This is a genomic window from Tardiphaga sp. 42S5 (assembly GCF_034044155.1).
GTDB classification, from domain to species: Bacteria; Pseudomonadota; Alphaproteobacteria; order Rhizobiales; family Xanthobacteraceae; genus Tardiphaga; species Tardiphaga robiniae.
In genome coordinates this window covers 115,382-171,689 of sequence record NZ_CP139027.1, presented here as the reverse complement: position 1 = coordinate 171,689, position 56,308 = coordinate 115,382, and the positions used below count along the sequence as shown (strand labels likewise).

Here is a 56,308-nt window from a genome sequence, read left to right as displayed (position 1 = left end):
CGTAGTCGGCAATTAGTGCATCAGGACTTTCGGAGGCGCCGAGCGATTGCCCGGCGTTCCGCCTGCGGTGTTTTTTCGGTTGCTTGCGCGTTGCCATGGCGAACGATCCCATCACCAAAATTACAGTCCCAAGGCGAAGGGACAGGGTGCCTCAAGCGAGTAAGCCGGACGCGTTTTGATTTGGTCGTCCGTCACACTGTCCAGGGATCTTTCCATCCCAAGGTCGGCCGTCTCCATGCCAGTGGCAGTGCTGGCGCAGATCCGTCCTGCCCGAAGACAGACGTCACCCATGAACCGCGTGACGCCGCATCTCCGGCGTCCACCGCATCCCACCCCGCGAACGTGACGATCGCGATCGCCCCTCTCGGTGGGGCAGGACGAAGGGGAATATAAACCTGATGGGGATGTTGTCAACGGGAGATAGGAAAAAATGTTTTGCTCTTTTGCACTCGCCCCACACTGTCATTCCGGGGCGCGGCCGGCACTTGCCGGACGCGAACCCGGAATCTCGACATGGGAGTCTCCAATCGTGCCAAACACACCGGGATTCCGGGTTCGCCTTTCAGCGGCTTCGCCGCTTTCATGCGCCCCGGAATGACAGCGATGAGCAGTCGCCAGCCCGAAATGCCGAAGGGCACGCGCGGATGCGCATGCCCTTCGATCTATTCACGCTTAACGAAGCAAGACAGGCAGGCGCGTCTAACGCTCTGCCAATCCTGCTTAGCCTTTACTCTGGCTTGATGCCGGCGAACTGGGCGACCTTGCCCCACTTCTCGATTTCGGACAGCACATAGGCATCCATGTCGGCCGGCGAACCGCCGGTCGGATCGGCGCCGAGCTTGATCAGGCGCGCGGTGCCGTCGGCTGACTTGATGTATTTGTCGGTCGAGGCGTTGAGCTTGGCGATGATGTCCTTCGGCGTCTTGGCGGGTGCCGCGATGGTGAACCAGGAGGCGGCGTCGTAGCCGGGAACGCCGGCTTCGGCGATGGTCGGGATGTCCTTCATCGGCTCCCAGCGCTTGCTGGTGGAGACGGCGAGCGCGCGGATCTGGTTGCTCTCCGCGAAAGGCTGCGCCGCCGGCAGGTTGTCGATCATCACATGGACGCGGCCGCCGATCAGGTCGGTCAGTGCCGGGGCACTGCCCTTGTAGGGCACGTGGGTCAGCTTCACGCCGGTCATCGACTTGAACAGTTCGGTCGACAGATGCGCGGTCGAACCGAGGCCCGGCGTACCGTAGAAATATTCGTCCGGCTTGGCCTTGGCGAGTTCGATGAATTCCTTGACGCTCTTGGCCGGCAGCGAGTTGGTCACCGAGAACAGGTTCGGCACCTTGGCGATCACGATCACCGAGGCCAGATCCTTGACCGGATCATAGGTCATGTTCTTGAACACGAACTTGTTGATGGCGTGGGTGCCGGGCGTGCCGACCAGGAAGGTGTAGCCGTCACCTTCGGCCTTGGCGACGAAATCAGCGGCGATGTTGCCGCCGGCGCCGGCCTTGTTCTCGACGATGAACTGCTGGCCCATCTCTTCGGACATCTTCTGCGCGACGACGCGGGCCAGAATGTCGGTGGTGCCGCCTGCCGCGAACGGAACAATGAACTTCACCGGTTTGGTGGGCCACTCTGCGGCGCTGGCGCGGCGCGACAGGATCGGCAGGGTGCCGAGGGCAGCCGCGCCGCCGAGGATCACGGAGCGGCGGGACGGGAAGCGGGTCGATGATGACATCTCGAAGAGTCCTTTTGCATGTCGGACAGGCCGCGCGGCTGCGACGCGCGATCTGATTGAGGGTGTTTAAGACAATGACGGGAGGCCGGGATCAAGTGGGAACCGGCACGGCTGTGGTAGCGAACCCGAAGACGGTCCGCTCCTGCGACTCATCTGCGCAACCGGCAGGTCTTTCCAGCTTCTCCCGATCAGGCGTTTCCATGGACAACATGCATGGAAACGTACTGGGTGGATGGTACTATGCTGCACCGCAAGTTGCTACCGCAATGCAATACCATCCTTAAGCATTTGGTACTAACGCGTGATGACGTGCGTCGGAAGGTCGCGTTTCCGGCATGGTGAGGACGAACAGGATGAGGCCAATGCCCGCCGCCCAGCCCCGCGGCGCTGCAACGAGCGGCTCATTTGAAAAGCAGACCGGCGCGCCATGACGGCCGAAACCGCGGTGTTGCTTGAGAAGCGCCTGGGCATGCCCGGTGAGTTCTGGATGAACCTGCAATCGAGCTATGACCTCGCCGTGGCGCGGCAGAGGCCTTCCGAGGCAGCTTAGTGCACAGCGCGGACTAAACCTGTGACATCATAAAGAAGGCCGCGACACCGGGGTGCGCGGCCTTAAGTCTGATCTTGTGGTGGGCCGGTCTTACTTCCCGATGCCCTTTTCCTTGAAGTATTTCAGCGCGCCCGGATGGAACGGCACCGGTGAACGCTCCTGTATCTGGTTGTCGAGCGAGAAGCTCTCGGCTTCCTTGTGCACGGCGACGATGTCGGCCTTCTTCTCCACCAGCGTCTTGACGATGTTGTAGGCGTCGTCATCGCTCATCTTGTTGCCGGTGACGATGATGTTCCAGACTTCGGTATTGGCGTTGTCCTTGTCCATGCCGGGATAGATGCTCTTGGCTATGGTCGAGGGCGAATACAGCTTGCCGTATTTGGCGTTCATCTTGGCGGCGAGGTCGCTGTGGTCGATCAGCTTCATCTTCACGCCCGGCGTGGCGGCGAGATCGGTGACGGCTGCGGTCGGGACGCCACCGACCCACATGAAGGCGTCGATCTTGCGATCCTTGATGGCGTTGACGGACTCGGCGACGCCGAGGCGCTCGCGTTTCATGTCCTTGTCCTTGTCGAGGCCGGCGGCCTCGAGCACCCGGAACGCCATGACTTCGGTGGCGCTGCCCGGCGAGCCGGTGGAGACGCGCTTGCCCTTGAGGTCCGACATCTTCTCGATGCCGGTGCCCTCCACGGTCACGACATGCATGCGGTTCGGGTAGACCACCAGCAGCGTCTGCAACGGCACCTTGCCGCTCTTGAACTTGTCTTCGCCCTTGAAAGCATCGAGCGCGGCGTCGGCCATGGTGAAGCCCATCTCGCTCTGGCCCGAGGCGATCAGCTTGAGGTTATCGACCGAGCCGCCGGTGACTTCCGCGGTGGCCTGTGTGTTCGGGAGTGCCTTCGACAGCACATTGGCGATGGCGCCGCCGAGCGGATAATAGACGCCGCCGGTGCCGCCGGTGCCGATCGCCATGGTCTTCTGCTGCGCGATGGCCGCGCCCGCAAGGCCGGCCGTCGCGACCAGCGCCACGGCGATCGATGTCTTTCTGAAACGCTTGAACATGGTTCCTCTCCTCCAGTTTTCCTGTGATGTCGCGGTGACTATTTCACCGCGCCGACTTCCTTGAGATATTTCAGCGTGCCGGGGTGATAGGGCGCCGGCGATTGCGCAGGTGTTTGCGTGGCCAGATTGATGTTCTCGGCCTCCTTGTGGACCGCAACGAGATCGGCCTTGTTCTCGAAGATCGTCTTCGTGATCGCATAGGCCGTCTCATCCGACATCTTGTCGGTGGCCATGATCTGGTTCCAGGCGGCGAAGCCACGGCTGTCGGTGGTCTGGCCCGGATAGCTGCCGGCCTTGATCACGCTGGGCGCGAAGATCTGGCCGTATTTCTTCACGATCGGCTCGAGCAGATAGTCGATATCGATCAGCTTGATGGTGACGCCCGGCGTCGCCGCAAGATCCACCACCGCGGCAGTCGGCACGCCGCCGCCCCAGAAGAAGGCATCGATCTTGCGATCCTTGAGCGCGGCAGCGGATTCCGCGACCGACAACCGCTCGCGCTTGACGTCCTTGTCCTTGTCGAGGCCGGCGGCTTCGAGCAGGCGGAAGGTCTGCGCTTCCGAGGCCGAGCCCGGCGCGCCGCCGGAAATGCGTTTGCCTTTGAGATCGGCGAATTTCTCGATGCCGGTGCCGGCGATGGTCACCACATGCACCGGGCTGGAATAGACGGCGACGATGGTGCGCAGCGGCACGGGCTTCTTGAATTTGTTCTCGCCCTTTACGGCGTCGGATGCGACATCACCGGTCATGAAGCCGAGATCGGCCTGGCCGGTTTCCAGCAGCTTGATGTTGTCGACGCTGCCGCCGGTGACTTCGCCGGTGGCCTGGGTGTGCGGGAGCTTCTTCGACAGCAGGTTGGCGAGGCCGCCGCCGAGCGGATAGAAGATGCCGCCGGTCCCGCCGGTGGCAATGGCGATGGTCTTATCTTCCGCAGAAGCGCTGGTCACCGCGCAGGCGATGCCGAGCAGTGCAAGGCTGAACGCCCTGTGTCTGAAAGCTGTCCATCTCATCGCGTCACTCCCTGAAGTCGGCGGCGCCGCTTATCTGCGGCGTCCGCTGTCATGCGATGCTGTCATGCGATAACTTGACGTTATTCGTTTCTGTCGTTGGTCATGCCGGTATCGGCTGCGCCCTTGTCCTTGCCTGCCACACCAGCACGCCGAGACCGATGATGAGGCCGGGCACGAATGTGTAGCTGATGTCGCGACCGATGATCGATTCGATGATCGCCTCGATCAGGCTCGGGAACACCAGCAGTAATCCCGATAGCAGAAGCAGGCCGCGCTCCACTGGCGTATTTTGTCGCAGGCCCCAGTTCTGCGCGACGGCGGCGAGCGCGAGCAGGCCGCAGGTGGTCTTGAAGGTGATCTCCAGGATATCCACCCACGAACCGCCCTTCGGAATGTTCAGCAACAGGCCGACGCCTTGCGGGTCGCAGACGAAGACGAACGGCACCAGGAAGGCCGGCAGCGTGTATTTCCACGATTGCAGCGTGGTCTTGTAGGGATCGCCGCCGGTGATGGCAGCGGCCGCGAAGGGCGACAGTGCAGTCGGCGGCGAGACTTCCGAGAGCACCGCGTAATAGAAGATGAACATGTGTGCGGCGTAGTCGGGCACGCCGAGCTTGATCAGCGCGGGTGCTGCGATCACCGCGCAGATGATGTAGGACGCGGTCACGGGCACCGCGAGGCCGATGATCCAGACGATCAGTGCCGTGTAGATCGCCGTCAGCAACAGGCTGCCGCCCGCATAGGAAATCACGATCGACGAAAACTTGAGGCCGAGGCCGGTGAGCGTCACGACGCCGACCACGATGCCGGCGCAGGCGCAGGTCGTGGCGGCGTTGAGCGCGCCGATCGAGCCGTCGGCCAGTGCCTTCACCAGTTTCTTCGGCACCAGCGCAGTGTCCTTGCGCAGGAAACTGAGCACGAAGGTGACGCAGGTGGCGTAGAACACGGACAGCGATGGCGAGTAGCCGATGATCATGAAGACGACAACGGCGAGCAGGGAAATGAAGTGGAACCCGTAACGCTTCATCATCACGCCCAGGCTGAGCTCAGGCCTGACATTGACATTGTGGGCGCCGAACCGCTTGGCGTCGATCTCCACCATGATCAGCAGCGACAGGTAATAGAGACAGGTCGGGATGGTCGCCATCCAGATCACGTCGAGATAGCTGATCTTGAGGAATTCGGCGATCAGGAACGCGGCGGCGCCGAGCACCGGCGGCGACAGGATCGCGCCGAGACCACCCGCGGCCAGCAAGCCACCAGCAGCGTTCTTCTCGAAACCGGCCTTGGCCAGCATCGGGGCGGCGACGGTGCCGATCATCACCGTGGTGGCGACGCCGGAGCCGGAAGGACCGCCGAGCAGAAACGATGACAGCACCACGGTGCGGCCCGCGGCGTTCGACTTGTTTCCCATCAACGATAGCGAGAAATCGATGAAGAATTTGCCGGCGCCGGACATCGACAGGAAGGCGCCGTAGATCGTGAACAATATGATCAGCGTGGCCGACACGTCGACGGCGACGCCGAAGATGCCTTCCAGCGTGATGAACAGATGGCCGACGAGGCGCGGCAGATCATAACCGCGATGGGTCCACGGCGCCGGCAGATGCGGGCCGAGCATCGCATAGGCGATGAAGAACAGCGACACGACCGGCATGATCAGGCCGGTGGTGCGGCGCGTCGCTTCCAGCAGCAGCACGATGAAGACGATGCCGACGAGCACGTCCATATGGTCCGGCACGGTGGCGCGGTCGGTGAAGTCGTCGCCGCCCCACAGCGCATAGGCGATGGTGGCGATGGCGACGATGCCCGGCACGATGTCCCACCAGCGCACGCGGTTGCGGAAGCGGGCAGCCACGGGGAATAGCAGGAAGCTCAGAATCAGCGTGAAGGCGACGTGGACGTAACGCAGCTCCTGCGTCGGCACGATCGCGTAGGCGGCATAGAGATGAAACAGGCTCATCACCACGGCGATGCCGGTGGAGATCGTCCCGGCCCAGCCAAGCAGGCGATTGGTTGCGCCTTCATCGGCTTCGATGAACGCTTCAGCCTTTGCCAATGCCTCGTCGGAGACGGCAATGGTTTCATCGCTCGCTTTTGATTTCTGGTCAGCCATGTTTCTTCCCCCGGGATATTTCCCGCAGCCGGCTTTGCCGGCCTTATTCTTCTAAGTGCGGCGCATTCATGCCGTTTTACCCGGCTGGCGCAAGAGCTTACCGGTGAAACTTTCGTCGCGGCGACGGCGTTCGCTGTGGGGACGCCGTTGACCGCATGAGGGCTGCGGTTCACCTTCGCGGCCTGAATGACAGGAATAAAATGAGTATGAGGAAGCGTCTGATAGCCGCCATGACGGGTGTGGTCGTCATGTGCAGCGCAGCGGCACGCGCCGAGCCGTCGATCACGCTGCTGACCGGCAATACATCCGGGATCTATTTTCCGCTCGGCGTCTCGATCGCGATGATCTATGCGGATATTCCCGGCGCGAAAGTTCAAGTGCAGACAACCGATGGTTCGGTTGAGAACCTCTCGCGGCTGCAGCAAGGCACCGGGCAGGTCGCCTTTGCGCTTGGCGATGCGCTGAAGGACGCCTGGGCCGGCAACGCCACGGCGGGCTTCGACGGCAAGCAGGACCGATTGCGGGTGATCGGCGCGCTCTATCCAAATTACATCCAGATTGTTGCCACCAAAGAGAGCGGCATCAGGACGCTGAGCGATCTCAAGGGCCGAAGCCTCTCGGTTGGCGAGCGGAGATCGGGCACCGAACTGAATGCCCGCGCCATTCTGGGCGCGGCGGGGCTGCGCTACGAGAATCTCGGTGAGATCAGATACGTCTCCTTTGCCGAATCCACCACGATGATGATCGAGAAAAAGCTGGATGCCGCGCTGCAGTCTGCGGGTCTCGGCGTCACCTCGATCAAGGAACTCAGCGAGGCCGTCGATATCGTCATCGTGCCGGTGCCGCCCGCGATGGTCAGAAAGATCGGCGCGCCATACAAGGCGGACCGGATTCCAGCCCGAACCTATGTCAGTCAGGACAAATCCGTGCCGACGGCATCGGTGATGAACTATCTGGTGACGAGCAATGCCGTGCCGGATGAACTCGTCTATCAGATGACGAAGCGCCTGTTCGACGGCCTGGACGAGCTCGCCATCGCGCACCGCGCTGGCCACGAGGTCCGGCTGGCGAGCGCCGTGAGCAAAAGCCCGGTGCCGCTGCATCCCGGCGCGCTGCGCTACTATCGGGAGCGGGGCCTGATCAGGTAGAGTGGTCCGGCTGGCTTGCTGGGGCTTTCATGGGTCATCCGTTCCGGACATTGTTTCTGTGCGCCGCTCTTGCGGCGCCATCGCTGCCCCATGCGGCCGTCCGGGCGCAGGGGGCGGCTGAGGCCGCTGCCACCTGCACGGATGACGACACCTTGCCGCCCGAGCAGATGCTCGGCATCTGCGGCCTGGTGATCGGCTCGACGGCGGCATTGCCCGACCGCGTTCATGCCCTGATCGTGCGTACCGGGCTGCAACTCAGGCTGGAACAGGTCGACCTCGCCGTTGCGGATGGCGATCTGGCGGTTCAGCTCGATCCCCTCTCGGCTGTAGCGCTCGAAGCCCGCGGCAAGGCGCTTGCGGCCGGCAAGAAATTCGATCGTGCGCTTGATGACTTCGATCGCGCGATCAAGCTGCGGCCGAACGAGGCCCAATTATTTGCGAGCCGCGCCGCGACCTTCGCATCGATGCACGAAAATCGATTGGCCGTTCGCGATTACAATGAGGCGGTCCGGCTCGATCCGACGCGGGTGCAGGGTCTCATCGATCGCGCCGCCGCCTATGCCAAGGTCAAGCGCTTCGATCTGGTGATCGACGACCAGAGTGACATCATTCGCCTGGAGCCGACCGCGGAACATTACGATGCGCGCGGTCAGTCCTATGCGCGCAACAATGCCTATGGCCGCGCGATTGCGGATTTCGACGCGGCGATCAGGCTGGAGCCGAAGGCCAGCTATTTCGTGAATCGCGGAAATTCCTTCAGCCTCAGCGGCGCCTATGATCGCGCTATCACCGACTACACGACGGCGCTGCAGCTTCAGCCGGAGCTGGCGATGGCCTATAACAATCGCGGCGTCGCCTGGCGCGACAAGGGCGACCCTGCGCGCGCGCTGGCTGATTTCGACGCGGCCGTTCAGATCGATTCAACGCTGGATATCGCGTTGCGACATCGCAAGCAGCTTGAGAAATATCGGGTGGCGGCGCGCAGGCCGGCGATCGGATTGCATCCATCCGCCGATGCGAGCACGCGATAGACAATGACTTTTCGCAATTCATATGTTGGCAGCGTGCCGCGCGTCATCAGCGTCCTGCTCGTATTATGTTGCGTGGCTCCCGACAGGGCGTCGCCAGCGGTCAACGAGCCGGCAGCGACCGCGCCCGTCGATCCCGCGCTGTGCGTTGCGGCAGTCGCCTCAGGCGATGATGACAGGATTGTCGCGGTTTGCAGCACGCTGATCGACAACGAAAAGACCGAGCGGGCCGACCGGCTGAAAGCGTTGATTGCGCGCGCCCGCGTCTACACCCGCAAGGATGAGACCGATCGTGCCATCGCCGATTACGACGTGGCGCTGCGACTCGATCCGACGCAGGCTGTTCTGTTCAATGCGCGCGGCGAACTCTGGCGCAAGAAAGGTGATCGGCCGCGCGCAGTCCGCGATTTTGGCGCCGCGATCAAGCTCGATCCGCAACTCGACGTGGCGCGTGCCAGTTACAAGGCGCTGGCGCAGGAGATCGAGCGGATCGGCGTGGAGATGTCGGTCAAGCCACAACCAAAGGCACCCTTGAAATAGCCTGTCATCCCGTGACAATGACGCAATAATGAACCCCGGCGGTAAAGCCGGGGCGGGAGAGACGCCATGACGACCAACGCATCCAGCCGCTATCACGACGTCCACGCGCAGTCGCTGTCCGATCCGGAAGGTTTCTGGGGCGAAGCCGCGAAGGCGATCGACTGGATTGCGCCAGCGAAGAAGGTGTTCGATCCGTCCGTGGGTCTCTACGGCCGCTGGTTTGTCGGCGGCGTGCTCAACACCTGTTACAACGCGCTGGATCGCCATGTCGCCGGTGGCCGCGCCGATCAGGTCGCGCTGATCCACGACTCGCCACTGACGGGTGATGTCCGGAAATTCACCTATGCAGAGCTGCTCCATGAGGTGCAGGTGCTCGGCGCCATCCTGCAGGATCACGGCGTCGGCAAGGGCGATCGCGTCATCCTCTATATGCCGATGGTGCCTGAGGCTGTGGTCGCCATGCTCGCCTGTGCGCGCATCGGCGCGGTGCATTCGGTGGTGTTCGGTGGCTTCGCGGCGAAGGAGCTCGCGACACGCATCGACGATGCGCGGCCGAAGCTGATCCTGTCCGCGAGCTGTGGCATCGAGCCCGGCCGCATCGTGCAATACAAGCCGCTGCTGGATGAAGCGATCGCGCTCGCCAGCGCGAAGCCGGATGGCTGTATCATCCTGCAGCGCCCGCAACACGGTTGCGATCTGGTGGAGGGCCGCGATCACGATTGGGCCGAGTTACGCAGCAAGGCGATCGCGGCGAAGAAGTCCGCGGAGTGCGTGCCGGTGCTGGCGACCGATCCGCTCTATATCCTCTATACGTCCGGCACGACCGGCAAACCGAAGGGCGTGGTGCGCGACAACGGCGGCCATGCGGTCGCGCTCGCATGGTCGATGTGGAATCTCTACGGCGTGAAGCCGGGCGAAGTCTGGTGGTGCGGCTCCGATATCGGTTGGGTGGTCGGCCATAGCTATATCGTTTATGCGCCGCTGTTCCATGGTGCGACCTCGATCATGTATGAGGGCAAGCCGGTCGGCACGCCCGATGCCGGCGCGTTCTGGCGTGTCATCTCCGAACACAAGGCCGTTGCTTTCTTCACGGCGCCGACCGCCTTCCGCGCCATCCGCAAGGACGATCCGGACGGCAGTTTCATTCGCAAATATGATCTCTCGCATTTCCGCACGCTGTTCCTGGCCGGCGAGCGCGCCGATCCACCGACGGTGGACTGGGCCGAGAAGCAGCTGAAGGTGCCGGTGATCGATCACTGGTGGCAGACCGAGACCGGCTGGTGCATCGCCGGCAATCCGGTGGGCGTTGGCCAGCTCCCGGTGAAGCACGGCTCGCCGACGGTGCCGATGCCCGGCTACAAGATCGAGGTGGTCGACGAAGCCGCGAGGCCGCTGCCTGCGGGGACCATGGGCTCCATCGTGATCAAGCTGCCGATGCCGCCGGCCTGTCTGCCGACATTGTGGGAGCAGGACGCGCGTTGCAAGGAAGCTTATTTCAACGAATTTCCCGGCTACTACAAAACTTCCGATGCCGGTTATCTGGATGACGACGGCTATGTCTATGTGATGGGCCGCACCGACGACATCATCAATGTCGCCGGCCATCGCCTCTCCACCGGCGGCATGGAAGAGATTCTGGCCTCGCATCCCGACGTTGCCGAATGCGCCGTGCTGGGGATCAAGGATAGCATAAAGGGCGAGGTGCCCTGTGGCTTCCTGGTGCTGAAGGCCGGCGTTGAGCGGCCGGTTGCTGACATCGAGAAGGAAGTGGTCGCGCTGGTGCGCGACAAGCTCGGCCCCGTCGCGGCGTTCAAGCTCGCCATCGCTGTCGGCCGGCTGCCGAAGACGCGTTCGGGCAAAATCCTGCGCGGTACTATCAAGAAGATCGCGGACGGCGACACCTGGACCATGCCCGCGACCATCGAGGATCCGAAGTCGCTGGACGAAATCGGTGCGGCGCTGAAGGGCAGGGTCTAAGCAGACCTTACAAATCCCGCATTTGGCGTTAAACACGGCGTCACTCACGTGACAGGAACCATGCATGCGACTGACCTCGACCTCTCTCATCGCGCTGACGCTGACAGCAATGCTGCTCAGCGCCTGCGCGCGCCGCACCGACATTCCCATGTCGAGCCTTGGCGATGACGATGACGCGATCTGCCGCGCCAATGGGGTCGCTGTCGGCTCGCCGGAATATGCGGCCTGTCGCAAGGACCGCGACGTTCAGCGCAGCAATGCCATCAATCGTGCCGACCGCGCACAGCGCAATCTCGGCGAGTACATGCTGAACAATCCAAGCCGGCCGTAACATCCGCGGATTGATATTCCGCAAAACCGTGTCTCCCAAAGGCAACGACCGCGCGGCGTGACGCTGTGCGGTCGTTTGCTTTTGATTGAGATCAACGTGTGAGCGCCGCGGCGAGGGTCTTTCGGATTTGATCGGGTGAGATCGTTCACCCCGAACGAATCGAAAGACAGGGCGCTTCGCGATGAAGAGAATTCTGACGACCGTGTCGTTGCTGATGGCGGCAACGGCGATGACCAGGATGGGGACAACGGCAGGTGCTGCCGATCTTCCGGCCGCGGCGCCGTACACCAAGGCGCCGGTGGTCGAGGCGTGGAATCCCTGGATGATCCGTCTGCGCGTGCTCGGCGTCATTCCGGAGAATGGCGGTACGGTTCACCAGGTGCCGGGCTCCAGCCTGAAGACCTCCGATCAGGTCGTGCCTGAACTCGACATCTCGTATTTCTTCACGCCGAACCTCGCAGCCGAACTCATTCTCGGCGTGACCAAGCACCACGTCACCGGTGACGGCGCCATTGCCGGCCTCGATGTCGGCAAGGCCTGGCTGCTGCCGCCGACGCTGACCTTCCAGTATCACTTCACGCAGTTCGGCGCCTTCAAGCCCTATATCGGCGCTGGCGTGAACTACACCTGGTTCTTCAGCCAGAGTGCCAGCGGCGTGGGCGTGATCAACAGCCGTCTAAAAGACACCGCGGCGCCGGTGCTGCAGTTCGGCTTCGACTACATGATCGACAAGCATTGGGGCTGGAACGTCGACGTGAAGAAGATGTGGATGCGCCCGGATTGGGAAGGCACGCTGGCCAGCGGCGCGGCGATCACCGGTCAGGTCAAGCTCGATCCGTGGCTGGTCGGCACCGGCATCACCTACAAGTTCTGATCCTTTCGATCTCTCACTGTGTGACTGAAGGGCCGATGTCAGTCGGCCCTTCTTTTTTGCGATTTTGCCGTTCCACTGTTGCTTTCGGCGCTCCCATCCTGTTGGGTGCCCCGCTCCACACCACCGCACCATCAGGACAACATCATGGACATCAAGGTCAGGGATTCGAACGGCGCACTGCTCGCTGAAGGCGATACCGTCACGCTGATCAAGGACCTCAAGCTGAAAGGCTCGTCCACCGTGCTCAAGCGCGGCACCGTGATCAAGAACATCCATCTCACTGATAATGAAGACGAGATCGAAGGCCGCACCGACAAGGTGAAAGGCCTGGTGCTGCGCACGGAATTTCTGAAGAAGGCGTGACGGCTACGATATCACTCCCGCCCTTCCTCATGCTCTCGGAACGTCGATAGCCGTGACAGGAATGCCAGCATCAGTCCGATGCCGCAAATCGAGAACAGCATCGTGAAGATCTTGGCAATGGCCGTGGTCGGCGACAGCGTGGCGTCGCCAACGGTGGTGAGCGCCATCGCGCTGAAATAGGTGGCGTCGATCCACGGCCAGCCTTCCACGGCGTGAAAGAACACGGCGCCGCCGGTCATGGCGATGGCCAGCAGAAACAGGATCGCGCGAAATTCCGGATCGCGCAGGCCGCGGCGAAAGCCGGCCAGCAAGCGCACCAGACCAAGCCAGAGAGATGCCATCGTCGCCACTCCATGCGTTGCCGTCCATGCGCGATGTCGCAGGATTCGATGGCGTTTGGAAAGTGAAGATTATGCGTCGGGCGCGGCCATGAACCTTGCCTTACCTCTGCAGCACCAAGGAAGGCACCGCTCAGGCGGGATCCCTTACGCATAAGCGGAGTACATGATGGCGAACGAGTTCAGGTTCGAAGACTATCCCGATGCGATGACATTCAAGCCGGTGATGGACAAAGCCATAGCGGCTTTTGCCGCGGAGCAGGGCATCGAATTCTCGTCCGATTATACGGCGTTTCTGAAAGCGCATAACGGCTTCTATTTCGATCTCGACACAGCCAGCCCGCTGGCCGATGGCGTCGAGACATTCGATTCGGTGCGCTACCTGCGCGGTCTCGACACCGGCTTCGAATACAACGACCTGCGCGTGTTCCTCGCCGACGCCGATCTCTGGGACAAGGCCTTCCGTGCCTTCTGCTATCCGGTGGCGGAAAGTCACGGCGGCGATCCGATCGTCGAAATCTACAAGGGTAAGGCGAAGGGCAAGATCTACTTCGTCGATCACGAGGTCATCCCGGACATCAGCGAACTGGCTGATGCAGGCGTGAACCTGGAGAATGCCGACGACGTCCTCGCTTACATGATCGACAGACAGGGCTGCTTCATCGAAGTCGCCACGTCGTTCTCGAATTTCATCGGCAAGCTGGTGGCATATGACGATGACGGCAGCATCAATGTCAGCATCCGTCGCCCGCTGGCGTAAGCGGGCGGCGCATCACCTGAAACAAAAAAAACGCGGCGGGATGAACCGCCGCGTTTTCAATTCTGTTATTACCGCCGCGCATCTGTGCGCAGCGCAGCCGCTTATTCGTCGTCGTCCTGCTTCTTGCCGCCGCCGATGCCCTTCAGCTTGGCGAACACGGCATCGACATTGAGGTCGCCGCTGCCGCTCTCGGCGGTCTCGAGCTCGTCCTTGCGGGTGGTTTCCGACGCGGGCAGCAGGGTCGCGCCGCCGTAAGCCTGGTCGGTCGGCTTTTCCTTGGCCGCGCGCTGCACTTCGAAATCGAGTTCGATCTGCGAGCACAGGCCGAGGGTCACCGGATCCATCGGGGTCAGGGTCGAGGCATTCCAGTGGGTGCGGTCGCGGATCGAGGCGATGGTGGTCTTGGTGGTGCCGACCAGCCGCATGATCTGGCTGTCTTTCAGCTCGGCATGGTTACGCACCAGCCACAGGATCGCGCTCGGGCGCTCATGACGGCGCGACACCGGGGTGTAGCGCGGGCCCTTCTTCTTGGCGGCCGGCGGCAGGATCACCTTGCTCTCTTCGAGCTTGAGCCGATAATTCTTGTCCTTCTCGCCCTTTTCGATCTCATCGCGGGTCAGCTGCCCGTTGGAAATCGGGTCCATGCCCTTGATGCCCTGGGCGGCGTCGCCGTCGGCAATGGCGCGGATCTCGAGCGGGTGCATCTTGGTGAAATCGGCGACCTGATCGAAGGTCAGCGCCGTATTGTCGACCAGCCACACGGCCGTCGCCTTTGGCATCAGCGGGGCATTGCTCATGGCACATCTCCTTTGCGCTTCGCCCACCTCTTTGGGAGGCGAAGCCGTCTGGTCATCGGTGATGACGGGAATTAAGGCTCTATATAATCTGTCAGAGGGCAACCGCGCAATGCCCGGCAGTTCGGCCTTGACAGCGCCGCAAACCCGCCCCAAGTCCTTATTCAGACAAGCTCTTTGGCTGAATTTTGCCAATCTGACCCATCGCACCTGCCATTTTGGTGCCCAGGCCTCTGGATCGCCCCGATATGACGAGCAAACCGTCCCTGAAAATCGTTCTTTGTTCGCCGCGCGGCTTCTGTGCCGGCGTGGTCCGGGCGATCGATACGGTCGAACGCGCACTCGCGATCCATGGCGCGCCCGTCTATGTCCGGCACGAGATCGTCCATAACAAGTATGTGGTGGACAGCCTCAGGACCAAGGGCGCGATCTTCGTCGAGGAACTCGCCGAAATCCCGGACAATACCTCCGCGCCGGTAGTATTTTCCGCCCATGGCGTGCCGAAATCGGTTCCCGAGGATGCCCGTCAGCGCAATTTCTTCTCGCTGGACGCGACCTGCCCGCTGGTGACCAAGGTGCACCGCGAGGCCGCGATCCACTTCAAGCGCGGCCGTGAGATCCTGCTGATCGGGCATTCGCATCACCCGGAAGTGGTCGGCACCGTCGGCCAGCTGCCGCCTGGCGCTGTGCAGCTCATCGAGACCGCTGGAGACGCCCAGACCTTCCAGCCGAAGGATCCGAACAATCTCGCTTTCGTGACCCAGACGACGTTGTCGATCGACGACACCGCCGAGATCGTGGAAGTGCTGAAGAGCCGCTTCCCCACGATCAACGGGCCGCACAAGGAAGACATCTGCTATGCCACCACCAACCGCCAGCTTGCCGTGAAGAAGGTGGCGCCGGTGGTCGATGCGCTGATCGTTGTCGGTGCGCCGAACTCGTCGAACTCGCAGCGTCTGCGCGAAGTGGCCGAGCGCGAGGGATGTCGCGTCTCGGTGCTGGCGCAGCGCGCCAGTGATCTCGACTGGAGCATGTTCGAGGGCATCACCAGCCTCGGCATCACCGCGGGCGCCTCGGCGCCGGAAGTGATCGTCGAAGAGATCATGGATGCCTTCGCGCAGCGTTATGAGCTGCATGTGGAGACGGTGTCGGCTGCTGAAGAAAACGAATTCTTCCCGCTGCCGCGTTCGCTGCGTCCCGAGGCCGCGGCGTAACCGCGATGGCGGTCTATACCGATGTTGCCGCCGATGATCTCGCGGACTTCCTGAAGAGCTACGATGTCGGCGAATTGCTCTCCTACAAGGGCATCGCCGAAGGCGTCGAGAATTCCAACTTCCTGATGCACACCTCCAAGGGCGCGTATATCCTCACGCTCTATGAGAAGCGCGTCGAAGCGGATGACCTGCCTTACTTCCTCGGTCTGATGGCACATCTCTGCGCGCGCGGCGTGAATTGCCCGCAGCCGCAGAAGAATCGTGACGGTGCGGTCTATGCATCGCTCGCCGGCCGGCCCGCCGCGATCATCAACTTCCTCGAAGGCATGTGGCCGCGTCGTCCCAACGCGATGCATTGCGCCGGTGTCGGCGAAGCGCTGGCGAGGATGCATGTCGCCGGGCGCGATTTCCCGCTGGTGCGCAAGAACAACCTGTCGGTCGATGGCTGGCGCGGTTTGCTCGACCTCGCAGCACCGCGCGCCGATACGGTTCAGCCCGGGCTGCGCGCTTTCCTGCAGACCGAACTCGACTATCTTGCCGCGCATTGGCCGAGTGATCTGCCTGAAGGCGTGATCCATGCGGATCTGTTTCCGGACAACGTGTTCTTTCTTGGCGACAAGCTCTCCGGCCTGATCGACTTCCCGTTCGCCTGCAATGACATGCTGGCCTACGACGTGGCGATCTGCCTGAACGCCTGGTGCTTCGAGCCGGATCTGTCGTTCAATGCCACCAAGGCGCGCGCTTTCCTCAATGCCTATGAGGCGGTGCGTCCGTTGACCGGTGCCGAGCGCGCGGCGTTTCCGCTGCTGGCACGCGGCGCGTCGATCCGCTTCCTGCTGACGCGGCTGGTGGATTTTCTCAATGTGCCGGAAGGCGCCTTCGTGAAGCCGAAGGATCCGGTCGAGTATGTCCGCAAGCTGCGCTTCCACCAGTCGGTGACGTCGATGGCCGACTACGGCGTCGAAGCGGCGAGGCAGCCCGCGTGACCACTGCGACGCCTGTGACGATTTATACGGACGGCGCCTGTTCGGGAAATCCCGGCCCCGGCGGTTGGGGCGCGATCCTTCGTTTCGGCGACGCCGAGAAGGAATTGAAGGGCGGCGAGGCGCACACCACCAATAATCGCATGGAGCTGATGGCGGCGATCTCGGCACTGGAAGCGCTGAAGAAGCCGTGTTCGGTGGATCTGCACACCGATAGCCAGTATCTGCGCAACGGCATCATGAGCTGGATTCACGGCTGGAAGAAAAACGGCTGGAAGACGTCGGACAAGAAGCCGGTGAAGAATGTCGACCTGTGGCAGCGCCTCGATGCTGCGCTGAAGACCCATGACGTGCGCTGGCACTGGGTCAAGGGCCATGCCGGCCATGCCGAGAACGAACGCGCGGATCAGCTGTCGCGGGACGGGCTGGCGGAGAACCGCAGCCGGTAGTTCTTTTCTTCCCCTCTCCCCCAGCGCAGCGGAGCTGCGCGCCGCGGGAGAGGGTGGATTGAACGCACGGAGTGCGTTCAAGACGGGAGAGGGGTAGCCGCAAGCGCTGTACTTTGTGGCTACCCCTCTCCCGCCTTCGCTTCGCTAAGGCACCCTCCCCCGCAAGGGGGGAGGGGAAACAAGATCAGCTCAGAGCTGGCCGAGCAGGGTGTCGCCGCCGGAGACTTCGACCTTGCCCGGTGCCGGCTCGAGGTTGAGCTTGGTCACCTTGCCGTCTTCCACCAGCATCGAATAGCGATGCGAGCGGATGCCGAGGCCGTTGCCGGATGCGTCAAGCTCCATACCGATCGCCTTCGTGAAGTCGGCATTGCCGTCGGCGAGGAACACAGCTTCGTCGCGCAGATCGGTGTCTTTCTTCCAGGCGTTCATCACGAACACATCGTTGACGGAGATGATCGCGATGGTGTCGACGCCCTTGTCCTTGATGGCGTAGGCGTTGAGGAAGATGCTCGGCAGATGCATCTTGTGGCAGGTGCCGGTATAGGCGCCGGGCACCGCGAACAGCGCCACTTTCTTGCCCTTGAAGATGTCGTCGGTGGTCTTCACGGCCGGACCTTCGGAGGTCATGACACGGAGCTTGGACTCGGGCAGCTTGTCGCCAACTTGAATGGTCATCGTCGATCTCTCCTGAAAGTAAGGGTGAGTGTGTTTAGACCGGCTGCATGACGCGGGCAATATTGGGCGCTGCGCAAAACTTGGCCTGCTGCGCGCATCCTGGTGATGTCACCCACCGAAGCCGCCGGCATCCAGAAACGCCTGTTCCTCCGCCGTGGTGCTGCGCCCCAACACCCGGTTACGGTGCGGGAAGCGGCCGAAGCGCCGGATGATGTCGGCGTGCTCGTCGGCGAATTTCAGGTTGTCGCTCTCGCCGGTGGCGCGAAACAGCGCGCAGCAGCGCTCCTGATTGGCGATGTCTTCCGAATGCATCAGCGGCATATAGACGAACTGCTGCATCTGCTGGTCGACGCGCTGATCGACGCCGCGCGCGACGGCCCTGATCGTGAGGTCGCAAGCGAGGCGATCGCTGGAAAAGGCCCGCGCATCATTGCGGAACATGTTGCGGGGAAACTGGTCGAGCACCAGGATCAGGGCGAGCGTGCCCTCATCACTGGCCTCCCATGACGCAAGGTTGCCTGCGACGGCCTCATCCCACAGCGCGCGAAAGCGGCGGGTGATCTCGGCATCGAAATCGTCGTTCTTGGCGTACCAGCGGTCCCAGCCGGCGTCTGTCCAGAAGGCGATAATGTCGGCGGGAGTCGTGGCAGTCATGCTGAAATCCATAGGGTGAGCCATGCGAAAGCGGGCCCACCCTATAGCAGTGTGTCAGGCCGCTGAGGCCTGCTTCTTCTCGTCGCGGAGTTCGCGGCGCAGGATCTTGCCGACATTGGTCTTCGGCAGGGCGGTGCGGAATTCGATCTGTTTCGGCACCTTGTAATTGGTGAGCTGGGTGCCGCAGAACTTGATGATGTCCTCGGCGGTGACGTTCGGGTCCTTCTTGACGACGAAGGCCTTCACCGCCTCGGTGGTCTTCGGATCGGGCACGCCGATCACGGCGCATTCCAGCACGCCGGGATGGCTGGCGATGACGTCCTCGACCTCATTCGGATAGACGTTGAAGCCCGAGACCAGCACCATGTCCTTCTTGCGATCCACGATCTTGGTGAAACCGTCGGGGCTCATGATGCCGATATCGCCGGTGCGGAAGAAACCATCCGCGGTCATCACCTTGGCGGTCTCGTCCGGCCGGTTCCAGTAGCCCGACATGATCTGCGGACCCTTGGCGCAAATCTCGCCGGGCTCGCCGAGCGGGACTTCGTTGCCGTCGTCGTCGCGGATCGAGATCCAGGTCGATGGCACCGGCACGCCGATCGAGCCGTTAAACTGATCGACATCGGCCGGGTTGCAGGTCAGCGTCGGCGAGGTTTCCGACAGTCCGTAGCCTTCAGCGACGAAGCAGCCGGTCGTCTTCAGCCAGCGCTCAGCCACCGCCTTCTGCACCGCCATGCCGCCGCCGTTGGAAATCTTCAGCTTGGAGAAATCCACCTGGTCGAAACCGGGCGTATTCAGCAGGCCGTTATAGAGCGTGTTGACGGCCGGGAAGCTGTTGACCTGATACTTCATCAGCTCCTTCACGAAGCCCGGCATATCGCGCGGGTTCGGGATCAGGAGGTTGACGCCGCCCGCGCGCACGGCAAGCAGGAAACAGGCCGTCAGTGCGAAGATATGATAGAGCGGCAGCGCGCAGACGATGAACAGCTGGTCGACATGCGGCGGCTTGCGCAGCGCCGGCTGCAGCCAGGCATCGTTCTGCAGCACATTGGCCAGGATGTTGCGATGGCGCAACGTCGCGCCCTTGGAAACGCCGGTGGTGCCGCCGGTATATTGCAGGAAAGCGACGTCGTCGGGCCCGAGCACCGGCTTCTTCATCTTCATGCTGCGCCCGGCAGAGACCGCATCGTTGAACCAGACAGCGCCCGGCAATTCGTAGGCCGGCACCATCTTTTTCACGCGGCGGACCACGAGATTGACGATCACGCCCTTGAAGCCGAGCATGTCGCCCATGCTGCCAAGGATGACGTGCTTCACATTGGTCTTGGCAATCACCTGCTGCACCGTGGAGGCGAAGTTCTCCAGCACGATGATGGCTTCGGCGCCGGAATCCTTGAGCTGATGCTCGAGCTCGCGCGGGGTGTAGAGCGGGTTGACGTTGACCACGGCATAGCCGGCGCGCAGCACCGCGGAGGTGGCGATCGGATATTGCAGCACGTTCGGCATCATCAGCGCGACACGGGCGCCCTTGGCGAGGCCCTTGCTCTGCAGATAGGCGCCGAGCGCCAGGGACATTTCGTCGAGCTCACGATAGGTGATCGACTTGTCCATGCAGATGAAGGCTTTGCGATCGCGGAATTTGGCAAAGCTCTCTTCGAGCAGATCAACCAGCGACGGATACAGGCTGACGTCGATGTCGGCTGGCACGCCTGCCGGATATTGTTTGAGCCAGATACGCTCCATGACACTTCCCCCTCGATTTGATTATTTCGTCGAAGTATTGAGCAAAGCTGCCCTTGATAGCAAGGCGCGGCGCAACATGACGCAGCCGGAAACCGGCCGCGTTAACGATGATAGTTGAGCCTTGTCGACGAAGGTCTAAGTGCGCGGAGCTGCCGCAGCCGGCTTGGCTTCGCCGGTGGTAGCTTTCGGTGCGGGTTTGGCTGCTGCCTTCGGCTTGGCCGGCGTTGTGGCCGGAGCGGCGGTGGCTGCCGTGGCATGCTTCGCAGCCGCGGGCTTGGCGGCGGCTGGCTTGGCTGCAGCGGCCGGTTTCGGCGCGGCTGCATCGGGCTTGACTGCTGCCTGTTTGGAGGCGGCGGGTTTGGCCGCAGGTTTCGCGGCCGTTTTTGCCTCGGCCGATGCTGCGGGTTTGGCGTCCTTGGTGTCGGCTGCCGCATCAGGCTTCTTGGCGGCGGTCTTGGTGCCCTTCTTGCCCTTGGGCTTCGGCGTCTGCCGGGCTTCTTCCACCGCATTGGCGGCGATCAGGTCGGCACCGGTCTTCTTCGGCCCAATATAAACGATCACCGGCTCGACCGGTGCGGCGGCTGCGGCGATCATGTCGACCGGGCGCAGCGTTGGCGGCTGCAGGCCGGCGGTGAAGAACGACATGGCCTGGCTGCTGGCTTCGTTGCTGGCCACGACTTCATCATCGGCGTCGCTGGCCGGGCGCTTGCGTTTCGGTCCGCACATCTCGTCGCGCAGGTTGGGTGGCGCGGCATCGATCGGTGCGAGGGCATCCACGGTGCCGAGCGCCGGCTGCAGCCAGGTCAGGCCGCCTGTGCCGGTGTTGAAGCCGCGTTCCAGCAGCTGCGCGGCCTTGACGGCGCGCGCCTGGCCGGACGAGGCGCCGAGCACCACCGCGATCAGCCGCTTGTTGCCACGGGTGGCGGTGGCGACGAGATTGTAGCCGGAGGCGCAGATGAAACCGGTCTTCATGCCGTCGGCGCCGGGATAGCGGCCGATCAACTTGTTGAAGTTCGGCGTGATGCGGCGGCCGAATTTGATCGCAGGAATATGGACGAAATATTCGTATTCCGGTAGGTCGCGAATGATCGCACGCGCAAGGATCGCGAGGTCGCGCGCCGAGGTCACCTGTTCGTCGGCAGGCAGGCCGTTCGGATTGACATAGTGGGTCTGCGTCATGCCCAGCTTTTGCGCCGTGGCATTCATCATCGCGGAAAATCCGTCGACGGAGCCGCCGACGCCTTCGGCGAGCACGACGGCCATGTCGTTGGCGGACTTCACCATCATCATCTTCAGCGCGTTATCGATGGTGACCTGCGTGCCGGCCTTGAAGCCCATCTTCGATGGCGACTGCGCAGAGGCGATCGGCGACACTGTCACCACCGTGTCGAGGTTGATGCGTCCCTGCTTCACCGCTTGCAGCGTAACATAGGTGGTCATCAGCTTGGTGACGGAGGCGGGATGCCACGGATAGGTCGCGTTCTCGGCCTGCAGGACCTTGCCGGTATCGGCTTCGACGAGCAGAAGCGCTTCAGCACTGGCCGTGCGCGACGCAGTCACGCCGAGCGCAAGTGCCGCGGCGAGAATGAACCAGTTGAGTGATAGCAGGCGGCGCGATGCGAAGTGAAACTGCACTATCCGATTCCGGTCCTTTGCGGCCCGCCTGCAGTGCTCCAGCACCGCGCGCAGCAATTCTTGGATTTGAGGTTCGGGGCTCTCATGTCGGTCTGCCGTCACGCGGTGATGGCTGCAAACCTATACCGGCCGAGAGCATCAGAACAGTGGCGAGCCGGTTAAATCGGTGATGAAAGGGGCCAAATTTCGACCGGTTCTCCAAAGACATCAAAGGGGTTCGGCGACATCGGGCAGGGCCATGCTGGCGCGTGCGTCCTCCTGAACCATGAACTGGGCGGCGGCCAGACTGGCGAAATAGCCGCCCTGCATCACGAGTTCATCGAAAGTTCCCGCTTCGATCACGCGGCCGTTCTCAAATACGAGGATGCGCGTGGCGTTGCGGATGGTGGACAGCCTGTGCGCGATCACGAAGGTGGTGCGGCCCTTCATCACTTCATCGAGAGCGACGTTGAGCTTGGCCTCGGTCACGGCATCGAGCGCGCTGGTAGCCTCGTCGAGGATCAGGATCGGCGGATCCTTCAGCAGTGCACGGGCGATCGACAGCCGCTGCCGCTCGCCGCCGGATAGCATGCGACCACGCTCGCCGGCATTGGTGTTGAAACCGTTATCGCTGCGCTCGATGAAATCGAGCGCCTGGGCGCGGGCAGCGGCAATGCGCAACTCTTCGTCCGTCGCATCCGGCTTGCCGACGCGCAGGTTGTCGGCGATGGATCGATTGAACAGCAGCGCCTCCTGGAACACGACGCCGATGTTTCGGCGCAGGCCCGACAGGGTGAGTGCACGGACATCCATACCGTCGATCGAGATGATGCCGGATTGCGGGTCGAAGGCCCGGTGCAGCAGTGCGATAGCGGTGGATTTGCCCGCGCCGGTGGCGCCGACGAGCGCAATGGTCTCGCCGGGCAGCGCCGTGAAGGACAGATCCGCGATGGCCGGCCGCTTGCCGTCATAGGAGAACGACACGTCGTTGAATTCGACCATGCCCTGCAGCCGGCCGGGGTCCATGGCGTCGATACGGTCGCGCACGGCAGGCACGGCATCGAGGACGTTCATGAAGTCGCGCAGCCGCGGCGCTTCCATGAAGATGGTGTTGATGAAGGAGACCACCTGTTCGAGCTTCTGGATCAGCATCGTCGCAAAACTCACGAACATCACGATCTCGCCGACGGTGGTGAGACCCTGCTGATGCAGCGCGATGCCGACGGTGAAGATCGCCAGCACCGTGATGGTGGTGGAGGCGCGCGTCATCACCGAGACCAGTGCCCACCACGACAGCACCGGCATCTGCTTTTCGAGCAGCTGGCTGGAGACGCCGCGCAGGCCCTGCACCTCGGCATCGATGCGCGTGAAGCTCTGCACCAGCGCGACGTTACCCAGCGCATCGGAAGCACGCGCGGAAAGGTCGCCGTAATGTTCCTCGACGTCGCTCTGCATGCCCGACGTCTTGCGCACGACCATTGTGGTCAGCACCGTGAACACGACGCACAGGATCACGAGCAGGATGGCCAGCCGCCAGTTCAGATAGATTGACAGCGGCAGCAGGACGAGTAGTGAGACGATGGAGGCGAAATGCTCGCGGAAGAAGCCGAGCCAGACGCGCCAGAGGGCGTCGGTGCCGGCCAGCATCACCTTCATCAGGCGCCCTGAATGCGTACCGGTGTGGAAGGTCAGCGGCAATTGCATGATGTGTTCGAAATAATCGGTCAGCACCGCCTGGCGCTGGCGATGCGCGAGGCGATCCGCATGAAGCGCCACCACCGCGCCGCAGACGATGGTGAACAGGCCGAACGCAACCCAGGCCGCCAATAGCGGCCAGGGCGATGCGCTGTCCGTCTGCATTGCGGCCGTCGAGAGATTGCCGGAGAGCACGTCGATGATCCGGCCGAACAGCACGGGTTCGGCGAATTGCGCGCCGGCCAGCAGCAGGTTGGCGCCCGCAAGGATCCAGCCGAGGCGCTTCTCCTTGCCGAGCAGCTCCAGCACACGGGTGTAAAGACGGATCATGGGAGGTCACTCAGCGCAGCGCGAACGGGATAACCGATTGCATACAGTCTATGCGGGGATGGCAGCCGAATACAGCTTCGGGAAAAGTTGTTCAGTTGAACTTCTTCAATTCATCTTGCGGCCGACCGAGCCCGGCAGGAAGCTGTCGTCGAAGATGTCCGCGCCTGAGGGGCGCTTCTTGAAGGTAAAATCTTCGGCGATCTCGTTGAGTGACGCCTCAAAGCGCGCGGCGTCGATGCCACCCAGCCCGTCGCGGCGGACGTCGTCGGTCAGGATATTGTCGGTAATGGCAATGTGGAGCCGCGTCAGTTCGAGCTCGCGCGAACCATTCTCCATCTGGGTCATGACGTCGGTGATCGCCTTGGCCGGGTCCTGGATCGCCAACTGCGTCCCGGCGGTGACGGCACGAATGAATGCTTTCACGGCCTCAGGTCTGGCGGCAGCGAATTTCGGATTGACGATCAGCGCGAGGCCATAGGCGGCGGAGCCGAACTCGGCGAAACGAAACACCGCCAAGTCATCGGCGGGGACGCCGCGGTCGCGCAGGTTGACCGCCGAGAGATAGGAGAAGCCGGTGACCGCATCGACCTGACCGGCCGAGAGCATCGGTTCGCGCACCGCAGCGCTGATCCTCTCCAGCTTCACGGCTGCAAGCTTGATGTTGTTGCGCTTGGCCAGCGCCGGCCACAGCCGGACTGCGAGATCGCGGTCAGCGACCCCAAGCACTTTTCCTTCAAGGCTGCCGAGCGAGATCACACCGCGGCTCTTGCGGGCGACGATGGCGTAGGGTGCTACATTGAGCAGCACGAAGACGGCTTTCACCGTTGCGGCATCGGACTCGCCGCGATAGCGGATCAACGCATTGAGATCGGCCAGCGCCATGTCGCAGGCACCGGAGGCGACCCGCGCGATGGTCTCCTTCGATCCTGCGGCGACGGTGGTGGTTACATTCAGGTTCTCGGCCCGGTACAGGCCGCGGGCATCGGCCAGCACGAAGGGGGCGGCAATCGCATCGACCGCGCGATCGAGCGCAAACTGCATATTGGTCGGTGTCTTGTCGTCAGCTGCCTTGTTGTCGTCGGCGGCCTGTCCCGATGATGCGCAAAAAGCGACGGAGCCCAGCGCACTCAGCGAGAGGAGGACATGCCGCCGGGAAATGTTGGTCGGGTTTCTGGGCATCAAGATACTTAACGACTGACGGACCGGCAGTTACCCCGCCGGGCATGTCTGATTGATGGCGCCATGGTGCGACATCTTGCGCGTCGTTTCTAACCGTAAAAGGCTGAACGGGAGATGACTGCCCCGATTTGGACACCGATCGTTCAGCTCCCGTTGGGGTTGGGGAACCCATAGTGGCCGAAGTGGTTGGCTATACAGAGGCCCACAGGGCCAGACGACCACGGAGGACATTGAGATGTTCGTACGAAATGGATTGTTTAATAAGACTGGCCGCGCCGCCATCGTGGCGAGTGTTGCGGCCATGACCATCTCGGCAATTGCGCCGACCGGAGCGATCGCAGCGCCTGTCGCCAAGAGCACGAGCCAGGCTGTTGCAACTCATGGCACCAGCGATGCGACCGACTTCAGCAGCGCCCGTCGTCGCCATTATCGCGGTGGCGGCAATGCCGCCGGCCTTGCGGCCTTTGGCGCCATCGTCGGTACCATTGGCGCAATCGCTGCCACGCAGAGCCGTCGCGACTATTACTACGATAACGGCCCGGCCTACGGCTACTACGGCGGTGGCCCAGCCTATTATGACGGCGGTCCTGTCTATTACGGTGGCGTACCGTATCGCGGCTACGGCGGCGGACATGGTTATGACAACTCGCGTCGTATGACCTGGTAGTTCGCGATCGGTCACAACTTATTCCGTCATGCAACTGTCACTTAACTATCAAACGCCGGTCGCGCTTGCGGCCGGCGTTTTGACGTCGTTGCAGACACTTGAATGCCAGCCGTTAACGCGCTGGCCACGGCTTTGGGATAGTGTAGTTGCATGAGTGATTCGCTCGACCGGCTTTATCAGGCGGTGATCGCGGCCAAGGATCTCGATCCGTTGGTCTCGCGAACGGCCCGGCTTTATCAGCAGGGACCGGAAAAGATGGCGAAGAAGCTGGCCGAGGAGGCCATCGAGGTCGTCATCGATGCGATCAACCGCAAACCGGACGCCGTGATCCGTGAAAGCGCCGATCTTCTCTACAATTTGACTGTATTGTGGGCGGCCGCGGGCGTGCGTCCTGAGCAGGTCTGGGCCGAGATGAGCCGGCGTGAAGACATGCTCGGTATCGCCGAAAAGCTCCCGAAACCGCCGAAACGGCCCAAATCCATCGAGCAAAGCGCTGCGCGGCGGCCAATTGTCGCGCTCGAAGGTCGTCGCCTTCGCAAGTTGAGTTAAGCTTTTCGTCTCGCGCGTGTCAGCCCAGCCATAGACAAATCGGCGTCAGGATGGTTCATCGCGAACCATGCTCAGACGAATGTATGACTGGTGTATCGACGCCGCCCACAAGCCTTATGCCCTCTGGATTTTGGGCATCGTGTCCTTCGCGGAAAGTTCGTTCTTTCCGGTGCCGCCGGATGTGATGCTGATTCCGATGGCGCTGGCCCGGCCACAGAAGGCCTGGCTCTATGCGGGCATTTGCACCATTACCTCAGTGCTTGGCGGTGTGGTGGGATATCTCATCGGCGCGGTGCTGTATGACTCCGTCGGCCAATGGGTCATTCATTTCTATGGCTATGGCGACAAGGTCGAGGCATTCCGCGCCGGCTATGCCGAATATGGCGCATGGATCATCCTGCTGAAGGGGCTGACGCCGATCCCCTACAAGCTTGTCACCATCACGTCAGGTTTCGCCAACTATAATATCTGGATGTTCATCGCGCTGTCGGTGGTTGCCCGTGGCGTGCGCTTCTATGTCGTCGCCATCCTGCTCAACCGGTACGGCGTGTGGATTCGCGAGACCATCGAGAAGCGTCTGGGTCTGTGGGTTGCGCTGGGCGTCGGCGTTTTGGTGCTCGGCTTCATCATCGCATTCCGGATGTTCTAGATCTGGATGCTTCCCCCGGCGCAGGTGCCGGGATACGTTCCGCACCATGTTCGATTTGACCCGTCTGTTGGCTCCGGTAACCCGCAACTGCGTCGTCGCTGCGATCGCGGTGCTGACCGTGGGCGCAGCTACGATGTGCGCCTGGTCGCAGGCGATGCAGCAGCAACCGGCACCGCAGAAGTCGATCACGATTCAGGTTGTCCCGGCTCCCTCGGCCGCACCCCCGCCTGCCGCGGCTTTCGCGCCGGCGCCGATGGCTGAACAGGCGCCACCGCCGTCACCACCGCCGGCGCCCGAGAATCCCGGCCTGTTCAACGAAATCGGCAAGCTGTTCAAGAATTCCACCTCGCTGCTGCCATCGCTGCCCGCGATGCCGTCGCTCGGCACCGACAGCCTGACCAAGCTGAACACGGTGGTGAAGGGGCGGGTCGCTTGCCCGGTCGCTGCCAATGGCGCACCCGATTGCAAGGCGGCCTCCGACAAGCTCTGTCAGAGCAAGGGCTTCAAGGACGGCAAGAGCCTCGACACCGACGCCGCGCAAAGCTGCTCGCCCAGGGCGATGATCCCCGGCCGTGCGCCGGAGCCGGGCGATTGCAAGACGGAAAATTACGTCACCCAGGCGCTCTGCCAGTAGGTCTATGCGGGCAACAGACCCGCTGCGCGATAGCTCTCGATGAGCGCGTCATAGAGCGAGACATCCGCGCGGCTTCTTGCCATCAGCTGGGCTCCGGTGATGGCGGCGAAGATGGCGCGCGCGCGCGGTTCGCTCTCCTCAAGGCTCAGCGCGGTTACAGCGACGAGAACCTTGCTCAGCCATGCCACATTGATATCAGTGAAGGTCCGGATCTCTTTCTTCACCGGCTCCGGCAGGTCGTCATATTCGGCGGCCATGAAGCTGCACAGGCACATGCGGTTGCCGCTCTCCAGCGCCTTGCGGAACGTGCCGGGATATTGGCGCAGGCACGCGGCCGGATCGGTGGACTCGGCCAGCAGCGTCTCCAGATAGGCGGCCGAGTCCTCCCAATAGCGCCTGGCGACGGCGGCGCCGAGATCGGCCTTGCTCGGGAAGTGATGGTAGATGCTCGCAGCCTTGATGCCCACATCTGCCGCGAGATCACGGAAATTCAGGCCGCTATAGCCATGGGCCTGCGCGGTCAGTTTCGCTGCCGCCAGGATGGCTTCCCTGGAATTCGAACTCATATCCCGGTCTCACAACCCCGTGTTTGTAGCCTACCAAGTGATAGATAGGCGTTGACGCCGGTAAATCAAAGCCGTAAATCCAGCCTACCAACTGATAGGTAGGAGAAATGATGAGCACTCAGATCACTAATGGTGACGCAACAAAGCTGCCGATGATGACGATTCACGATTGGAGCACAGGGCCTTACCCGGCGCGCGTCCGGATTGCTGTGGCCGAGAAGAATCTTCGATCGCGCATCAATTTCGTGTCGGTCGATCTCACCAAAGGCGAGCACAAGAAGCCCGAATTCCTCGCCAAGAACTATTCAGGCACGTTGCCGGTGCTCGAACTCGACGACGGCACTTTCATTGCCGAATGCACGGCCATTACCGAGTATCTCGACGGACTTGACGGCTCCCCCACGCTCACCGGCGCCACGTCGCGCGAGAAGGGCTTGATTCATATGATGAGCAAGCGTGCCGAGCTGGAGTTGCTCGACGCCATTAGTGTCTATTTCCATCACGCGACACCGGGGCTCGGACCCCACGTCGAGATCTATCAAAATGCCGAGTGGGGTTTCCGCCAGCGCGACAAGGCGCTCAGGGGAATGGCGTACTTTGACGGGGTACTGAAAAAGCAGCCGTTCATCGCCGGCGATTTTTTCTCGATGGCCGATATCACGGTAATCGGCGGTTTGATCTTCGCCGGTCTCGTGAAGCTGGAGGTGCCTGCGGAGTACGAGGCGCTCCACGCCTGGTACGCAAGGATGAACGAGCGTCCCAGCGTCAAAAACCGTGTGACGATGTCAGCACCCGCTTGATGGGGCGCTTGCCGACAATCGATCAGTCATCCTGATAATGGGGCGCCACCTGGATAATGTGGTGCCCCATTATTCCGCGTACCGGACGAACGCCGCTCGGGGTCCGGCTTTTTCTCCCGCAGCGCAATTGCCATCCGCCCCACGCTTCTGGCATCGTCCGCCCGCACCCGGATCGACCGGGGCAGGCGCGCAGGATCGCGCACAAATCAAGAAAAGAGTCGAGGAATTTCCCATGTCGATGCCGGCTTTGTTCAAGAACCGCCTGTCGCTGCCCGTGATCGGTTCGCCGCTGTTCATCATTTCGGTGCCGGATCTCGTCATCGCGCAGTGCAAGGCGGGTATCGTCGGCGCGTTTCCCGCGCTGAATGCGCGTCCGGCGGCGCTGCTCGACGAATGGCTGCACCGGATCAAGGAAGAACTCGCCGCGCATGACAAGGCGCATCCGGATCGGCTCTCCGCACCCTTCGCGGTCAACCAGATCGTGCACAAGTCCAACAACCGGCTCGAGCAGGACATGGCGCTTTGCGAAAAGCATAAGGTGCCGATGATGATCACCTCGCTTGGCGCGCGTGAAGAACTCAATCAGGCGGCCCATGCCTGGGGTGGGATCGTGTTTCATGACGTCATCAATCAGCGTTTCGCGCACAAGGCGATCGAGAAGGGTGCTGACGGCCTGATTCTCGTTGCGGCAGGCGCCGGCGGTCATGCTGGCGAGATTTCGCCGCTCGCGTTCGTCGCCGAGACCCGGCAGTGGTTCGACGGTCCGATCGCACTGTCGGGCGCCATCGCCAACGGTCGCGCCATTCGCGCCGCGCGTATCCTCGGTGCCGACTTCGCCTATATCGGTTCGGCCTTCATCGCCACCACCGAAGCGAATGCGGTGCCGGGCTACAAGGATATGATCGCGGCCTCCGGCTCGGAAGACATCGTCTATTCGAATCTCTTCACCGGCGTTCACGGCAACTACCTTAAGCCGTCCATCGTCGCCGCCGGCATGGATCCGGACAATCTGCCGGAGTCCGATCCGACCAAGATGAATTTTGGCACCGACGCCAGTGGCGAGCGTGCCAAGCCAAAGGCCTGGAAGGAAATCTGGGGCAGCGGCCAGGGCATCGGCAGCGTGTCGAAGGTCGTGCCGGTGGCCGAGCTCGTTGCGCGCTTCAAGAAGGAATATGACGAAGCGATCGATCCGCCGCTCTGATCCTGCATTGAGAAGACCGATCTGATGGACGCCATCTATCGCGTGGACCGCAACCATGTCGTCACCAGCCCGCATGCTGCGGGTCCGTGGAACGAGACCATGCAGCACGGCTCGGCGCCATCGGCGCTGGTGACGTGGCTTGCCGAGCAGATGCCCACCGCAAGCCCGATGCATGTGACGCGTGTCACCATCGACTTGTTGCGACCGGTGCCGGTGGCGCCGCTCACTTTCGAGACGGAAGTGCTGCGCGAGGGTCGCAAGATCCAGCTGTGTGGCGTTCGTCTCATGGCGAACGGCACCGTCGTGGTGCGTGCGACGGTGCTGAAGATCAGGACGGAGGCACAGCCGCTGCCGCCAGAGGTCACTGATCCGCCGGTCACGGTGCCGCCGCCGGATCAGGGCGGATTGCTGGAGCCGCGCTACGCCAGCAGTCCCTTCGTCACCGGCATGACCATCCGCGCTGTTCGTGGTGGCTTCCTGTCGCTCGGGCCGGGCGCGATCTGGTACCGGGCCAACCGGCCGATCGTCGAAGGCGCCGGCCTCTCGCAGGTGATGCGCGCCGTTATCGCGGCCGACTTCAGCAACGGCTCGTCACCGGTGCTGAGTTTCGATGACTGGACCTTCCTGAATGCCGACCTCACCGTGAGCCTGTCGCGTCCCCCGGTGGGCGACTGGATCCTGCTGGACGGGGAGAGCTGGATCGGGCCGGATGGCGCCGGTCTTGCTGCGTCGAAGCTCGCCGATATCAATGGTTATTTCGGCCGGGCAGTGCAGAGCCTGGTTATTGAGAAACGTTGACGACCGCCGCGCTTTTAGAATTTTTGTCCTGGACAGGGAACCGATTGATATTGCCCCGGTTATCGCGCGTCAGGGGGCAGTATGAGTTCGACGCACGTGCAGGACGATAAAGCCAGAACCGGCATCTGGGGATTGGATAATATCCTCTCCGGCGGATTCTCCCGAGGTCACATTTTTCTTGTCGAAGGCGCGCCGGGGACAGGCAAGACCACGGTCGCGTTGCAGTTCTTGCTGGAGGGCGCGCGGGTCGGAGAGAAGTGTCTCTACATCACGCTCTCCGAGACGAATAGTGAGTTGCGCGATGGCGCAGCGTCCCATGGCTGGACTCTCGACAAAAGTATTGAAGTCTTCGAACTCCTGCCGCCGGAAAGCCTGCTTGACGAGGATCAGCAGCAGAGCCTGCTCTATTCGTCCGACCTCGAACTGGGCGAAACCACCAAGCAGATATTCGAGGCGGTGGAACGCACCCAGCCGACCAGGGTCGTGCTGGACAGCCTGTCCGAAATCCGGCTGCTGGCGCAGAGCTCGCTGCGTTATCGCCGCCAGATACTGGCTATCAAGCATTACTTCGCAAAATTCGGCACGACGGTGATGTTGCTCGACGACCTCACGGCGGAAGTGGCCGACAAGACAGTGCACAGCGTCGCGCATGGCGTGCTGCGGCTGGAAGAACTGGCGCCCTCCTACGGCGCCGAGCGTCGGCGTGCGCGGGTGATCAAATATCGCGGTGTCAAGTTTCGCGGCGGCTACCACGATGCCACCATCACCACGGGCGGCCTCAACGTCTTTCCTCGGCTGGTCGCATCCGAATTCCGCAACAGCATGGATCGCAAGACCAAGTCGAGCGGCATTGCGCAGCTCGATCAACTGCTCGGCGGCGGGATCGAGACTGGTTCGAGTACATTGATCCTTGGGCCTGCGGGCACGGGCAAATCGCTGACCGCGATCGTCAACGTGGTCGCAGCGGTGAAGCGCGGCGAGAAGGCGGCCATGTTTATCTTCGATGAGGAGCTTGGACTGCTGTTCGATCGCATGAAGGGGATCGGAATCGATCTCGCCGCCATGCAGGAAAGCGGGCATCTGTTCGTCGAGCAGGTTGATGCCGCCGAATTGTCGCCGGGTGAATTTGCGCATCGCGTCCGTCGTCAGATCGACGAGCACAACATCAAGACCGTCGTGATCGACAGTCTGAATGGCTATCAGGCCTCGATGCCGGAAGAGAATTCGCTGATCCTGCACATGCATGAGCTGCTGCAATATCTCAATCGCAGGGGCGCAGCGACCTTCATGACGGTGGCGCAGCACGGCCTCGTCGGCGATATGAAGGCGCCGGTGGACGTCACCTATCTCGCCGATACCGTGATCCTGCTCCGTTACTTCGAGGCACGCGGCAGCGTTCGCCGCGCGATGTCTGTGATCAAGAAGCGAACCGGCGCGCATGAGTCGACCATTCGCGAATACCGGATTGACGGGCGAGGCCTCACGATCGGCGCGCCGCTCAGCGAATTCCAGGGCGTGTTGCGCGGCGTACCCATTTACAACGGTCAAAGTTCTCTGCTCGAGGGATCCCCAGCGTGAAACCGGGGCGTTCCTCCGAGCGCGCTGTCATCCTTGCTCCCACAGGGCGCGATTCTGCGGTGGCTGCGGCATTGATCCGCGAAGCCGGTTTTTACGCGCAGCCCTGCGAGGACTTCCTGTCGCTGCTCGAGGAGATCAAGGGTGGTGCGGGTGTTGCCGTGATCGCCGACGAGGCGATCAAGACCGTCGATCTGCGCGGTCTCGGCAACTGGCTGCATGATCAGCCGTCGTGGTCCGATTTCCCGATCGTCCTGCTGACGCGGCAGGGTGGGGGTCCCGAGCGCAATCCGGATGCCGCGCGGCTCGGACAGTTACTCGGCAATGTGACGTTCATCGAGCGCCCGTTTCACCCGACCACATTGATTTCGATCGTCGGTTCGGCCGTCCGCGCGCGCCGGCGTCAATATCAGACGCGTGCCATTCTCGAAGATCTCGGCGACAGTCAGGGACTGTTGCAGACGGCGCTCGATGCGGGACGGCTTGGGACGCTCGAACTGCATCTGCCCGAACTGCGGCTTGAGGTCTCGGATACGACCAAGGCATGCTTCGGCCGCCGGCCGGATCAGTCATTCACGTTCAGCGAGTTGCAGGCCGCGGTTCACCCCGATGATCGCGAGCAACGCCAGCAGGCGCTCGATGCGACGCTGATGGCCGGCGCGGACTACAATGTCGAATACCGCAATATCTGGCCGGACGGCTCGGTGCATTGGGTCGAGACGCGTGCGCGCATGGTCCGAGGGCCTGACGGCAAGCCGAAAACACTGGTCGGCGTCTCCGTCGATATCACGGCGCGGAAGTCTGCCGATATCGATCGCGACAACTTGCTGGAGCAGTTGACGGCGGAGCGGTCTGCGCTTGCCGAGCTTACGGCGACGCTCGAACAGCGCGTCGAGGAACGCAGCAACGACCTCATGAAGGAAGTTGCGGCGCGCGAGAAGGCGCAGGACCAACTGCGCCAGGCGCAGAAGATGGAGACCATCGGCCAGCTCACCGGCGGCGTCGCGCATGACTTCAACAATCTGCTGATGGCGGTGATGGGCAATCTCGATCTGCTGCGCAAGCGCATGCCGGATGATCCGCGCCTGAAGCGTCTTGTCGATGGCGCGATGCAGGGCGCCGAACGCGGCGCCTCGCTGACGCAGCGACTACTGGCTTTCGCACGGCAGCAGGATCTGAAAGCCGTGGCCGTCGATCTCGGTGCGCTGGTCCGCGGCATGAGCGATCTGCTGGAGCGCTCGCTCGGGCCGCGCGTGGCGCTGCATCTCGATATTCCCGATAATCTGCCGCGGGCGCAGATCGATCCCAATCAGCTCGAACTCGCCATCCTCAATCTCGCGATCAATGCGCGCGACGCCATGCAGGACGGCGGCTCCATCGATATCAAAGTGAAGAAGCATAGGGTCAGCAAGGGCGACCCGATTCTGAAGCCCGGCGACTATCTCAAGGTGTCGATCATCGACAATGGTGCCGGCATGTCGCCGGAGACGTTGAAGAAGGCGATCGAACCGTTCTTCTCGACCAAGCCGCTCGGCAAGGGGACTGGTCTCGGTCTGTCCATGGTGCATGGTCTGGCTGTGCAGCTTGGTGGCACGCTCGATCTCTCAAGCGTCGTCGGCAAGGGAACGACGGCGACCCTCGTGCTGCCGGTCACCGACAGGAAGCCGGAGGCCGCCGATACGGCCAATGTCATGCGCCATGCCGCGCGCTCTGCCGTGATCCTGTTTGTCGATGACGATCCCCTCATCGCGATGTCGACGACGGAGATGCTGGAGGATCTCGGCCATCGCGTGATCCCCGCGAATTCGGGGCGGCATGCGCTGGAGATTCTGAAAAGCGACGAGCCGCTCGATCTGATGATGACCGACCACATGATGCCCGGCATGACGGGCATCGAGCTTGCGGCTTATTCCCGCGAAATGCGGCCATCGCTGCCGATCCTGCTCGCCACCGGCTATGCGGATTTGCCCGAAGGCGCTCAGGTCGATCTGCCGCGGCTTGCCAAGCCGTATCATCAGGATCAGCTCCGGGATCGGCTCGATCAACTGCTGGGTTGAGCCTCCCCGCAGCGGTGGTATCAATCTGCTCGCGGCGCAGCGAAATTAACCATTCATTAAATCCTGTGGAACCAACAATGCCCTGATCGGGAATCAACCGATTCAGGGGCCATCATGGATATCGAAGCCTATTTCGCGAAGACGCCGGCCACGATCGAGGAGATCAAGGCACGCGTGGCCGCAGCTTTCGGCCGTCATCCGCTGTGCCGCGAGGTGCAGTTCGACATCGTCAGCACGCCCCGCGCCGGAAAGGGCGCAAACTGGACCATCAGCATGCAATCGGTCGCCCCGGATGCGCTGTGGGAAGCCTCCGATATCGTCAGCGACATCCAGGAAGCCTATGTTCTCGCCAACGCCGCCTGAACCTCTGTGAGTATTATCGCACCGTTGCGGTATGGTTAGGCCTTAATTAATCTCCATTTGTGAGGACAGGTACCTCTGGTGGTCCTGAATTTCGGAGACTGGCTTGACGCGTGCGCTGACCCTTCTTGTGCTGGGCTGCCTGTTGCTGACCGGCGTGGCTGTTGCGAGCATCCTCGGTCGCGATAGCATCCCATCGCTGTCGCTGTCATATGACGACAGTGCCGCGCAAAATTCGGTCGCGATGTCGCGCGGACCGGTTTCCAATACGCAAGGCAAGAAAGACAAGTTGCCATTGGCCGGCGCCATGATGGCGTCGCTCGATCCGCAGCAGGTCCCGAGCGTTGACGTCAGTCCGTTGCGCCAGGCCTTTGCATCCGACAGTCCGATCGAAGTGCCCGGTTCGACGGTGCTTGCCCCGATCGTGGTGCCGCAGCCGACCGCCAAGCCCAAGGCCGCCGCCAAGCCAGTGCAGAAGACCTATACGCTGCTCAGCGATGCGCAGATTTCGGCGATCAAGAGCCGGCTCAATCTGACCGCGTCGCAGGAATCCTACTGGCCCGGCGTCGAAGCGGCGCTGCGCAACGTGGCGCGCAGGATCCACGAGACCAAGCAGGCCAGTCCGTCAGCCGTCGCGCCGCCGATCGATCCCGATAGCGATGAGGTGCAGCAGCTCAAGTCCGCTGCGATGCCGTTGCTGTTTCAGTTGCGTGAGGATCAGAAGCGCGAAGTCCGGGCACTGGCGCGCATGATCGGGCTTGAAAAGGTCGCCTCGGCGATCTGACTCCTGTCATATACCGGCCGCATCGGTGACGCGGGACTGTCACAACCCGTAACAGACAAATTGTCGCGCCTGTCATCCGGGCTTCGCATCCATGGTGCAGAGATTAACGCCTCTTAACCTGTAACGGGGGCGTTTCATGACCGATTTCACTGCCAATCAATCCATTTCCGGAGGCGCGGCTGTTGAGCCGGCGTCGCGGCCCAATCTCGACAAGGGTTTTAACCCGCTGACGATGATCCTGTTTTTCGGGATCCTGGCCGCCGGCCTCCTGTTCGTCGCCTACAGCATCTATGTGGACGTCAATGCCACCGGCACCCGCGTTACCAGCTACCTGCCTTACCTCCTGCTGTTCGTGGCGCTGCTGATCGCGCTCGGCTTCGAATTCGTCAACGGCTTCCATGACACCGCCAATGCGGTGGCCACGGTCATCTACACCCACTCGCTGCCGGCGGAATTCGCCGTGATGTGGTCGGGCTTCTTCAACTTCCTCGGCGTGTTGTTCTCCACGGGCGCGGTGGCCTTCGGCATCGTTTCGCTGCTGCCGGTGGAATTGATCCTGCAGGTCTCCAGCGGCGCCGGCTTTGCCATGGTGTTCGCGCTGCTGATCGCAGCCATCATCTGGAATCTCGGCACCTGGTATCTCGGCCTGCCGGCCTCCAGCTCGCACACGCTGATCGGTTCGATCATCGGCGTCGGTATCGCCAATGCGCTGATGCGCGGCCGTGACGGCACCTCGGGTGTGGATTGGGGCAAGGCCACCGAAATCGGCTATGCGCTGCTGCTGTCGCCGTTGTTCGGCTTCGCTTGCGCTGCCATCCTGCTGCTGGTGCTGAAATTCCTCGTGCGTAACCCTGCTTTGTACGCAGCACCGGACGGCAACAAGGCGCCGCCGTTGTGGATCCGCGGCATCCTGATCGCCACCTGCACGGGCGTGTCCTTCGCACATGGTTCGAATGACGGTCAGAAGGGCATGGGCCTGATCATGCTGGTGCTGATCGGCACCGTGCCGACCGCCTATGCGCTCAACCGCGCATTGCCAGAATCCCGTGTCGCCCAGTTCCAGGTCAACTCCATCGCGGCGGCAAAGGTGATCGCAGCTAAGGGTGCCGGCCATAGCATCATCGGCGATCCCCGTCCGGCGGTGACCACCTATGTGTCGCAGCGCAAGATCAGCGAAGGCACCTATCCGTCGCTCGCCGTTCTCGTGCAGCAGGTCGGCGATCAGGTCCGTAGCTACGGCACACTCGACAAGGTGCCCGCGGAATCCGTCGGCAACACCCGTAACGACATGTATCTCGTATCGGAAGCCATCCGCTTCCTGATGAAGGACAAGGAAAACGACCTCAACAAGGAAGATGTCGCGACGCTCAATGCCTATAAAGGCTCGCTCGATGCCGCGACCAAGTTCATCCCGGATTGGGTGAAGATCGCCGTGGCCATCGCGCTCGGTTTGGGCACCATGGTCGGCTGGAAGCGCATCGTCGTCACCGTCGGCGAGAAGATCGGCAAGACGCATCTGACCTATGCGCAGGGTGCTTCGGCCGAACTCGTGGCTGCGGCCACCATCGGCGCGGCCGACGTGTTTGGTCTGCCGGTCTCGACCACTCACGTGCTGTCGTCCGGCGTCGCCGGCACCATGGCCGCGAACGGTTCGGGTCTGCAGATGGCCACCATCCGCAACCTGCTGATGGCCTGGGTGCTGACGCTGCCCTGCGCCATCATGCTCTCGGCCAGTCTCTACGTGCTGTTCAGCCAGTTGTTCTGAGAACAGACGAGGCCGCTGCGGAAACGTAGCGGCCTCGTTCTTTCAAACCGCGAAAAGAAATGGCCCGCGCATCATCTGCGCGGGCTTTTTTATCGAACAACGCTGTCATTCCGGGGCGTGTGCGCATCTTCGCGCACGCGAACCCGGAATCCCAGAATGCTTTGCAAAACACTTCGGGATTCCGGGCTCGCATTTCAGCGGCTTCGCCGCCTTCATGCACCCCGGAATGACGAATAATATGTCCTACGAACTGCTCTCGCGATGCACGTCGTGCACCACGATGCCCTTGCCTTGCTCCGGCAGCGCCAGCCAGTCGCGGCGCTTCAATGTGCGACGGGTATCGTCGAGGCCGCTCTGCCAGTGTTCGCGCATCGAGGTCGCCGAGAATTCGTGGTCCTTGGAATCGCCCTCATAGGCTTTCTGCTGATAGATCATCTGCAGGATGGTGATCTCCGGCAGATCCGACAGGCTGTCACGCCGCGTGCGCTCCTCGTCGCTAAGCTGGTCGTCGGGAATGCGCTGCAAAACCTTGTAGAGCTCCGACTTCAGATTGTTCATGCGCCGGTAGATGTCGGTGTTGTGGCGGGTGCGGGACGAGTAGACGATGTCCTTGTGCCGGGCCAGAACCTCCTGGATATCGCGTGGCAGCACGCCGCGGGCGCTGAACAGGTCGACCTGGAACACCAGCGAGTTCATCCTGTCTTCCTGGTCGAGCAGGTGCTGCAGCGGCGTGTTGGAGACGATGCCGCCGTCCCAGAAATGATCGGTGCCGATCTTCACCATCGGCAAAGCTGGCGGCAGTGCGCCTGATGCCATCACGTGTTCGGGCGCAATCACTTCCTTCTTGTTGTCGAAGTACAGGAAGTTGCCGGTGATGACATTGACCGCACCGACGGCAAAGTGCGTCTTGCGGGAGTTGATGAGATCGAAGTCGACCAGTTCGAGCAGGGTGTCGCGCAGCGGCGAGGTGTCGTAATAGCTCGTCGCCGTCTTCGCGCCGGCCGGGCTGAACCACGGATTGACCTCGTGCGGCTTGAAGAAGCCGGGCTGGCCGAGGGTCGTGGTCATGAACGAGCTCGCGAGATTGCGGGCCTTGCGATAGACGTCGCCGTCCGGTGTGTAGTGCCAGACCTTGCGGGCGGTGATGCGGTCCCAGAATATCTGCAGCTTCTCCAGCCGGTCTTCCGGCGGATTGCCGGCGATGATCGCCGAATTGATCGCGCCGATCGATACGCCGCACACCCAGTCCGGCTCCATGCCTTGCTCATGTAGCGCCTGATACACGCCGGCCTGATAGGCGCCGAGGGCGCCGCCGCCCTGCAGCACCAGCGCGACACGATCGCAGCGGTCGGGGCGCCAGCCGGTCTCGGCCGTCATGTCTGAATCGGGTGTCCGGGCATCCATCTGGGTGTTCTCCTCAACGATCACATGATGTTGGCGGCAGAATTCAGATGAGCAGTGACGGCGTTGTGACAAATAGCAATTTCGATGAATGCGCATCAGTCCATGCAGCGCGTCACGCGGCTGAAGGAAATTCCTCATACCGCCGTCAAACAGGATCGCTAGCAAAGAAGCAGATATTAACGTTTGCTTACGAAGGGTTGCGCGCATGCTGTCTGGAAAGTCCGCCATCATCACCGGCTCCACCAGCGGCATCGGCCTTGGTATCGCGCGCGGCCTTGCGGCCAGCGGCGTCAATATCGTGCTCAACGGCTTCGGCGACGCCAATGAGATCGAGGCGATCCGCAGCGAGATCGCCGACAGTCATCAGGTCCGGGTGCTCTATAGCGGCGCCAACATGGCCGACGGCAACGACATCGCGGCGATGATGGCGCAGGCGGAACAGGAATTCGGCGGCGTCGATATCCTGGTCAACAATGCCGGCATCCAGTATGTCGCGCCGCTCGAGGAATTCCCGGTCGAGAAGTGGGATGCGATCGTGGCGATCAACCTGTCGAGTGCGTTTCACACCACACGCCTGGCCATCCCCCACATGAAGGCGAAGTCCTGGGGCCGCATTGTCAACATTGCCTCGGCCCATGCGCTGGTCGCCTCGCCGTTTAAGTCGGCCTATGTCGCGGCCAAGCATGGCATTGCCGGGCTGACCAAGACGGCGGCGCTGGAAGTCGCCGAACACGGCATCACCGTGAATGCGGTATGTCCGGGCTATGTGATGACACCGCTGGTCGAGAAGCAGATCCCGGAGCAGGCCAAGGCGCGCGGCATCACTGAGCAGCAGGTGATCTCCGACGTGCTGCTCGCCGCCCAGCCCACCAAACGTTTCGTGACCGTCGAAGAACTGTCCTCGGTCGTCAATTTCCTCTGCACCGACCACGCCCGTTCGATCACCGGCATCACGCTGCCGGTCGATGGCGGGTGGACCGCGCACTGAGTTTAAACCAGCGATTTCGCACCCAAGGAGTTTCCGATGCGCCAGGAAGACATCCTCCGCTTGCCGTCGATGCCGATGGCCGGCCCGAGCTATCCCGCCGGTCCCTATCGCTTCATCAATCGCGAATTCCTTGTCATCTCTTATGAGACCGATCCGGACCTGATCCGGATGGGTCTGCCCGAGCCGCTGGAGCCGATCGAACAGCCCATCGTCCACTATGAATGGATCAAGATGCCGGATTCATCCGGCTTCGGCAGCTATACCGAAACGGGCCTCGTGATCCCCGCGCGTTTCAAGGGCGAGGACGTCAACTTCGTCTCGCAAATGTATCTGGACGATGATCCGCCGATCGCTGCCGGGCGCGAGATCTGGGGCTTCCCGAAGAAATACGCCCATCCGAAACTTGAAGTGGTTAAGGACACGCTGACCGGCACGCTGGAATATGCCGGGCAGCAGGTGGCCATGGGCACGATGGCCTACAAGCACGGCGCCATGGCGGGCAATGGCGAAGCGACGCACGCCACGCTGTCCAAGACCCAGATCAATCTGAAGCTGATCCCCGGCGTCGATGGCAGCGCGGAAGTCTGTCAGCTGGTGGCGATCAACCTGACTGATATCACCGTGAAGGGCTCATGGTTCGGCCCCGGCCGTCTGCATCTGATCCCGCACGTCAACGCGCCGGTCGCCGACTTTCCGGTGCGCCGCGTGATCGGTGCGCATCATTTCTTGGCCGATCTGACATTGCCCTATGGCCGCGTCGTCCATGACTACAACAAGCAGAGCGACACACTCGCCGAAGCCGCCGAATAGAGCATGATCCGGAAAAGTGGAAACCGGTTTCCGAAAGATCATGCTCAAAACAAAGAGACGAGATGATGATCCGATTTTTTCTAATCGGATCATCATCTCATCTCGGCTGACATATCCCTGTAACAAGGGTGTCATTAAGTGCCTGCGGCGGACTGACACAGTCGGAGAGCCGCAGGCAGATATTTTATTTTTTTGGTGGCGCATGCGTATTGCGTGGCGTGAAAAACGGTGGGTGTCCGATGCAGCTTGAAGTGCCGGTCACATCTGCAGAAGTGACGTCCATACCAGGCGCGCCTGATCTGATTCCGGGTCTGGTCTGGGCCTTCCGCATTCATTCCGACGGCAAGCCGGAGCCATTGCCGGTCGATGCCGGCATCGATCTCGTCCACGGCGGGCTGCTGTGGCTGCATTTCAACCTGACTGACGCGCGCGCGCTGCAATGGCTGGCGCAGATCCCATTGCGTGCGCCGGAGCAGGCCCGTGCCTTGTTGCTGTCCAAGGACACATATCAGCAGCTCCATGCCACCGATGACAGTATCTATGGCGTGATCTCGGATCTGTTGCGCGATATCGACGAGGCGACCGAAGACACCGGCTATCTGCGCTTCGTGATGACCGAACGCTTGTTGATCAGTGGTCGGCATCATGCGCTGTGCGCCGTCGATGCGACGCGCCGTTCGCTTGAGCAGGGCCAGCGGGTCGACAGCATGGCCGCGCTGCTTGAGACGATCGTGGAGAATGTTGCCGACACCATGGACGGCGTCGCCGACAGTTTGGCGATATCGCTCGACGAGATCGAGGAGCAGGTGGTCTCCGGCGACTCCCGTGACATATTGCAGAAGCTCGGCCGTCTGCGCCGGACCTGCGTGCGGCTGCATCGGCAGCTGTCCGGGCTGCGCATCGTATTCCAGCGGCTTGAGGCCAAAGGTCAGCGTGAGTTGAAACCGTCGCTGCAGCTGCGTGCCGGCAAGCTGGCGCAACGGCTCGACGGGCTGGATCACAACGTCGTCGAGATGCGCGAGCGCAGCCGGCTGCTGCAGGAAGAGCTGCATCTGCAGATCGAGGAACGCGGCAATGAAAGCCTTCGCGTTCTTTCAGTGCTTACCGCGCTTCTGCTGCCGCCGACGCTGGTCACCGGCATCTTCGGTATGAACACCAAGGGACTGCCGCTGACCGATGTCGAAACCGGATTTCTCTGGGCGGGCGCACTGATATTGATTTCGTCAGCATCGGCCTATGCCGTGATGAAGCGCCTCAAGATCATCAGGTAGCTATCATGGCTGGTGTGTTTTCGTGCTGGATGGTCCGTGCGATGATGGCGGTCGCCGGCCTTGTCGCCTGTGGCACGATCTCGCTGTCATCGGCGCATGCCGGCGATTGGCGCGATAATGGCCTGAAGCCGATCAATGACCGGCTCGCCGAATGGGGTGTGGCGCTGTCAGCCACTTACATCGGCGAGGCGCTCGGCAATGCGTCCGGCGGCATCCGGCGCGGCGCGGTCTATGAGGGACGGTTCGATTTTGGCGTGGATGTCGATCTCGACAAGGCGGTTGGCTGGAGCGGCGCGACCTTTCACGCCAATGTCTATCAGATCCACGGACCTGGCCTGTCGCGCGACTATATCGGCAATCTGATGCTGGTGAGCGGCATCGAAGCGCTGCCGGCGACGCGGCTCTATGAATTCTGGATCGAACAGTCGCTGTTCGGCGGCAGACTGCTGGTGAAGGTCGGTCAGCAGCCATCCGATATCGAGTTCATCGACAGCAAGTATGACGATATCTTCGTCAATTCGGCGCTGGGCTGGCCCGGCATTACCGGCGTGATCCTGCCGGCGGGCGGACCCTCGCCGCCACTCGCCGTGCCGGGCGTTCGTTTCAAGGCCAGTCTGTCGGATGCGTTCACGGCCTATTTGGCGGTGTTCAATGGCAGTGCGGCAACGCCCGGTCCGAATGATCCGCAGATCGCCAACGCGCATGGTCTTGCATCTCGCGTCAACGATCCGCCGTGGATCATCGGGCAGCTGAAATACAGCTACAAGCTCGGGCCGTCTGAGCTGCCGGGGTCAATCACCGGCGGCGGCTGGGTGCATCTCGCCGAATTCGATGACGAGCGCTGGACCGCACAGGGCCTGTCGCAGGCCGATCCGGCCGGCACCGGCGAGCCGCTGATGCGGCGCGGCAATCGCGGCGTTTTCGCCGTTTACGAACAGCGGCTCGCTTTCAGTGCACTCGGTCCGGACAAGGGCATCGGCTTCTTTGCACGCACGTCGATCAGCCCGTCCGATCGTAATCTGATCAGCTTCTATCTCGATGGCGGCATCCAGGTATCAGGCTTCTCGGCCGAGCGGCCGGATGACAGGTTCGGAATCGCGATGACTTATGCGCGTATCTCGGATGGCGCACGCGGGCTTGATCGTGATGTGCAGCTTTTCACCGGAATTCAATCGCCCATCCGCGATTTCGAAGCCGTGCTGGAAGTAACCTATCTCGCTGCGGTCGCGCCGGGTGTCGCGGTGCAGCCGGTGTTTCAATATGTGATGCATCCCGCTGGCGGGGCCGTCGATCCCAACGATGCCACGCAGACAAAGCGCATCAAGGACGCCGCGGTTTTCGGCGTCCGCACCACCATCAATTTCTAGAGTTTCTCGTTATTCCGGGATTTGCCAGAGCCGGCTTACCGGCGGCGGCAAAGACCCGGAATCCCGTCATGTTCAACATTCTGAGATTCCGGGTTCGCGCGCGCGAAGATGCGCACGCGCCCCGGAATGACGAGTTTTTTGGCTATTCAGCAGCTACGGCTTTCGGCGTCTTGTTGAGACCCGCGGCAGCCTCGGCAATCATTTCGTATGATTTCAGCCGCGTGGCGTGGTCGTAGACGTCGGAGACGATCATCAGCTCATCTGCGCCGGTCTCCTCAACCAGCGCGGCGATGCCGGCGCGAACCGTCTCCTTCGAGCCGATGATCGAACGCCGCAGCATGCCCATGGCCTGCATCTTCTCGGCCGGTGACCAGTAAGTCTCGATGTCGTCGATCGGCGGCGTGCTCAGCCCGCGGGTACCGCGGAACATATTGGTGAACGACATCTGCTGCGTGGTCCACAATCGCTTCGCCTCCGCGTCGGTATCGGCGGCGATGATGTTGACGCCGACCATCGCATGCGGCTTCGTCGACTGTTCGGATGGTTCGAAGTGCTGGTGATAGATCTGCAGGGCCTGCAGCAACTGGTCGGGCGCGAAATGCGAGGCGAAAGCGTAGGGCAGGCCGAGCGCCGCGGCGAGCTGCGCGCCATAGGTCGAGGAGCCGAGGATCCATAGCGGCACGTCGGTGCCCGCGGCAGGCACCGCCTGCAGGCGCTGGTTTGGGCCGGCCGGTGCGAAATAGGCCTGCAGCTCCTGAATGTCCTGCGGGAAATTGTCGGAATTCTGCAGCGAGCGGCGCAGCGCCCGCATTGTCATCTGGTCGGTGCCGGGTGCGCGGCCGAGGCCGAGATCGATGCGGCCGGGAAACAGCCGCGCCAGCGTGCCGAACTGTTCGGCGATAACGATCGGCGCATGGTTCGGAAGCATGATGCCGCCGGCACCGACGCGAATGGTCTTGGTCCCCGCCGCGATATGGCCGATCACCACCGAGGTTGCGGCGCTGGCGATGCCGATCATGTTGTGATGTTCGGCGACCCAGAAGCGCTGATAGCCCCAGCGTTCCGCATGGCCGGCGAGATCCCGGGAATTGTCGAGCGCGCCGCGCGCATCGGTGTCCTGGGTGACGCGGACGAGGTCGAGGATGGATAGTGCGGTCATGACGGGGCTCCCATTGCCCTTGCCATGTGGGCATGGCTGGGGCGGATTGCCAGCCGGTTGCGCGCCCGGCATGGCAGCCCGGCGTTACTCTCGAGCGGTCAGGTCAGGCCCGCGTGGAAGGCGCGGACGATCGCGGCGCATTCGGCCGGCTTTTCCATCTGCATGAAATGCGAGGCGTCGGGCACGGTGGTGAAGGCGAAGCCGCCATCGCGCGCGAAGGCACGCTCCATGTCGACGAACGGGCTGGTTCTTGTCTTTGGTTCGCCGGCGACGAGCAGCACCGGCAGCCTGACACTGCACATCCGCTCCCAGGCGCCCGGGAGATCCTGCATGGTGAAGATGCTGGCCTCGAATTCCCTGGCGCAGGCGAGTTCATAGAGCTGGCTGTCGTCGTTCCAGCGCAGCGTGGATGCGGCGAGTGCTTGCAGTCCGGCATCGTCGACGCCGGCAAATGCCGAGCTCCGGCGATAGGACTCGAACAGCTCCTGCACATTCGGAAAGGTGGCGCGACGCTGCGCAGCGCGTCCGGCGAGCCTGTCATTTTCCGTGCGGAAACTCTGGAACTCCGGATAGCTCGCTGGCGGCGTCGCCGGCGGCTCGAAGCCGACGATGCCGATCCACGGCGTCTCATATTCAGCGGCATGCAGCAGGGTCGTCAGTGCGCTCATCGAATGAAATGCACCGAGGCTCGGCGCCGCGCCGAGTTCGCGTGTGATCCCCCGCATGATCGCCTCATAGTCGCGGATGAGCTGTGGCCAGACATGCGGAATGGGCTGGCGATACGGACTGCTGCGGCCATGATGACGGAAGTCGAACACCACAGTCTCGTAGTCATCCGTGAAGAGATGCCAGAAGCTTTGAAAAGCATCGATGGCGAGGCCATTGCCATGGCTGCAGATGATCCGTGGGCCTTTTCCATAAACGCGTATGCTGGCGGTGGCGCCGTCCTCGAGCAGAACCTGAAAAGCGTGCGTCTCGGCCGCAACGGCCGGAGCGGAAGGCGCATAGTCCATATGGGGGAGAATCCGTTATATTTTGGAGCAGAAGGCGAAGCTGTCGCATGCTTGGCCGGACCGCAGAGTCTAAAAGACCTTGTCTGAAAGACTTTGCTGCTCACCGTCAGTTCGTACGCAGTTTCAGGATACAAAGCGCGGCGGGGTGGTTCAAGCCACAGCAGGTCATACCAGCTCAGCTGGAACGCCGGATGATCGCCACGCGCCCGTCCAGCGGGATCGTCGCGTGCCCGTCGGTCACCGGCACGCGGCGCCACTCGGCATCGTCATTCGGACGGTTGAAGGAGAGCGAAGCGGCAGGGCCATCGACGGCGATGTCGATCGGCTCCGTGGGCACCGGGATGTCTTCAGCCTTCTCCACATTCCAGCAGCGCACCGCGCGCCATACCGCAAGCAGCGGTTGTCCCTGCGCATCCTGAAACGCGATGTGCCGCAGGTCCGGTGCCGTGGATGCCACGCGTAGCGGCGGATCGTTGTTGGCGCGGCGTGCGCCTTTCAGTGCGGACAGGAGATTCCGGATCGCATGGTAGCCAGGCTTCGGCGAGCCGTCATTGCGGACGAGGCCCCAATGATGTTCTCCGTCATTGGGATCGGTACCGCCATCGAAGAATTCGTAGAGGAATGTCCGGAGAATGCCGAGGCGGAAGTTGTTGAGCAGCAGCCGTGGCAGATAGAGCGCCGCCGCCGTTTCCGAGACGCCGGAGGTACCGGGCTTCACGACATTGCAATAGCCGCATTCGGTTGCCAGTGCGGGTGCGCCGGGTTTGAACGCGTCGCGCATATTGTGCAGATACCAGGACACGGCGGCGTAGTCGTTGGTTGTTTCCGGCTCTTGCGCCTTCTGCACATAGGAATGGATGGCGACGGCATCGCTGAACTGCGCGGCCGGGCGCAGCAGTGCGACGTCGGCGGGCTTCCAGTTGATGACGCTCGGCGACAGCAGCGGCAATTCCGCCGCCGCATATCGCGCGCGCAGCGCAGCGTGCACCTCGCGCTGATAGTTCACGACGACATTGCTCCAGCCCGGCTTCGCCAGCGGCAGCGACAGAAACCAGTCGCTGTTGCCCTCGTTCTGGCCCTCTATCGCCGAGACGCGCTCGATGCCCAATGCGGCGAGATAGGTCATCATCTCCAGCACGGTGTTGGTCGCCGGCGATACAACAACATTGAACAGGACGCCCGAGCGTTCGTTCAGCGCGCGCCAGCGATCGAGATCGTTGCCCGGCCGCAACTCGTCGCGCAGATGGCGAATGCCTGATGCCGCAAGCAGCTCGTGAAACCGGTCGAAATGACTCGCATATGGCTCGCTGCTGATATGCACATTGACGCCGACGCTGTCGGTGAAGGTATCGGACGGGCCTGGAAGCGGCAGCGCGGCCAATGGACGGGAGCGCAGCATCATGGACGCCGCGCCTCCCATCAGGATGGCTCGTCTGCTCAGGCTGGACATTTCGATCTCGCACGCATGAAGCCCCCGCGACGCCTCGGGGCAGTCTGAGCCTGTTAGACTTAATAAACCGCCGATCGACAAGAGATGTTCTCGTCAGCGATCAACCGAATCGGCCCGCTGGCCCGCAAGATCACTGTCATCGCGGCAACGGACAACTGTACGCGCTCGCAAAAACGTGAGCTGCGACGGCCCTCGGCCTGTCGGCTCCGGCCCGTCCCGTGCGTCTTCCACTCAGAGAGCGCTAACGTGGAGACCAGGAATGACCAATTCTCACTATCGCTGGGTAATCGTCGCCGCAGGCGGCCTTCTGGGATGCGTCGCGATCGGCGGCATGTTTTCGCTGCCGGTGTTCCTCCAGCCGATCGCGCGGGACACCGGCTGGTCGGTCACCGGTATATCCAGCGCCATGACAATTGGCTTCCTCGCGATGGCTGTCACCAGCCTGATCTGGGGCACCTTGTCCGACCGATTGGGGCCACTCCCAGTGGTGTTGACCGGGTCGGTCGTGCTCGCGTCAAGCCTGGTGCTGGCGAGCCTCGCGACATCCCTGGTCGCATTTCAATTTGTCTTCGGGCTGATGGTCGGCGGCGCCACCGCCGCGATCTTTGCGCCGATGATGGCGACGGTCACCGGCTGGTTCGATACGCATCGCAGCCTGGCCGTCTCGCTGGTTTCGGCGGGGATGGGCATGGCGCCCATGACCATGTCGCCGCTGGCGGCCTGGCTCGTTTCGAACCACGATTGGCGCACCTCGATGCAGATCGTGGCCCTCGTCGTGGCCACGATCATGATTCCAGTCTCGCTGCTGGTGCGCCGCGCGCCGGCGCTGGAGGGCGCGCCCCCCGCTCCATCCGCCGAGCCGGTGCAAGCAGAGATGTCGCGCGCGCAGGCGCTACGCTCACCACAGTTCATCATCCTGCTGCTGACGAATTTCTTCTGCTGTGCCACGCATTCTGGGCCGATCATCCATACTGTGAGCTACGCGATCAGCTGCGGCATACCGCTTGTCGCTGCGGTCACGATTTATAGCGTCGAAGGTCTGGCAGGGATGGGCGGCCGTATCGCCTTCGGCCTGCTCGGCGACCGTTTTGGCGCCGAGCGTGTACTGGTCCTTGGCTTGCTCGCTCAGGCGTTCGGCGCGCTCGGTTTTGTCTTCGTGCGTGAGCTCGGCGGGTTTTACACCGTGGCGGCGGTCTTTGGCTTCATCTACGCCGGCACCATGCCGCTCTACGCCGTTCTCGCGCGCGAAAACTTTCCGCTGCGGATGATGGGCACGGTGATCGGCGGAACGGCCATGGCCGGCAGCCTCGGCATGGCGACTGGACCTCTCGCCGGAGGTTTGATCTACGACGCGTTTGCCAGCTACGCTTGGCTCTATATCGGCTCCTGGATCATGGGGCTCGGCGCTTTCCTGATCGCAATGACATTCAGGCCGATGCCGGTCGCGAAAGCGGCGCCCGCGCCCGTGCCGGCGTGAGGACAAATCTTCCAGTCGTCATTTGCGGCTAACGCGCTTTTCGAAAATATAGCCAGTCGTCAATGGATTACTGCTAATGACCTGTCGGTGCCCCTGGCCGGCAGTTTTTATTCTCATAACCATCTGAATTTAAAGTTGTTTTCGTCGTGAAAGTCCACCGATACCAACAGAAATACCAGCAAGCTGATGCCCGGTATTAGCTAGCAAAAATAAAATAGCTGGCCGCCACGGCGGCAGGCGCGCCCCGTGCAGTTCGGGTCAACCTAGGCAATGGCCGTTGTTCGCGCAGAGCTGACGTCGAGATGCAAATTTGACCTATTTGATCTGACCCGTATTTGACGTGGCGTCACGATCATCGGGTCCAGCGACCTTCGTGGAAATCGCGGTTGTTATTGATCGTATTCACTTGAGGGCAGCAGCGCTTCGAGAGATGTTCTCTGCCAAGGTCTTAAGGCTGGGCAGGAAGGTTTTGAGCAATTCACGTCGATCAATTGCAGAGATGAAATAAGTCATTCCTACTGTCGCAAGCACCTTGTCTCCACTCATGATCGGGATGGCGATCGTCCCGGAGGAGCGAGGGTCGACGGCGCGATCCCGCTCGGCATAGCCTTGCTTCCGGATTGATCTCAGCATCGACAATGTCTGAGCGCGATCTCCGATGAGTTGATCTTCATCATCCGTCGATCGCGAAAGGAGATCGAGCAACATCAGACGCTCCCCGATGGGGCAGAATGCCAGATAGGCGCGACCCAGTGCGCGGCGCAGCAGGCTGAGATGCATGTTGATCGTTCCGTGGAACGGCGACACTGGACTGTCCGCAATGGTGCTGAAGCGCACGACCACGGACGTGTGGTCGAGAACGCCGATCGCCAACGGCCACTGATGCTGTGACGTAAAGGACAGCGCCCAGGGTCGCGCGGCTTCGACCACCAGTGGGTCGCCGTGAAAGCCGTTGCTCAGGGATTTGACGCGCGACGCCACCGTGTAGCCGCCTTGCCTGCGGTCATTGGCGGCATAGCCCATGGCGCACAGCGATTTCATCAGCCGAACGATGGTCGACTTCGGCAGGCCCGTCGCGAGATGAAGGATCTGGATCGACGCGACGCGATGCCGGTTCAACTCCTCCAGCAGGATGAGCGTGCGGGCTGCCGCTTCGACCTTCGGTGAACGGGGGGCCATACCAAGATTCCACTCTGCGGAACGCTGGCGAATAGATATGGCAAATGGCCCGGCTGGTTGCAATATCGGCCCAACAGAATGCGCCGGTGTCCTTCAGGCCACCGAAGCGCAACCGTGTCGTGGGAGGAAGTGCCGTGTCTTGCGGAGAGGTCAGGGCGCCAATGGCGTCGTTGCGCCGCATCAGTATCGCGTGGCAATCAGTTCACCTGCCATGTCCGGAAAACGTCGGGCGCTATTGCGATCTGTCGCGTACGCGCCGACGCGGGAGGGCCGCGCGATGAGGCGTGGGCTGCGGCCCCACCATTCATCGGCAGATAGCCATTTTCTCAGAACCAGCATCCACTGAAGGGCAGCCATCATGGCCGAGAATTCCGTTTCATATCCTGACACTGTCGCGCTCCCGCCGCTCTCGCGTCCGAAGGAGGTCGAGGAGCTGCTGGTCGATGCGATCGATCTGCATTGCCACAGCGGGCCTGCCGCGATGCCGCGGATACTTGATCACCATGAGGAGATGCTGGACGCTGCCGCGGCGGGTTTTCGCGCGGTGCTGTATAAGGATCACTTCTATCCCGGAATGGCGCATGCCATCATTCTGGAAAAGCTGTTTCCGCAGCTCGGCGTTCACCTGTATTCGGGCGTGGCGCTGAACAATGCATCCGGCGGCATCAATCCGCACGCGGTCGATCATGCGATCAAGCTCGGCGGCAAGATCGTCTGGATGCCGACGCTGTCGGCCGCCAACCATATCAATGTTCAGGCCAGCGGTCAGGCCAAGACATTCCCGAAGACATCCCAGAAGATGCTGGATCCGATCCCGCTCACGGCGCTGGACGCCAACGGCAAGCTCACGGATGACACGAAGAAGGTCATCGATCTGATCGCGGAGGCCAACATCATCCTGGCTGGCGGTCACCTCCACGTTTCGGAGCAGCACGTCCTCTTCAAGGAGGCCAAACGCCGCGGCGTCAGGAAGATGATGGTCAATCATCCGACTTACGTGGTCGGCTTTGCCGATAGCGATATTCGCCAGTTGGTCGCGCTCGGCGTGACGATGGAACATTCCATCTGCATGTTCATCGAAGGCAAGTCGAAGAAGTTCAGCGGGGACGATCTGGCCCACCTCATCGAGGTCGCCGGCGTGGATAGTACCATTCTGTCGTCCGATCTGGGCCTGCTCGGTTCGCAGCGTCCGGTGGATGGTTTCCGTAGCGTCACGCAGATGCTGCTCGATCTGCAGATGCCGCACGCCTCGATCAAGAAACTGATCAGCGAGAACGCGGCGGCATTTCTCGATCTGCCGGCGAAGCGCGCCGCTCAATAGAATCCTGACCGACAAGAACGACCGGGGAAGGTCGGCCAACAAGATCGACGAGGAAACCATGAACGTGGATCGCGAAAGCGAAGAAGCCCTGATGAATCGCATCATGTGGCGGGTCATGCCGCTTGTGATGGCGATGATGATGCTGGCCGTGATCGACCGGTCGAATGTCGGCTACGCCAAACTGCAGATGGCCAGCAGCCTGGGCATGTCCGAGACCGTGTACGGACTGGCGTCCTCGCTGTTCTTTATCGGCTATTCGTTCTTTGAAATCCCGAGCGCGCTGGCCGCGCACAGGTTCGGTGCGCGGCTCTGGTTTGCGCGTATCCTGCTGACATGGGGTATGCTGACGGTGCTGCTGGGTTTCAGCATGACCGGCTCGATGTTTGCGGCGGTGCGCTTCCTGGTCGGCGTGGCCGAGGCGGGCGCGTATCCGGGCATTATCTTCTACCTCACGCTCTGGTTTCCCAAGCGCTACCGCGTGCAGGCCGTGGCGCTTCTCACCATCGGCAGTCCGCTCGGCAACATGTTCGGCTCGCTGTTCGGCGGCATCCTGCTGGATTTCGACGGCATGCTCGGTCTCGCCGGCTGGCAATGGGTCTTCATCGCCACCGGCGCGCCTGCGGCTATCCTGTTCGTTCTGGTGATGCGCTATCTTCCCGACAACCCGCAGACGGCCGGTTTCCTGTCGTCCGATGAGAAGGCGCGGCTGGCGGACGCGCTCAGTCGTGATGAAATCGCCACCACGATGCACACCAGTCCGCTCCGCGTCCTGATTGACGCAAGGGTGTGGTGGTTTTCGTTCGTCTACACGCTGATCACGCTGTCGCTCTACGGAATCATCTATTGGTTGCCAACGGTGGTCAAAGGGTTCGGCACGACCGGCACGCAGAACGGTGTGCTGAATGCACTGCCATGGGCGGTGGCTGCCGCGGTCCTTGTCTGGCTCCCACGCCATCTGCGCGAGCACCGCACAGTCCTGATCGGCATGGCGGTGATCGCCCTGTGCGGAATGGGGGCGTTCTTCACCTCGACCCTGCTGACCGAGAACTGGATGCGTTATGTGGCGCTCGCGGTCGGCACCCCATGCGTCTCGCTGATGTTTCCGTGCTTCTGGTATCTGCCGTCACAGATATTCAAGGGAGCACATGCGGCGGCGGCGATTGCAGCCATCAGCACGATCGGCAGTCTCGGTGGCTTTGCTGCGCAGAATCTCATGCCGTGGGTCGCGAGCTTGTCGGGCAGTGCGCTGGCTGCGATGTCGGTACCCGCCCTCAGCCTGGGTCTGCTTGCCGTCAGCGCGTTCGCGATGTTGCTGACATGGCGCGTCCTGCCGAAGACCGACGGCGAGAGCGAGGTCACTGTTACCGCTGCTGCCGCTCGCCGGCAGACCGCGTCATGACGACTCTTCCGTCGGACATGCGGGCGGTCAGGATCGCCCGCTTTGGCGGTCCCGAGGTGTTGACGCTCGGTGAAGAGGCCTTGCCGACGCTGGCGCGCGGCGAAGTGCTGGTGCGTGTGGTGGCGGCCGGCGTGAACCGGCCAGACATCCAGCAGCGCCGCGGACTCTATCCGCCGCCGCCCGGCGCAACGGAAATTCCCGGCCTCGATATCGCGGGTATCGTGGTCGCGACGGCGCCTGACGTGAACTGGCCGCGGGTCGGGAGTGCGGTCTGCGCGCTGGTCACCGGCGGCGGCTATGCGGAGTATTGCAGCGTGCCTGCCGTGCAATGCATGTCGATCCCTCGGGGATACGACTTCGCGCAAGCGGCGGTACTTCCCGAGGTGCTGTTCACCTGCTGGAACAACGTCATTCTTCTCGGCAAGTTGGCGGAGGGTAAGAGCATCCTCGTACAGGGTGGCACCAGCGGTGTCGGCATGGCGACCATCCAGATCGCAAAGCTGCTGCGATCGGCGCGTGTCTTCGCCACGGCCGGGTCGGAAGCCAAGCGTCAGATCTGTCGCGATCTCGGCGCGGAGATCGCGCTCGACTATCGCTGCGATTGGGTCAAGCCGCTGGTGGAAGCGACGCAGGGGCAGGGCATCAACGTCATCCTCGACTCGCAGGCTGGTCCTTACACCAATCTGGAGCTGGAACTGCTGGCCTTCGATGGTCGCCTTGTCCTGATCGCGAGCCACCTCGGTGAGCGCGCCGACATCAATGTCCGGCAGATCGTGCGCCGCCGGCTGACGCTGACGGGCTCGACGATACGGCCACGTCCGTCGGAATACAAAGGCTGGATTGCCAAGGCCCTGATGCGCGAGGTCTGGCCATTGCTTGAGGATCGGCGGATGCGGCTCAGCATCTGCGCGGCATTTCCGCTGGAGGACATGGCCAAGGCGCATGCCCTGATGGATGCCAATGAACAGATCGGCAAGGTCGTGCTGATTGTCGATCCGGCCCTTGCCTATGTGGTGCCGGACGGTCGACCGAATTAGAGCACGAAAGACGACGTGATGAGTGATGTCCTGTCAATGCCGGTCGCGGCGGCCGAGAAGTTTCTCGCCGATCTGTTCGAGCGCGCCGGTCTTCCGTCGCTGGCGTCCGGGCAGATGGCGTGCGCGCTGGTTGATGCTGATGTGGCAGGTCTCCCGTCGCACGGTCTGTCGCAGGCCGACATGTATATTCGCCGGCTTCGCCTCGGGAGCGTGTCGTCCGCTGTGAAGCCGATCGTGGTTGAGAGCCGCGCGGCAATGGCTGTGCTCGATGCGCAGGGCATGTTCGGCCATCTGGCGGGTGATGCGGCCATCCAGATGGCCATTGAGCGCAGTAAAGAGACGGGTGTCGGTATCGTGGCCGTTCGCAACAGTTTTCACTTCGGCGCGGCGGCCCGGTATACACGCCAGGCAAGTGCCCGTGATTGCATCGGCATCGCCATGTGCAACACCAAGCCGATGATGCCGGCTCCTGGCGGTCTGGAGAAACTGGTCGGTAACAATCCTCTCTCGATCACTCTTCCGGTGTCCGACGGGCCCGAGTTTGTCCTGGACATGGCGCTGAGTGAGGCGGCGCTCGGCAAGATCCGCGTCTATGAGCGGGAAGGGAAGCCGCTCCCGCCGACGTGGGCTGTCGACCGCAACGGCGAGCCTACGACGGATGCCAAGGCCGCGATCGACGGCATGCTGTTGCCGTCGGGCGGCGCGAAGGGCTTCGGCCTGTCGCTGGCGATCAATCTGATGTGCAGCCTGCTGTCGCAGGGGCCCGGCGGCGACGAGGTTGCGCCGCTCTATGGCGACCTTTCGAAGCCGTTTCTGTGTTCGCTGCTGTTTCTGGCTATCGATATCGAACACTTCCGGTCGGCCGAAGACTTCCGCAATGAAGCGTCCGCCGAGCTCGCGAAAATTCGCGCGTCGCGCGCGCAGGTGCCGCCACGTACGCCGGGTGAACGCAGTTGGACGAAGCGCCAGAGCGATGGCGGCCGGATCGATATTCCACGCGCATTGTCCGCGACGTTGAACGCGCTGGCAGAGGAAATCGGATCGCCAGAGCGTCTGCCGTCTTAACGGTACGCGCTGCCAAAAAGCATCGCCGTAAGAATTAAAATGAGACCGGCCGTCATGTCGACGGCCGCAGAACGGACAGGAGCACGGGCGATGCAGGCGCCGCGTCAAAAGGTTTTCATCACTTGCGCCGTCACCGGCAATCTGACCACGCCGGAGCAGACACCGCATCTGCCGATCACGCCGGCGGAAATCGCCGAGGCCTGTCTCGGGGCGGCCGAGGCCGGCGCCGCCATCGTGCATATCCATGTGAGGGAGCCTTCCACCGGGAAGCCTTCGATGGAGCTCGAATATTACCGGGACGTGGTTGACCGGATACGCACGAAAAACACCCAGCTGATCCTCAACATCACCACGGGCCCCGGCGGCCGTTTCGTTCCATCCACGGATCAGCCACGCGTCGCAGCGGCGGGAACGACGCTGATTGCACCTGAAAAACGTGTCGAGCACATCGCCGCGCTTCGCCCGGATATCTGTACCCTCGATCTCAACACCATGAATTCGGGCAGGGAAGTCGTCATCAATACGCCCGGCAATGTCAGGCGGATGGCGAAGGTGATCCGTGAGGCCGGGGTAAAGCCGGAAATCGAGCTGTTCGATTCCGGCGATATCGCGCTGATGAATGATCTGCTGAAGGACAACACATTCGACGGGCCCGTACTCTGTTCCTTCGTCATGGGGGTTCGTTATGGCTTCCAGCCAAGTCCCGAGACGGTCATCTACGCCCGCAACATGCTGCCGCCGGATGCTCAGTTCACCGCAATCGGCATCGGCAAGACGTCATTCCACAATGTCGCGCAATCCTATCTGTGCGGCGGACACGTTCGCGTTGGTCTGGAAGACGCCGTCTATCTGTCGCGCGGGCAACTCGCGCCATCGAATGCTGCCATGGTGGAGAAGGCCCGGCGCATCGTCGAGGAACTCGGCGGAGCGATCGCATCGCCGCGCGAGGCGCGGGAGATCATCGGCCTTCCCACCCGCCTAGCGGCAAGCTGACGGAGGTCTGCCGGATGACGCGTCTCAACGTCACCGTCGGCCGAACGGCCCTCAAGAATCCGCTGATTGCCGGATCCGCGGAGCATCATATCGACGCCGAAGGCGTACGTCGTGCGCTGCGCGCCGGCGTTGGCGCGGTGGTGGTCAAGTCCATCAACGAATCCGAGCGCGGCCGTGACCAGCTGCAGCGCGCCGAATACATGCTGCTCGACAGCGAGTGGCGCGAAATGGCGTGGACGCCGAATGCGCCTGACACGGCATTCATCGCCTGTCGCTCTGGCCTGACGCCGCAGAGCTTCGATGCGTGGCTCGATCAGACAGTCCAGCTCGATCGCGAGGCCAGCCAGGTCGAATCCTATGCGGTCGCGAGCCTGATCGTTGCGGACCTCGCGCGAACGGTCGAGATGGCCAGGCAGGTCGAGCAGGCGGGCCTGCGCGTCCTCGAGCTGAATATCGGCACGCCCTATGCCAGCCAGGCAAAAGGTGTGGTGTCCACCGAACTCGATCCCGAGCGCGTGTCCATGATCGTGTCTGCGGTACGGCAGGCGATCGGCATCCCGCTATGGGTCAAGATCACCGGACAGAGCGAGCGCGTGCCGGACCTGGCAGATGCCGCATTTCGCGCGGGCGGCGAAACCGTGGTGATGGCCGGGCGGCTGCTCGGCTTCGTGCCTGATGTCGAGACGATGCAGCCGTTTCTGGGAACGACGCTAGGCGTCGGAGGATACTGGAATCTGCCGCTGACGTGTCACTGGCTGGCTGTGTCGCGGCAACAGCTTGGCGGCGACAAGCCGCTGATTGCGACCAATGGCGC

The 56,308-nt window shown here is 62.2% G+C and carries 53 protein-coding genes (1 of these 53 only partly in view); 35 read left to right on the top strand and 18 right to left on the bottom strand.

What is annotated here, in order from left to right; genetic code table 11:
* Positions 1 to 727 precede the first annotated feature (727 nt).
* Complete coding sequence (locus tag SFY93_RS00815; protein WP_320445714.1) at positions 728 to 1,729, bottom strand: Bug family tripartite tricarboxylate transporter substrate binding protein; 1,002 nt, start codon at positions 1,727 to 1,729, stop codon at positions 728 to 730.
* A 427-nt stretch (positions 1,730 to 2,156) separates the two neighbouring features.
* Here SFY93_RS00815 and SFY93_RS00810 point away from each other — a divergent pair, with 427 nt between their 5' ends.
* The gene (locus tag SFY93_RS00810) at positions 2,157 to 2,279 is read left to right on the top strand and encodes a helix-turn-helix transcriptional regulator (protein WP_320445713.1); all 123 of its coding nucleotides are present in this window, start codon (positions 2,157 to 2,159) and stop codon (positions 2,277 to 2,279) included.
* A gap of 90 nt (positions 2,280 to 2,369) precedes the next feature.
* Here SFY93_RS00810 and SFY93_RS00805 read toward each other — a convergent pair whose 3' ends face one another.
* From SFY93_RS00805 to SFY93_RS00795, 3 genes are all read right to left on the bottom strand, one after another.
* A complete protein-coding gene (locus SFY93_RS00805; protein WP_320445712.1) occupies positions 2,370 to 3,341 on the bottom strand; it encodes a TAXI family TRAP transporter solute-binding subunit in 972 nt (323 codons plus the stop codon).
* Positions 3,342 to 3,379: 38 nt separating this feature from the next.
* Positions 3,380 to 4,351 (bottom strand): TAXI family TRAP transporter solute-binding subunit, encoded by a 972-nt coding sequence (locus tag SFY93_RS00800; RefSeq protein ID WP_320445711.1) that lies wholly within the window; start codon positions 4,349 to 4,351, stop codon positions 3,380 to 3,382.
* Positions 4,352 to 4,451: 100 nt separating this feature from the next.
* Positions 4,452 to 6,467, bottom strand: a complete 2,016-nt coding sequence (locus SFY93_RS00795; RefSeq protein WP_320445710.1) for a TRAP transporter permease — start codon at positions 6,465 to 6,467, stop codon at positions 4,452 to 4,454.
* A gap of 206 nt (positions 6,468 to 6,673) precedes the next feature.
* Here SFY93_RS00795 and SFY93_RS00790 point away from each other — a divergent pair, with 206 nt between their 5' ends.
* The 7 genes from SFY93_RS00790 to SFY93_RS00760 all read left to right on the top strand — a co-directional run bounded on the left by SFY93_RS00790 (position 6,674) and on the right by SFY93_RS00760 (position 12,728).
* The gene (locus SFY93_RS00790) at positions 6,674 to 7,615 is read left to right on the top strand and encodes a TAXI family TRAP transporter solute-binding subunit (RefSeq protein ID WP_320445709.1); all 942 of its coding nucleotides are present in this window, start codon (positions 6,674 to 6,676) and stop codon (positions 7,613 to 7,615) included.
* Positions 7,616 to 7,644: 29 nt separating this feature from the next.
* Positions 7,645 to 8,646: a tetratricopeptide repeat protein gene (locus tag SFY93_RS00785; RefSeq protein ID WP_320445708.1), complete on the top strand. Its 1,002-nt coding sequence runs from the start codon at positions 7,645 to 7,647 to the stop codon at positions 8,644 to 8,646.
* Between the two features lie 3 nt (positions 8,647 to 8,649).
* Complete coding sequence (locus tag SFY93_RS00780) at positions 8,650 to 9,183, top strand: tetratricopeptide repeat protein (RefSeq protein WP_320445707.1); 534 nt, start codon at positions 8,650 to 8,652, stop codon at positions 9,181 to 9,183.
* Between the two features lie 66 nt (positions 9,184 to 9,249).
* Complete coding sequence (locus tag SFY93_RS00775; protein ID WP_320445706.1) at positions 9,250 to 11,160, top strand: propionyl-CoA synthetase; 1,911 nt, start codon at positions 9,250 to 9,252, stop codon at positions 11,158 to 11,160.
* 64 nt (positions 11,161 to 11,224) lie between these two features.
* A complete protein-coding gene (locus SFY93_RS00770; protein WP_068729332.1) occupies positions 11,225 to 11,491 on the top strand; it encodes a hypothetical protein in 267 nt (88 codons plus the stop codon).
* A gap of 181 nt (positions 11,492 to 11,672) precedes the next feature.
* Positions 11,673 to 12,365 (top strand): OmpW/AlkL family protein, encoded by a 693-nt coding sequence (locus SFY93_RS00765; protein WP_320445705.1) that lies wholly within the window; start codon positions 11,673 to 11,675, stop codon positions 12,363 to 12,365.
* A 144-nt stretch (positions 12,366 to 12,509) separates the two neighbouring features.
* Positions 12,510 to 12,728 (top strand): alkylphosphonate utilization protein, encoded by a 219-nt coding sequence (locus SFY93_RS00760; protein WP_011665834.1) that lies wholly within the window; start codon positions 12,510 to 12,512, stop codon positions 12,726 to 12,728.
* Between the two features lie 11 nt (positions 12,729 to 12,739).
* On the opposite strand, the gene SFY93_RS00755 is transcribed toward SFY93_RS00760, so the two are convergent.
* Positions 12,740 to 13,069 carry a potassium channel family protein gene (locus tag SFY93_RS00755; protein ID WP_320445704.1) on the bottom strand — a complete coding sequence of 110 codons (330 nt, stop codon included), beginning with the start codon at positions 13,067 to 13,069 and terminating at the stop codon, positions 12,740 to 12,742.
* 166 nt (positions 13,070 to 13,235) lie between these two features.
* Here SFY93_RS00755 and SFY93_RS00750 point away from each other — a divergent pair, with 166 nt between their 5' ends.
* Positions 13,236 to 13,826, top strand: a complete 591-nt coding sequence (locus SFY93_RS00750; RefSeq protein WP_170849602.1) for an SMI1/KNR4 family protein — start codon at positions 13,236 to 13,238, stop codon at positions 13,824 to 13,826.
* A gap of 101 nt (positions 13,827 to 13,927) precedes the next feature.
* Here SFY93_RS00750 and SFY93_RS00745 read toward each other — a convergent pair whose 3' ends face one another.
* On the bottom strand, positions 13,928 to 14,623 hold the full coding sequence (locus SFY93_RS00745) for a DUF1013 domain-containing protein (RefSeq protein WP_093757450.1): 696 nt from the start codon (positions 14,621 to 14,623) through the stop codon (positions 13,928 to 13,930).
* 245 nt (positions 14,624 to 14,868) lie between these two features.
* Here SFY93_RS00745 and ispH point away from each other — a divergent pair, with 245 nt between their 5' ends.
* Genes ispH through rnhA form a run of 3 tightly spaced genes read left to right on the top strand, consistent with a single transcriptional unit; the run spans position 14,869 to position 17,266 of the window.
* Positions 14,869 to 15,834: a 4-hydroxy-3-methylbut-2-enyl diphosphate reductase gene (gene ispH, locus SFY93_RS00740; protein WP_315844055.1), complete on the top strand. Its 966-nt coding sequence runs from the start codon at positions 14,869 to 14,871 to the stop codon at positions 15,832 to 15,834.
* Between the two features lie 5 nt (positions 15,835 to 15,839).
* Entirely contained in the window at positions 15,840 to 16,820 is a 981-nt protein-coding gene (locus tag SFY93_RS00735) for a homoserine kinase (protein ID WP_089267675.1), read from the top strand.
* On the top strand, positions 16,817 to 17,266 hold the full coding sequence (gene rnhA, locus SFY93_RS00730) for a ribonuclease HI (RefSeq protein WP_320445703.1): 450 nt from the start codon (positions 16,817 to 16,819) through the stop codon (positions 17,264 to 17,266). The genes SFY93_RS00735 and rnhA overlap by 4 nt, the downstream gene beginning before the upstream one ends.
* Positions 17,267 to 17,455: 189 nt before the next feature.
* Here the strand turns inward: rnhA and SFY93_RS00725 are convergent, their stop codons facing one another.
* From SFY93_RS00725 to SFY93_RS00700, 6 genes are all read right to left on the bottom strand, one after another.
* Positions 17,456 to 17,941: a peroxiredoxin gene (locus SFY93_RS00725; protein WP_089267673.1), complete on the bottom strand. Its 486-nt coding sequence runs from the start codon at positions 17,939 to 17,941 to the stop codon at positions 17,456 to 17,458.
* Positions 17,942 to 18,049: 108 nt separating this feature from the next.
* The gene (locus tag SFY93_RS00720) at positions 18,050 to 18,595 is read right to left on the bottom strand and encodes a DUF924 family protein (RefSeq protein WP_320445702.1); all 546 of its coding nucleotides are present in this window, start codon (positions 18,593 to 18,595) and stop codon (positions 18,050 to 18,052) included.
* A gap of 54 nt (positions 18,596 to 18,649) precedes the next feature.
* A complete protein-coding gene (locus tag SFY93_RS00715) occupies positions 18,650 to 20,338 on the bottom strand; it encodes a long-chain fatty acid--CoA ligase (RefSeq protein ID WP_089267671.1) in 1,689 nt (562 codons plus the stop codon).
* 135 nt (positions 20,339 to 20,473) lie between these two features.
* Positions 20,474 to 21,973, bottom strand: coding sequence for a D-alanyl-D-alanine carboxypeptidase family protein (locus SFY93_RS00710; RefSeq protein WP_414717029.1), 1,500 nt, complete (start codon positions 21,971 to 21,973; stop codon positions 20,474 to 20,476).
* Between the two features lie 207 nt (positions 21,974 to 22,180).
* On the bottom strand, positions 22,181 to 23,977 hold the full coding sequence (locus SFY93_RS00705; protein WP_320445701.1) for a glucan ABC transporter ATP-binding protein/ permease: 1,797 nt from the start codon (positions 23,975 to 23,977) through the stop codon (positions 22,181 to 22,183).
* Positions 23,978 to 24,082: 105 nt separating this feature from the next.
* Complete coding sequence (locus tag SFY93_RS00700) at positions 24,083 to 25,156, bottom strand: ABC transporter substrate-binding protein (protein WP_320445700.1); 1,074 nt, start codon at positions 25,154 to 25,156, stop codon at positions 24,083 to 24,085.
* A 235-nt stretch (positions 25,157 to 25,391) separates the two neighbouring features.
* On the opposite strand from SFY93_RS00700, the gene SFY93_RS00695 reads away from it, so the two are divergent.
* From SFY93_RS00695 to SFY93_RS00680, 4 genes are all read left to right on the top strand, one after another.
* Positions 25,392 to 25,823: a hypothetical protein gene (locus SFY93_RS00695; protein WP_320445699.1), complete on the top strand. Its 432-nt coding sequence runs from the start codon at positions 25,392 to 25,394 to the stop codon at positions 25,821 to 25,823.
* A 150-nt stretch (positions 25,824 to 25,973) separates the two neighbouring features.
* Positions 25,974 to 26,372, top strand: a complete 399-nt coding sequence (gene hisE, locus SFY93_RS00690) for a phosphoribosyl-ATP diphosphatase (RefSeq protein WP_320445698.1) — start codon at positions 25,974 to 25,976, stop codon at positions 26,370 to 26,372.
* 67 nt (positions 26,373 to 26,439) lie between these two features.
* A complete protein-coding gene (locus SFY93_RS00685) occupies positions 26,440 to 27,021 on the top strand; it encodes a YqaA family protein (RefSeq protein WP_320445697.1) in 582 nt (193 codons plus the stop codon).
* Positions 27,022 to 27,067: 46 nt separating this feature from the next.
* Entirely contained in the window at positions 27,068 to 27,655 is a 588-nt protein-coding gene (locus SFY93_RS00680) for a hypothetical protein (RefSeq protein ID WP_320445696.1), read from the top strand.
* 2 nt (positions 27,656 to 27,657) lie between these two features.
* Here the strand turns inward: SFY93_RS00680 and SFY93_RS00675 are convergent, their stop codons facing one another.
* The gene (locus SFY93_RS00675) at positions 27,658 to 28,221 is read right to left on the bottom strand and encodes a TetR/AcrR family transcriptional regulator (RefSeq protein ID WP_320445695.1); all 564 of its coding nucleotides are present in this window, start codon (positions 28,219 to 28,221) and stop codon (positions 27,658 to 27,660) included.
* 155 nt (positions 28,222 to 28,376) lie between these two features.
* Here SFY93_RS00675 and SFY93_RS00670 point away from each other — a divergent pair, with 155 nt between their 5' ends.
* The 8 genes from SFY93_RS00670 (at position 28,377) to SFY93_RS00635 (ending at position 37,561) form a co-directional block, all read left to right on the top strand.
* Complete coding sequence (locus SFY93_RS00670; RefSeq protein ID WP_320447657.1) at positions 28,377 to 29,021, top strand: glutathione S-transferase; 645 nt, start codon at positions 28,377 to 28,379, stop codon at positions 29,019 to 29,021.
* Between the two features lie 232 nt (positions 29,022 to 29,253).
* Positions 29,254 to 30,222, top strand: coding sequence for an NAD(P)H-dependent flavin oxidoreductase (locus tag SFY93_RS00665; RefSeq protein ID WP_068729293.1), 969 nt, complete (start codon positions 29,254 to 29,256; stop codon positions 30,220 to 30,222).
* 24 nt (positions 30,223 to 30,246) lie between these two features.
* Complete coding sequence (locus tag SFY93_RS00660; protein WP_320445694.1) at positions 30,247 to 31,020, top strand: thioesterase family protein; 774 nt, start codon at positions 30,247 to 30,249, stop codon at positions 31,018 to 31,020.
* Positions 31,021 to 31,101: 81 nt separating this feature from the next.
* Positions 31,102 to 32,598 carry an ATPase domain-containing protein gene (locus SFY93_RS00655; RefSeq protein ID WP_320445693.1) on the top strand — a complete coding sequence of 499 codons (1,497 nt, stop codon included), beginning with the start codon at positions 31,102 to 31,104 and terminating at the stop codon, positions 32,596 to 32,598.
* Positions 32,595 to 34,652 (top strand): ATP-binding protein, encoded by a 2,058-nt coding sequence (locus tag SFY93_RS00650; protein ID WP_320445692.1) that lies wholly within the window; start codon positions 32,595 to 32,597, stop codon positions 34,650 to 34,652. The genes SFY93_RS00655 and SFY93_RS00650 overlap by 4 nt, the downstream gene beginning before the upstream one ends.
* A 114-nt stretch (positions 34,653 to 34,766) precedes the next feature.
* A complete protein-coding gene (locus tag SFY93_RS00645; protein WP_068729285.1) occupies positions 34,767 to 35,015 on the top strand; it encodes a hypothetical protein in 249 nt (82 codons plus the stop codon).
* A gap of 103 nt (positions 35,016 to 35,118) precedes the next feature.
* Positions 35,119 to 35,796 carry a hypothetical protein gene (locus SFY93_RS00640; protein ID WP_320445691.1) on the top strand — a complete coding sequence of 226 codons (678 nt, stop codon included), beginning with the start codon at positions 35,119 to 35,121 and terminating at the stop codon, positions 35,794 to 35,796.
* Positions 35,797 to 35,932: 136 nt separating this feature from the next.
* Positions 35,933 to 37,561 (top strand): inorganic phosphate transporter, encoded by a 1,629-nt coding sequence (locus SFY93_RS00635; protein WP_320445690.1) that lies wholly within the window; start codon positions 35,933 to 35,935, stop codon positions 37,559 to 37,561.
* A gap of 243 nt (positions 37,562 to 37,804) precedes the next feature.
* Here SFY93_RS00635 and SFY93_RS00630 read toward each other — a convergent pair whose 3' ends face one another.
* Positions 37,805 to 38,965, bottom strand: a complete 1,161-nt coding sequence (locus SFY93_RS00630) for a patatin-like phospholipase family protein (protein WP_320445689.1) — start codon at positions 38,963 to 38,965, stop codon at positions 37,805 to 37,807.
* Positions 38,966 to 39,170: 205 nt separating this feature from the next.
* On the opposite strand from SFY93_RS00630, the gene SFY93_RS00625 reads away from it, so the two are divergent.
* The 4 genes from SFY93_RS00625 to SFY93_RS00610 all read left to right on the top strand — a co-directional run bounded on the left by SFY93_RS00625 (position 39,171) and on the right by SFY93_RS00610 (position 43,401).
* Positions 39,171 to 39,953: a 3-hydroxybutyrate dehydrogenase gene (locus SFY93_RS00625; protein ID WP_093757438.1), complete on the top strand. Its 783-nt coding sequence runs from the start codon at positions 39,171 to 39,173 to the stop codon at positions 39,951 to 39,953.
* A gap of 36 nt (positions 39,954 to 39,989) precedes the next feature.
* A complete protein-coding gene (locus tag SFY93_RS00620; protein WP_320445688.1) occupies positions 39,990 to 40,763 on the top strand; it encodes an acetoacetate decarboxylase in 774 nt (257 codons plus the stop codon).
* A gap of 239 nt (positions 40,764 to 41,002) precedes the next feature.
* On the top strand, positions 41,003 to 42,034 hold the full coding sequence (locus tag SFY93_RS00615) for a transporter (protein ID WP_320445687.1): 1,032 nt from the start codon (positions 41,003 to 41,005) through the stop codon (positions 42,032 to 42,034).
* A 5-nt stretch (positions 42,035 to 42,039) separates the two neighbouring features.
* Positions 42,040 to 43,401 (top strand): carbohydrate porin, encoded by a 1,362-nt coding sequence (locus SFY93_RS00610; protein WP_320445686.1) that lies wholly within the window; start codon positions 42,040 to 42,042, stop codon positions 43,399 to 43,401.
* 142 nt (positions 43,402 to 43,543) lie between these two features.
* On the opposite strand, the gene SFY93_RS00605 is transcribed toward SFY93_RS00610, so the two are convergent.
* The 3 genes from SFY93_RS00605 to SFY93_RS00595 form a co-directional block, all read right to left on the bottom strand.
* A complete protein-coding gene (locus SFY93_RS00605; RefSeq protein WP_320445685.1) occupies positions 43,544 to 44,560 on the bottom strand; it encodes an LLM class flavin-dependent oxidoreductase in 1,017 nt (338 codons plus the stop codon).
* 98 nt (positions 44,561 to 44,658) lie between these two features.
* Positions 44,659 to 45,573 carry an alpha/beta fold hydrolase gene (locus SFY93_RS00600; RefSeq protein ID WP_320445684.1) on the bottom strand — a complete coding sequence of 305 codons (915 nt, stop codon included), beginning with the start codon at positions 45,571 to 45,573 and terminating at the stop codon, positions 44,659 to 44,661.
* Positions 45,574 to 45,748: 175 nt separating this feature from the next.
* Entirely contained in the window at positions 45,749 to 47,023 is a 1,275-nt protein-coding gene (locus SFY93_RS00595; protein ID WP_320445683.1) for a hypothetical protein, read from the bottom strand.
* A 259-nt stretch (positions 47,024 to 47,282) separates the two neighbouring features.
* Here SFY93_RS00595 and SFY93_RS00590 point away from each other — a divergent pair, with 259 nt between their 5' ends.
* Entirely contained in the window at positions 47,283 to 48,500 is a 1,218-nt protein-coding gene (locus tag SFY93_RS00590; RefSeq protein ID WP_320445682.1) for an MFS transporter, read from the top strand.
* A 402-nt stretch (positions 48,501 to 48,902) separates the two neighbouring features.
* Here SFY93_RS00590 and SFY93_RS00585 read toward each other — a convergent pair whose 3' ends face one another.
* The gene (locus SFY93_RS00585; protein WP_320445681.1) at positions 48,903 to 49,742 is read right to left on the bottom strand and encodes a DNA-binding transcriptional regulator; all 840 of its coding nucleotides are present in this window, start codon (positions 49,740 to 49,742) and stop codon (positions 48,903 to 48,905) included.
* Positions 49,743 to 50,037: 295 nt separating this feature from the next.
* On the opposite strand from SFY93_RS00585, the gene SFY93_RS00580 reads away from it, so the two are divergent.
* The 6 genes from SFY93_RS00580 to SFY93_RS00555 form a co-directional block, all read left to right on the top strand.
* Positions 50,038 to 51,000 (top strand): DUF6282 family protein, encoded by a 963-nt coding sequence (locus SFY93_RS00580; protein ID WP_320445680.1) that lies wholly within the window; start codon positions 50,038 to 50,040, stop codon positions 50,998 to 51,000.
* A gap of 58 nt (positions 51,001 to 51,058) precedes the next feature.
* Positions 51,059 to 52,399 carry an MFS transporter gene (locus SFY93_RS00575; RefSeq protein ID WP_320445679.1) on the top strand — a complete coding sequence of 447 codons (1,341 nt, stop codon included), beginning with the start codon at positions 51,059 to 51,061 and terminating at the stop codon, positions 52,397 to 52,399.
* Positions 52,396 to 53,436, top strand: a complete 1,041-nt coding sequence (locus SFY93_RS00570; protein ID WP_320445678.1) for an NAD(P)H-quinone oxidoreductase — start codon at positions 52,396 to 52,398, stop codon at positions 53,434 to 53,436. The genes SFY93_RS00575 and SFY93_RS00570 overlap by 4 nt, the downstream gene beginning before the upstream one ends.
* An 18-nt stretch (positions 53,437 to 53,454) precedes the next feature.
* Entirely contained in the window at positions 53,455 to 54,501 is a 1,047-nt protein-coding gene (locus SFY93_RS00565; RefSeq protein ID WP_320445677.1) for an Ldh family oxidoreductase, read from the top strand.
* Between the two features lie 90 nt (positions 54,502 to 54,591).
* Positions 54,592 to 55,494 (top strand): beta-keto acid cleavage family enzyme, encoded by a 903-nt coding sequence (locus tag SFY93_RS00560; protein ID WP_320445676.1) that lies wholly within the window; start codon positions 54,592 to 54,594, stop codon positions 55,492 to 55,494.
* A 14-nt stretch (positions 55,495 to 55,508) separates the two neighbouring features.
* Positions 55,509 to 56,308, top strand: the 5' portion of a protein-coding gene (locus SFY93_RS00555) for a tRNA-dihydrouridine synthase (RefSeq protein WP_320445675.1). Its footprint extends 247 nt past the window's final position; only the first 800 of its 1,047 coding nucleotides appear in the window; it begins with the start codon at positions 55,509 to 55,511; its stop codon lies off the right edge, out of view.

Excerpts from the sequence above, each read along its gene's own strand:
- ispH (WP_315844055.1), top strand. The coding sequence starts at position 14,869 with ATGACGAGCAAACCGTCCCTGAAAATCGTTCTTTGTTCGCCGCGCGGC.
- SFY93_RS00570 (WP_320445678.1), top strand. The coding sequence starts at position 52,396 with ATGACGACTCTTCCGTCGGACATGCGGGCGGTCAGGATCGCCCGCTTT.
- SFY93_RS00815 (WP_320445714.1), bottom strand. The coding sequence starts at position 1,729 with ATGTCATCATCGACCCGCTTCCCGTCCCGCCGCTCCGTGATCCTCGGC.
- SFY93_RS00685 (WP_320445697.1), top strand. The coding sequence starts at position 26,440 with ATGCTCAGACGAATGTATGACTGGTGTATCGACGCCGCCCACAAGCCT.
- SFY93_RS00615 (WP_320445687.1), top strand. The coding sequence starts at position 41,003 with ATGCAGCTTGAAGTGCCGGTCACATCTGCAGAAGTGACGTCCATACCA.
- SFY93_RS00720 (WP_320445702.1), bottom strand. The coding sequence starts at position 18,595 with ATGACTGCCACGACTCCCGCCGACATTATCGCCTTCTGGACAGACGCC.
- SFY93_RS00695 (WP_320445699.1), top strand. The coding sequence starts at position 25,392 with ATGTTCGTACGAAATGGATTGTTTAATAAGACTGGCCGCGCCGCCATC.
- SFY93_RS00790 (WP_320445709.1), top strand. The coding sequence starts at position 6,674 with ATGAGGAAGCGTCTGATAGCCGCCATGACGGGTGTGGTCGTCATGTGC.
- SFY93_RS00670 (WP_320447657.1), top strand. The coding sequence starts at position 28,377 with ATGACGATTCACGATTGGAGCACAGGGCCTTACCCGGCGCGCGTCCGG.
- SFY93_RS00770 (WP_068729332.1), top strand. The coding sequence starts at position 11,225 with ATGCGACTGACCTCGACCTCTCTCATCGCGCTGACGCTGACAGCAATG.
- SFY93_RS00700 (WP_320445700.1), bottom strand. The coding sequence starts at position 25,156 with ATGCCCAGAAACCCGACCAACATTTCCCGGCGGCATGTCCTCCTCTCG.
- SFY93_RS00785 (WP_320445708.1), top strand. The coding sequence starts at position 7,645 with ATGGGTCATCCGTTCCGGACATTGTTTCTGTGCGCCGCTCTTGCGGCG.
- SFY93_RS00660 (WP_320445694.1), top strand. The coding sequence starts at position 30,247 with ATGGACGCCATCTATCGCGTGGACCGCAACCATGTCGTCACCAGCCCG.
- SFY93_RS00795 (WP_320445710.1), bottom strand. The coding sequence starts at position 6,467 with ATGGCTGACCAGAAATCAAAAGCGAGCGATGAAACCATTGCCGTCTCC.
- SFY93_RS00635 (WP_320445690.1), top strand. The coding sequence starts at position 35,933 with ATGACCGATTTCACTGCCAATCAATCCATTTCCGGAGGCGCGGCTGTT.
- SFY93_RS00600 (WP_320445684.1), bottom strand. The coding sequence starts at position 45,573 with ATGGACTATGCGCCTTCCGCTCCGGCCGTTGCGGCCGAGACGCACGCT.
- SFY93_RS00620 (WP_320445688.1), top strand. The coding sequence starts at position 39,990 with ATGCGCCAGGAAGACATCCTCCGCTTGCCGTCGATGCCGATGGCCGGC.
- SFY93_RS00810 (WP_320445713.1), top strand. The coding sequence starts at position 2,157 with ATGACGGCCGAAACCGCGGTGTTGCTTGAGAAGCGCCTGGGCATGCCC.
- SFY93_RS00675 (WP_320445695.1), bottom strand. The coding sequence starts at position 28,221 with ATGAGTTCGAATTCCAGGGAAGCCATCCTGGCGGCAGCGAAACTGACC.
- SFY93_RS00780 (WP_320445707.1), top strand. The coding sequence starts at position 8,650 with ATGACTTTTCGCAATTCATATGTTGGCAGCGTGCCGCGCGTCATCAGC.
- SFY93_RS00805 (WP_320445712.1), bottom strand. The coding sequence starts at position 3,341 with ATGTTCAAGCGTTTCAGAAAGACATCGATCGCCGTGGCGCTGGTCGCG.
- SFY93_RS00665 (WP_068729293.1), top strand. The coding sequence starts at position 29,254 with ATGTCGATGCCGGCTTTGTTCAAGAACCGCCTGTCGCTGCCCGTGATC.
- SFY93_RS00580 (WP_320445680.1), top strand. The coding sequence starts at position 50,038 with ATGGCCGAGAATTCCGTTTCATATCCTGACACTGTCGCGCTCCCGCCG.
- SFY93_RS00595 (WP_320445683.1), bottom strand. The coding sequence starts at position 47,023 with ATGTCCAGCCTGAGCAGACGAGCCATCCTGATGGGAGGCGCGGCGTCC.
- SFY93_RS00725 (WP_089267673.1), bottom strand. The coding sequence starts at position 17,941 with ATGACCATTCAAGTTGGCGACAAGCTGCCCGAGTCCAAGCTCCGTGTC.
- SFY93_RS00745 (WP_093757450.1), bottom strand. The coding sequence starts at position 14,623 with ATGAGCAATGCCCCGCTGATGCCAAAGGCGACGGCCGTGTGGCTGGTC.
- SFY93_RS00590 (WP_320445682.1), top strand. The coding sequence starts at position 47,283 with ATGACCAATTCTCACTATCGCTGGGTAATCGTCGCCGCAGGCGGCCTT.
- SFY93_RS00565 (WP_320445677.1), top strand. The coding sequence starts at position 53,455 with ATGAGTGATGTCCTGTCAATGCCGGTCGCGGCGGCCGAGAAGTTTCTC.
- SFY93_RS00630 (WP_320445689.1), bottom strand. The coding sequence starts at position 38,965 with ATGGATGCCCGGACACCCGATTCAGACATGACGGCCGAGACCGGCTGG.
- SFY93_RS00605 (WP_320445685.1), bottom strand. The coding sequence starts at position 44,560 with ATGACCGCACTATCCATCCTCGACCTCGTCCGCGTCACCCAGGACACC.
- SFY93_RS00655 (WP_320445693.1), top strand. The coding sequence starts at position 31,102 with ATGAGTTCGACGCACGTGCAGGACGATAAAGCCAGAACCGGCATCTGG.
- SFY93_RS00750 (WP_170849602.1), top strand. The coding sequence starts at position 13,236 with ATGGCGAACGAGTTCAGGTTCGAAGACTATCCCGATGCGATGACATTC.
- SFY93_RS00735 (WP_089267675.1), top strand. The coding sequence starts at position 15,840 with ATGGCGGTCTATACCGATGTTGCCGCCGATGATCTCGCGGACTTCCTG.
- SFY93_RS00560 (WP_320445676.1), top strand. The coding sequence starts at position 54,592 with ATGCAGGCGCCGCGTCAAAAGGTTTTCATCACTTGCGCCGTCACCGGC.
- SFY93_RS00610 (WP_320445686.1), top strand. The coding sequence starts at position 42,040 with ATGGCTGGTGTGTTTTCGTGCTGGATGGTCCGTGCGATGATGGCGGTC.
- SFY93_RS00715 (WP_089267671.1), bottom strand. The coding sequence starts at position 20,338 with ATGGAGCGTATCTGGCTCAAACAATATCCGGCAGGCGTGCCAGCCGAC.
- SFY93_RS00760 (WP_011665834.1), top strand. The coding sequence starts at position 12,510 with ATGGACATCAAGGTCAGGGATTCGAACGGCGCACTGCTCGCTGAAGGC.
- SFY93_RS00645 (WP_068729285.1), top strand. The coding sequence starts at position 34,767 with ATGGATATCGAAGCCTATTTCGCGAAGACGCCGGCCACGATCGAGGAG.
- SFY93_RS00575 (WP_320445679.1), top strand. The coding sequence starts at position 51,059 with ATGAACGTGGATCGCGAAAGCGAAGAAGCCCTGATGAATCGCATCATG.
- SFY93_RS00800 (WP_320445711.1), bottom strand. The coding sequence starts at position 4,351 with ATGAGATGGACAGCTTTCAGACACAGGGCGTTCAGCCTTGCACTGCTC.
- SFY93_RS00775 (WP_320445706.1), top strand. The coding sequence starts at position 9,250 with ATGACGACCAACGCATCCAGCCGCTATCACGACGTCCACGCGCAGTCG.
- SFY93_RS00765 (WP_320445705.1), top strand. The coding sequence starts at position 11,673 with ATGAAGAGAATTCTGACGACCGTGTCGTTGCTGATGGCGGCAACGGCG.
- SFY93_RS00755 (WP_320445704.1), bottom strand. The coding sequence starts at position 13,069 with ATGGCATCTCTCTGGCTTGGTCTGGTGCGCTTGCTGGCCGGCTTTCGC.
- SFY93_RS00680 (WP_320445696.1), top strand. The coding sequence starts at position 27,068 with ATGTTCGATTTGACCCGTCTGTTGGCTCCGGTAACCCGCAACTGCGTC.
- SFY93_RS00705 (WP_320445701.1), bottom strand. The coding sequence starts at position 23,977 with ATGATCCGTCTTTACACCCGTGTGCTGGAGCTGCTCGGCAAGGAGAAG.
- SFY93_RS00625 (WP_093757438.1), top strand. The coding sequence starts at position 39,171 with ATGCTGTCTGGAAAGTCCGCCATCATCACCGGCTCCACCAGCGGCATC.
- hisE (WP_320445698.1), top strand. The coding sequence starts at position 25,974 with ATGAGTGATTCGCTCGACCGGCTTTATCAGGCGGTGATCGCGGCCAAG.